Genomic DNA, 55942 nt, shown 5'->3' with positions numbered 1-55942 from the left:
TCGCACGAAATCCGGACGTTTGGGGTCTCGACCGTTAAAACAGGAACGGGGCGAAGAGCACGGCCGGCTTGTAACGCGGCCGAGCCGGGCAAGGATCGGTGACAGCGCGTCAATGGCATCGGCTTGACCGCCCGGCCCGGCAAATCCGACGTCCTGCCCTTCTTTCACAAATTAGCGATTACTCATGGAACCTTGTGGCCGGTGTTCCATTGCAACCGAATGCAAGAGCATGTCCAGCGCTTCCGGACGCGGGCACCGTCCCCACGCTACTCATTGGTGCTGCCGATATACAATGAGGAAGAGGTATTGCCCCTGCTGGTCGAGCGGATCAGCGCACTGATCGCGAAACTGGACGGAGAGGCCGAGGTCATCTTCGTCGACGACGGCAGCAGCGATCGAAGCGTGAGCTATTTGCGCCGCATGGTCGCCGCCGAACCAAGCTTCCGCCTGATCGAGCTTTCCCGCAACTTCGGCCACCAGATCGCCATCACCGCCGGCATGGAAGCAGCCGCCGGCGAGGCCGTCATCGTCATGGACGCCGACCTGCAGGATCCGCCCGAGGTCGTTCTCGACCTGGTGGCGAAGTGGAAGGAGGGCTTCGAGATCGTCTATGCAAGGCGCGTCAGGCGCGAGGGCGAAACCTGGTTCAAGCGCTTCACCGCCAGCCTTTTCTATCGGCTGCTGGAGAGGATGACGCCTGTCGACATCCCGCGCGACGTCGGCGATTTCCGCCTCGTCGGCCGCAAGGCGCTGGACACGTTCAGGCGCATGCCCGAGCACGACCGTTTCGTCAGGGGCATGTTCGGCTGGATGGGTTTCAAGCAGGCGGCGGTGCCGTTCGAGCGCCCGGCGCGGACGCTTGGCGAAACCAAATACCCGTTCTGGAAGATGATGCGGCTTGCGATCCACGGCATCGTCAGCTTTTCGGAGCGGCCTCTGCAACTGGCGCTGCTTACCGGATTGGCGATTTCCGCTCTCGCCCTTGTGTTCGGCGCCTATGCCATCCTGGCCTGGATCCTCGAGACCGGCGTGATTGCCGGCTGGACATCCACGGTGGTGATCGTGTCGCTGCTCATCGGCATCAATCTCTTCATGACCGGCGTGATCGGCCTTTATGTCGGCAGCATCCACGCGGAAGTGAAACGGCGCCCGCTCTATGTCGTCGAAAGGCTGAGCGGCTTCGATCGGCCGATGCGCGTCGCCTCCCGCGATAAGCGCGCATCGTTTCGCAAGTCTGGGAGCGGGGTTACGGCGAATGTCCGATCTTTTCGACAGCTATAGGTCCAGCTACGGCGAGGCGGTCGAGGGCTCGATCCGGTTCTCCGGGCTGAAGCATGATTTCTTCCTGCGTGCCAAGGCCGAGCTTTTGCGACGCCTGATTGTCGAGCAAGACCTTCGGCGGGGCAGAGCAGGCGTGCGCGCGCTCGATGTCGGCTGCGGCGTGGGCTCACTTCATCCCCATCTCGCGGATGTCTTCGATCGCCTCGACGGCTGCGACGTGTCGGAGGAGTCGCTCTCGCGCGCCAGTAGGGAGAACCCGCGCGTCGCCTACAGCACCTGCACCACCTCGCGCCTGCCGTACCCCGACGGCATGTTCGACCTGGCGTTCGCCAGCTGCGTCGTCCACCACGTGCCGCCTGCGGCGTGGCTGGATTTCTTCCGCGAGATGCGGCGCGTCGTGCGACGAGGCGGGCTTGCCTGCATCATCGAGCACAATCCCTACAACCCGCTGACCCGCATGGCAGTGTCGAGGTGCCCGTTCGACAAGGACGCTGTCCTGCTCAGCGCTGGCAAGGCAGCATCGCTGCTTGGGCAGGCGGGCTTCCGCGACGTCCGCTGCGAGCATTTTCTGCTCCTGCCGTCGGCCAGACCACTTTCCCGGAAACTGGAGCGCTCGCTGGCCGCCCTGCCGCTCGGAGCGCAATATGCCTGTGTCGCACGCGTCTGAACATCGTTCCGGCGCCGGCCTGAAGCTCCTGGCGCGCTTCGGCTCGGTCGGCGTCGTCGCCACCATCCTCTATGCCGCCCTGGCAGCGGTCTTTGCCGGATCGGAGCGGATCGGCCTCGGGCCTGTCGAAGCCTCGTTGGCGGCCTATGCAGGCGCGGCCCTGTTTTCCTATCTCGCGCACAAGTTCTTCACCTTCATGTCGGACGGATCGCATCGCTCGCAGGCGCCCCGTTTCGCGCTGCTGACGGCGATCGGCCTCGCCGTGGCCTACGCGGCGCCGTGGCTGCTGACGGTGAAGCTCGGCCTGCCGCTCTTCGTTCCCGTTCTCCTCACCTGCCTGGTCATCCCGGCGCTCAACTTCCTCGTGCTCGACCGGTGGGTCTTTGCCGAGCGTCGCCCACAGGACGGCGGGTCGACCTGAGCGCGATCCGCAGAGATGCTTCAAAGCGCATCCAGCCGAAACGACGTCAGCTTGATGGCGCGGTTGTAGATATTGCTGGCGTCGGGGCTTTGTGGGATCCCATCGGGATAGTCGAAGACCAGTTCCAGCCTCGCCCTGCCGGCCAGCGCGGCTTGCGGAATCACGAAGGACACCGTTGCTGGCCCGGCGCCCGCCAGCGTCGCCCGATGTACCTCGGTGCCGTTCGCCGAGATGACGATCCTTTGCGAGGTCTGCGGCGGGCGGATGACGGGGATGATTTCGAGCGTCGCCTGAAGCCCGTCGCGGAGTGGCGGCAGGGCAAGGCGCAGGCGCGAGGTCTCGCCCAGCGAATGGGTGCCGTCGGCCACCGGCCCCGACCAGCCGCAGACCATCATGCCCATCGCCTCACTGGCGCCGTCGGAGCGGAACGAGACAGTCCGGCCCGGCGTGTAGCGCCCGACGGCGTCGCGATTGAGGCAGGTCGTCGTCTTGTCGATGTAATAGGCGCGATAGTCGTCGTCGACTTGAGGATTGAGGGCAAGCGCAAGGATGGCGATTTCGGCCGCGGCAAGAGCGCCTGCCAGGGCGTAGCCGGCGAGTGTGAGCGGGGGAATGGCCGATCTCGTCGGCTCAGACCAGGGCAAGATAGCCTCCAAGCCATGCGAGGGTCATGAAGTAGCAGGTGGTGAGGAAGACGATCAGGGCCACCGCAAATGTCGGCTTCGACGCCGACAGCAGCACGGCCGCCAGCATCGTCAGCGGCGCAAGGCCGACCACATAGCGGACCATGGAGGCCAGGTTCGAGGTCAGCGGCAGGATGAGGGCGATCGCGCAGAACAGCGCCGCGCCATATTGCCTGCGAGCCGCCAGCACGCCCGTCAGCGCCAGTCCGCCGATCGCCGTCAGCGCGCTCCATTGCGGCGCCGAGGGCAGCCAACCGGACGCGGGGTGATAGGAAAGCCCGTCCCACAGGAACAGGAGCGGGCTGCCCCCCACACGCCCGAACGCGCGCTGGACATGGGCGAATGCGAACCCGTCCCCGAGCGTGACATGCAGGAAGAACATAAAGGCGAACACGCCGGCTGGCGAGATGAGTATGGCAATGATGAGATCCGGCCGGCCAAGCAGCCGGCGCGGGAAAGCGCTCGCCGATCCGCCCTTGGCGCGATGCTCCTCGAACATGCGCATGACGATCGCCAGAACGGCAAAGACGCCGACCGGCCGCGTCGCCGAAAGAAGCGCGCAGGACAGGCCGGCCGCGAGATAGTTCGAGCGTTTGAGCGCCAGGAAAAGGCATGACGTCAAAAGCACGAACAGCGGCTCGGTGAGGAAGGTGGCGAAATAGAAGGAGAACGGGCCGCTCAGCAGGAAGGCGCAATAGAGCACATAGGCACGCATGTTCTTGTCCATAAGCGGCCACGCCGTCAGGCACGAGACGTAGCCGCATGCCAGCGATATCGCCGTGGCTATCAGGATTGTGGGGACAGGAAGAATGGCGCGGACCGCCGCCACCAGCATCGGATAGAGCGGAAAGAATCCCCATCGTCCGATATTGGTATGGCCCGGGATCGGAAAGCGCTCATAGCCCTGCTCGGAAATGTCCACATACCAGGTGCAATCCCACTTGCAGAAAGCGCGAACGTACGCCGTGAGGCTCGTAGCCGGCGACACCGACGCAAATGCGCCATAGCGGATGGCAAGACCGATCAACAGGAATAGCAGCGGCACCGCCGCAATCACCGTGAGGCGAATGCCCCTCTTCGCACGCGCCACATCTTCAATTGCCAAATCCACCCGTCCGGATGGCATCGCCAACGGCTCCGCATCGGGCCGGCGTCCTGGCGACCTGGCCTGGCCGTCCGATACTGCATACGTAAAGCGGCGGCGGGATTTTTGTTCCGCTGCACACTGCTTCAGCACTGCACCGACCCTCTCCCACAACAGGAAAGAGGCTGTTGCTGATGGCGCACCTAACGTTCCCCGCGACCACGACCTCCAGCATGATCATACGTGACGTCTGCTTGCGGACCGAGGCAAAGCTGGTCTTTACGTCCGACATGGGCGCGAAGATGCAGTTCCGCGCGCGACGGTTACGAAAGCCACCTTAGCCGGGGGAGGATTTATGCTGATGGTGGTCCGCCTGGTCGCAGGCGAGCCCGCGGTAATTGGGCTGCGGTGAGACGTCAGTCCTTGGCGCGCTCGACGTAGGAACCGTCGGCGGTCATCACCACCACGCGCGTCCCGGCGGAGATGTGCGGCGGCACGGCCGTGCGCACGCCGTTGGAGAGCACGGCCGGCTTGTAGGACGAAGACGCCGTCTGGCCCTTGGTGACCGGCTCGGTGTCGACCACCTCGAAGACGGCGCGCTGCGGCAGCACCAGCGAGATCGGCACGCCGTTGAACTGCGCCAGTTGCACGGCCATGCCTTCCTGCAGGTAGGGCGCCATGTCGCCGACCACGCTTTCCGGGGCCACGACCTGGTCGTAGCTTTCCGGGTTCATGAAATGGAAGCCTTCGCCGTCGGAATAGAGGAAGGTGTGCTCGCGCTCCTCGACATAGGCGCGCTCGACCATCTCGGTCGTGCGGTAACGCTCCGAAACCTTCACGCCGTCGCCGATGCGGCGCATGTCGAGTTGGGTTACCGGCGTACCCTTGCCAGGGTGGATGTTTTCGGCAAAGAGGATCACATAGAGCTTGCCGTCCTTATCGACGACATTGCCTTTGCGTAGCGAACTGGCGATGACCTTGACCACGATATTCAATCCCAATCGAGTTTTTCGGCCTGCAAGCGTTGAGCGCCACAAATCGGCGACGGCGGCCTTCGCGTGCGCCCTAGCGCATCTTGCGCCGAACCGCCAGCCTTCCGCGCGATTTTCCTGCCCATGACCGCCGCTTCGCCCTGGTGGACGCCGCATATCCATGCCGACCGCCGGCCCCGGCTGATGGCGCGCAACGCCATTGCGAATGCCTTGCGCGGCTGGTTCTCGACGCGCGATTTCGTCGAGGTGACGACCTCGGCGCTGCAGGTCTCGCCCGGCAACGAGGCGCATCTTGCGGCCTTCGCCACCGAGGCGATCGGCCCAGACGCATCGCGCCAACCGCTCTATCTCCACACCTCGCCGGAATTCGCCTGCAAGAAGCTGCTCGCCGCCGGCGAGAAGCGCATCTTCAGCCTCGGCGCGGTCTGGCGCAACCGCGAGCGCGGGCCGCTGCATCATCCAGAATTCACCATGCTCGAATGGTACCGCGTCGGCGAGACTTATGAGAGTCTGATGGCCGACTGCGCCGAATTCCTGGCCTTGGCGGCGGAAAAGGCCGGCGCCAAGAGCTTCCGTTTCCGTGGCCGCGAGGCCGATCCCTTCGGCGAACCGGAGCGGCTGAGCGTCGCCGAAGCCTTCTTGGCGTATGCCGGCATCGACCTGCTGGCGACCGTCGCGGCTGACGGCAGCACCGATCGCGACGCGCTCCACGCGGCGCTGATCCGCGCCGGCCTGCGCACGGCGCCCGACGATAACTGGGCCGACCTGTTCAGCAGGGTAATGGTCGAAAAGGTCGAGCCGGCGCTGGGGCAGGGCCGCGCCACCATCCTCTACGGCTACCCGGTATCGGAGGCAGCACTTGCCCGGCCGAGCGCTGAGGACCCGCGCATTGCCGAGCGCTTCGAGCTCTATTGCTGCGGTGTCGAGCTGGCCAACGCCTTCGGCGAACTGACCGATCCGGCCGAGCAGCGCCGCCGTTTTGTCGCCGAGATGGACGAGAAGGAACGCGTCTATGGCGAGCGCTATCCGCTGGACGAGGATTTCCTCGAAGCGCTTGCCGTCATGCCTGAGGCGAGCGGTGCGGCGCTCGGCTTCGACCGGCTGGTGATGTTGGCGACGGGTGCCGCCAGGATCGAGGATGTGATCTGGGCGCCGGTGGCCGGTTGATCTGTGCTCGTTTTCGTGTTGCTGCCGCGGCGGAGCATTTAGCTCTAACCGCGACGATTGCCTTGAGATTGCCGCATCCGCCATTGCACAAGCGGCAATGGAACAATAGATGGTGCGGCAGCATCCGTGATGGTGCGGCAGCATCCATGATGGTGCGGCAGCGGCCGTTTCCCGGGTCGTTTGAACACACAGGACCAAATGCATGACCCATACGCTCGACGCAGCGAAACTGACCGACCGCGTCGCAGCGCTCGTCGAGGCGGCCAAGCGCGCCGGGGCGGACGCCGCCGACGCGGTCGCGGTGCGCGGCCGTTCGGCCGGCGTGTCGGTGCGGCTCGGCAAGGTCGAGGGCACCGAATCGTCGGAGAGCGAGGATGTCTCGCTGCGCGTCTTCGTCGGACAGCGGGTGGCGAGCGTCTCGGCCACCGCCGCCTCCGACCCGAAGGCGCTCGCCGAGCGCGCGGTCGCCATGGCGAAGGTCTCGCCCGAGGATCCCTTCCAGGGCCTCGCCGATCCGGCGCTGCTTGCCCGCAATTTGCGCGACCTCGATCTTTTCGACCCGACCGAGGTTTCGGCCGATCAGTTGAAGGAGGCAGCACTTGCCGCGGAAGCGGCGGCCCTTGCCGTGAAAGGCATCACCAATTCTTCCGGCAGCAACGCCAGCGCCGGGCTGGGTGGGCTGGTGCTCGCCACCTCGCATGGCTTTGTCGGCCAATATGTCGCCTCGCGCTTCTCGCGCTCGACCAGCGTCATCGCCGGCCAGGGCACGGCGATGGAGCGCGACTATGAATTCTCCTCCCGCCAGCATTTCGCCGATCTCGACGCGCCCGAGGAGATTGGCCGCAAGGCCGGCGAGCGTACCGTGCGCCGCCTCGGCGCCCGCAAGGCCGCGACCGGCCCGGTCGACGTGGTGTTCGATCCGCGGGTCGCGCGCGGCATTGCCGGCCACCTTGCCGGTGCCATCAACGGCGCGGCGGTTGCACGCAAGACGAGCTTCCTGCGCGACATGATGGGTAAACAGGTGGCCTCAAGCGCCATCACTGCCACCGACGAGCCGCTGCGGCGCCGCGGGCAGGCCTCGCGCCCGTTCGACGGTGAAGGCGTCGAGGGCGAGAAGCTCTTGATGGTCGAGAAGGGCGTGCTCAATCATTGGTTCCTGTCGACGTCGGCCGCGCGCGAGCTCGGCCTGACCACCAACGGACGCGGCTCGCGCAGCGGCTCCTCCGTTTCGCCGTCCTCGACCAATTTCGCCATCGAGCCCGGCGAGCGCGCGCCGGAGGAACTGATCGCCTCGCTGAAGCGCGGCTTCTACGTCACCGAGGTGTTCGGCCAGGGCGTCGACATGGTGACCGGCGAATACAGCCGTGGCGCTTCCGGCTTCTGGATCGAGAACGGCGCGCTCGCCTATCCGGTGGCCGAGGTGACGATCGCCTCCAACTTGAAGACCATGTTCCTCAACATGGTGCCGGCAAGCGACCTCGACCGCAATTTCGGCACCGCGGCGCCGACGCTCCTGATCGAAGGGATGACCCTTGCCGGTGCTTGACCAGCTTGCCTCGAGCGAGGCGCGTGAAGATCTCGCTCTGCTGCGCCACGCCGCCCGTGAGGCGGGCGCGATCGCCATGCGCTATTTCGGCAACAACCCGCAGGTGTGGATGAAGGGCGGCACCTCGCCGGTGAGCGAGGCCGACCATGCCGCGGACGCCTATCTGCGCGAGACCTTGCTCAAGGCGCGGCCGCATTACGGCTGGCTGTCGGAGGAGACCGCCGACGATCATGCCCGGCTTTTGGCCCGCCGGACCTTTGTCGTCGACCCGATCGACGGAACGCGGGGCTTTCTCGACGGCCTGCATTCCTGGTGCGTCAGCGTCGCCGTGGTCGAGGATGGACGCTCGCTCGGTGGCGTGCTCGAATGCCCGGCCAAGCACGAGACTTATTGGGCGCTGCCGGGCGAGGGCGCTTTCCTCAATGACAAGCGCATCCACGTCCGTGCGCTGGGCGACACCGTCGATATCGGCGGGCCGAAGCCGCTGGTCGACCGCATGCCTGAGGCCTGGCAGGACCGGCTGCGGCGCGCGGCCTACATCCCCTCGCTCGCCTACCGGCTGGCGATGATCGCCAATGGCAAGCTGGATGCGACCTTCGTCAAGCCGAGCGCGCATGACTGGGACATCGCTGCCGCCGACCTGATCCTGGCCGAAGCGGGCGGCTCCCTGCTTGATCGGGGCGGAAAGCCGCCGCGTTATGCCGGCGAGGTGATCAACCACGGCGCGCTCGCCGCCGGCAGCGGCGAACTGCTCGAAGTCGTCGTCGGGGTCATCGCCGGAGCTGACGAAGGGTGAGCCGGTCGCCAGTTCCAAAACCGGCTGCTTTGGTCTAGACCTGTCACAAAACTCATAAGTATGCGAAGGATCGGCATGGCCGTGGAAGACGGAAAGAAACAGCTTTTGCACCTGGTGTTCGGCGGCGAGCTGAAAAAGCTGGGCGGAACCGAGTTTCGTGATCTCGATGCGCTCGACATCGTCGGCATCTACCCCGACTATCGATCGGCGCACGCTGCTTGGAAGGCGAAGGCGCAGGCCAGTGTCGACAATGCCCATATGCGTTATTTCGTCGTTCACCTGCATCGGTTGCTCGACCCGGAAGCAAAGGCAGCCGGTTGACAACGATGGAGCATGAGGCGGTGAAAGGGGCGACGGGGCGCTCCGCCGGGCGAGGCGGGACGCGCACGCTTTGGCGCCGCATCCGCGAGCCGCTCGCCCAGTCGCGATTCGTCAAGAATTTCATCGCCGGCCTGTTCGCCTGGTTCGTCCGCCTGATTCGCATCACCAGCCCGCTGGTCAAAGGATCGACGCAGGTCGCCGGCGGCGCCTATGCGCATCTCGAACCCGGCATCATCGCGCTTTGGCACGGCCAGCATCTCCTGACCCCTGCCTACTATCCCAAGGGCAGGCCGCTGGTCGCCATGGTCTCACGCAGCGCCGATGCCGAGCTCAACGCGCTGATGATCGAGAAATTCGGCATCGAGGCGGTGCGCGGCTCTGGCGGCCGCGACAGTTCGAGGCATCTCGACAAAGGCGGCGCCAAGGCCTTGATCGCGCTCAAGAAATCGCTTGTCGCCGGCAAGAATGTCGCCATGATCGCCGACATTCCGCATGGCACGCCGCGCGACGCCGGGCTGGGCATCGTGCTTCTGGCGCGGCTTTCCGGCCGGCCGATCCTGCCCTCGGCGATCGCCACCAGCCGCCGCAAGGTGCTGGAAAAGAGCTGGGACAAGACCACCATCAACCTGCCGTTCGGCCGCTCCGCGGTCATCGTCGGAACGCCGGTCTTCGTGCCGGCCGACGCCGACGATGCCGAAATGGAGCGCAAGCGCCAGGAGGTCACCGCTTCCCTCAACGCCGCGACGGCCGAGGCCTACCGCCTCGTGGATGGCGCCAAATGAGCGAGCGCTGGGCGCGCACCGCCCTGACGGCCTACCGTTATGCGGGGGCCGTCGCCTACCCGCTGATCGGACCCTATGTCGCCTGGCGCGCCTCGCGCGGCAAGGAGGACCGCGTTCGCCGCCGCGAGCGCTACGGCGTCGCCGGCCGTCCGCGCCCGGAAGGCCCGGTGATCTGGATCCACGCCGCGAGCGTTGGCGAGACGATCGCCGTCGTGCCGCTGGTGGAATCGATCCTCGACTATGGCGTCAACGTCGTGCTGACGACCGGCACCGTGACCTCGGCGAAGGTTGCCGACGAGCGGCTTGGCAGCCGCATCATCCACCAATATGTCCCGCTCGACCTCAAGCCGGCGGTCAGCCGCTTCCTCGATCACTGGCGGCCTGAACTGGCGATCATCGCCGAATCGGAGATATGGCCGATGACCATCCTGGAACTCGGCGCGCGCAACGTGCCGCAGGTCCTCGTCAACGGCCGGCTGTCGGACCGCTCCTTCCGGTCGTGGAAGAAGCGTTCCAGCGTCGCCGAGGCGCTGTTCGAGAACCTTGCCCATGTCGTTGCCCAGTCGGATGTCGACGGCGAGCGTTTCCGAGCGCTCGGCGCCCGGCCGGTCACCGTCTCCGGCAATCTCAAGGTGGACACCAATCCGCCGCCGGCCGACGAGCGGGCGCTGGCGACGCTGCAGCGCCAGATCGGCGGGCGTCCGACCTGGGCGGCGATCTCGACCCATGACGGCGAGGAGGTCGTCGCCGCGGAAGTCCACGCGACCTTGTACAAGCGCCATCACGGCCTGTTGACCATCGTCGTGCCGCGCCATCCCGACCGCGCAGACGCTTTAGCCGCGCAGATCTCCGGCATGGGGCTGACGGTCGCGCGCCGCAGCAAGGGCGATCGCATTACGCCCGACACCGATATCCTGCTCGGCGACACGATCGGCGAGATGGGACTTTACCTGCGACTGACCGAGATCGCCTTCGTCGGCCGCTCGCTGACCTCCGAAGGCGGACAGAATCCGCTGGAGCCGGCGATGCTCGACACGGCCGTGCTCGCCGGCCGCAACGTGCAGAATTTCCGCGAGGCCTATCAGCGCCTGCTCGACCGCGGCGGCGCCAAGCTGGTGCGTGATCGCGATATGCTGGCCGGCGCCGTCAATTTCCTTTTGACTAACGAAGCGGCGCGTCACGAGATGATGGCGGCGGGCGCGGCGACCGTTGACGAGATGCGCGGCGCGCTTCAGCGCACGCTGAAGTCGCTCGAACCCTACATCCAGCCGCTGGTCGTCAAAGCGCGCCTGAAAGGCGCCAACGGGCGCTGACGCATGGCCCCAAAAATCGGCATCGATTTTGGGAAAGGATCAGGCGCAAGCCCGAAGCGCGCGGAACCGGCGCCATGACCAGCGAAGCGCCCCCCTTCTGGTGGGAAAAGCCGGACTGGCGGGTGCTGGCATTGTCGCCGGCGTCGGCTGTCTACGGAATGGTGGCTGGCCGCCGCATGCGCCATGCGCCGCGCGAGAAGGTCGCTGCACCCGTGCTCTGCGTCGGCAATCTCACCGTCGGCGGCAGCGGCAAGACGCCGGTCGCGATCGCGCTGGCGAAACAGGCGAGGCGCATGCAGCTTTCGCCCGGCTTCCTGTCACGCGGCCATGGCGGCTCCTTTGCCAAGCCGCATGTCGTCGACGCGCGGCACGACGCCGCCAAGCATGTCGGCGACGAGCCGCTGCTTTTGGCCGAGCACGCGCCGGTGGCGGTAACGGCGGACCGCGCCGCCGGCGCCAGGTTGCTGATGGAAAAGCATGGCTGCGATTTCCTGATCATGGACGACGGCTTCCAGTCGGCGCGCATCCATATCGACTACGCGCTGGTCGTGGTCGATGCGCGCTTCGGCATCGGCAATGGCCGCGTCATTCCAGGCGGGCCGCTCAGGGCCAAGGTCGTCGACCAGTTGGTCTTCACCAGCGGCCTGCTGAAGATGGGCGAGGGGAGCGCCGCCGATACGGTGGTGCGCCAGGCGGCGCGCGCCGGCCGGCCGGTCTTCCTCGCGCATGTCGAGCCGGCGGACCCGGCGCGCTTTGCCGACGGCCGCTTCCTCGCTTTTGCCGGCATCGGCCATCCCGAAAAATTCTTCGACACGGTACGCGGCGCCGGCGGCGAGGTCGTGCTGTCGCGCGCCTTCCCGGACCATCACTTCTACGCCGCGGACGAACTCGCCGATCTCCTGGCGCTCGCGCGGCGCGAGGGACTGCGCCTCGTCAGCACCGCCAAGGACGCCGCGCGGCTCCGCCACGGCAACGCGCCCGCCGGATTCCTCGCCCAGCTCGACGTCCTCGACATCGAGGCCGTGTTCGAGCTCGATCACGTGCCGGAGCGTATCATCAACGAGACGCTCGACGCCTGGCGGCTGCGCAAGATGCGGGGGTGACGAAGGAGAGGACTCTACCCCCGCTTGCGCAGCTCCGGATGCGCCTCGATCTCGCGGCGCAGCGACGCGGCCGCGCTCACATAGGGCTCCTGCCTGGCGACGCTCCAATATTTGAGCTCGTCCAGCGGAATGCTCTCGCCGGTCACCGCGCAGCGCACGAATGTGCCGGGGCTCGTCACCTGGAAGTCGCCGTCGAGATAGCGGATGCGCGCTTCCTTGCCGCCGGGGCCTTCAAAACGGTTCATCATGAAATGGCGCTTGAGTTCATGCGTTTTCAATCGCCACAAATCGCGGGCAAGGTCAAGCTTGACGCAATGCTCATGTAATATCGCTTGGCCGGCACAATGGTTTCCGGAGCCGGCATGGACATCAACCCAACCCGCCTGACGTCGCTGCTGAAGGAGGCGCTGACCCCGCAGCCGGTGCCGTCGGCCAGACCCGATCCGGCGACCGCCGCGCTGGTCAAGGCGCTCGTCCAGCCGCCGGCGCCTTCGACGGTGCAATCGGCGCAGTTTGCCGCGCAGACGCTGAACGGCTCCTTGGCCAAGCTGCCCGCTCAATCGCCGCAGCGCCTGTCCTCGGTCGAGATCGAGAACGCCTACAGAGCCGTCATGGAGCCCGATGTCGGCACCGATGACGCCTCGGCAAGGGCTTCGGCACACAGGCCGGCGGCCGATGCCGACCAGCCTCCGCGAGCCATCGCCCAGGCGCAGGCGGCAGCCGCCGGCAGCTCGCAAATCGCAGCGGTTCCGTTACCGTCCTCATTCTCGCCCACCATAGCTTCTGGGGTGCTGTTTGCGGCCAACACCAACGCGCCGCCGCGCGGAGGCGGTCGCCCCGGCCACGCTCCGCGATCCGAACCCGGCCAGACGCCGCTGTGGATGATATCGATCGTGACGGCCATCGTCTCGGCCGCGACCACCACGATCGTGCTGTTGCTGCTTCGCTGATCGAAGCTGACCGTCCTAGATATCGTCTTGCAGGAAGGCTTCGAGCTTTTCCGGTGCCAGCCCCGCCTGTTCGGCGATCCGCCGCGCGAGATCGGCGGCGGCAGCGCGGGGGCGCCCGACCGGGCGATCGAGCCAGTAGGACACCGGATTGAGCGCAACGCGATCGTCGACGGCGACGATTCGCCCGGATCTGAGTTGATCCTTGGTCAGCGGCGGCCGCGCCAGCGCGACACCGAGCCCGTGCGCTGCCGCGTCGAGCACCAGATTGTAGTCCTCGAAGCGCCGGTCCTGCGGGCGAGGCCGGTAGTCGACATCCTGCGCCGCGAACCAGGCGCGCCAGCCGGAGGCGTCGGAATCGTTGATCAGCGGGAATTTGAGCAGCCGCGCCGGGTCGCCTTTGCCGATCTCCTTCGCCAGTTCCCGCGAGGCGATCGGAAAGATCTGCTCCTCGAAAAGCTGCACCGAGACGCGGCCGGGAATGCGGCCGCGCCCGCAGCGCACGGAAAGGTCGATGCCTTCGTCGGCAAGGTCGGCCTGCCGGTTGTCGACATCGAGCACGATGCGAAGCCGGGTCGGGTGGTTTTCCAGCGCCGCCATGCGCGGCATCAGCCACAGCCCGCTCACCGAAGGGATCGAGGCCAGCCGCACCACGGCGGTGCCGCGCGGCTCGACCCAGCGGTCGGAATTGACCGAGATCAGCGCGAAGGCTTCGGTGGTGCGAAGATGCAGCCGGTTGCCCTCATTGGTCAGCGTCACGCCGCGCGCGTTGCGCTCGAAAACCTTGAGCCCCAGCCAGTCCTCCAGCTTGGCGATCTGACGGCTCACCGCACCGTGCGTGAGGTTGAGCTTTTCGGCCGCCGCCGAGAAGCTTCCGGTACGCGCCGCGGCGTCGAAAGCGCGCAAAGTCTCCAGCGGAAGCATTGGGTTCGAGCTGTGATCCATGCTCACAGCTGACCCTCGAATTGCTCGTTTGTCAATCGGTCTGCAATGGCGTTTTCTGTGCTCATGGCACTGAAAAACGAGGAAACGGCGATGAGCGCTTACACCGGCACGTTGAATGAGACACAGCGCATAGACACCACTGCAGCCGTCGCAGTGGCGCTGACGGTGGCCGGTTGGGCCTCGGCCTTCCCGGCGATCCGCGCCGGCCTTGCTGCTTTCCAGCCGCTGGAACTCGGCGCGCTGCGCTTTGCCATCGCGGCCGTGCCGGCGGCTATCTTCCTGGCGGTCAAGCGCCCGGCGCTGCCGAGACTCGACGAATTGTGGCGTTTTGGCTTCGGCGGCGCGATCTTCGTCGCGCTCTATACCGCCATGCTCAATTTCGGCGAGCTGACCGTCTCGGCTGGCGCCGCAGGCTTCATCATCAATGTCAGCCCGATCTTCACCGCGATCATGGCGATGGCGCTGCTCGGCGAGCGCTTTTCCGGCATGGCCTGGATCGGTACGATTATCTCCTTCACCGGCATCGGCATCATCGCGGTGGCCGACGGGAACGGCCTGCATTTCAATGCCGGCGCGCTGCTGGTGCTGGGTTCCGCACTGTGCTCGGCCGTCAACACCATCGTCCAGAAGCCGCTCTTTGCCCGCCATCATCCGCTGACCATTGCGGCTTCCAACATGGTGCTCGGCGCGCTCTGCCTGTCGCCCTTCCTGCCGGAAGCGTTTTCGCAGGCCGCGGTCGCCGACACCGCCGGTCTCGGCGCCGTCATCTATCTCGGCGTCGTGCCCTCGATGATCGCCTACGCCGCCTGGGCGACCGCGCTGTCCCGCCTGCCTGCGGCACGGGCCTCGAACTTCCTCTATCTCGTCTCGCCAACCTCAGCCCTGATCGGCTTCTTCTGGCTGGGCGAAGTGCCGTCGCTGCTCGGCATCCTCGGCGGCGCGCTGGCTCTGGGCGGCGTCATCGTGGTGAATTTAAAGCGGTAAATCAGAGAGTTATCACCGTTTCACGACTTGATTGATGAGTTGCGATCCGCCACCGATGACCTCTGTGATGCAGGCGTAAGGCAAGCTATCCTGACCCGACTTGATGAGGGGATCGGGATGGGAAGAGGGTTCATAACCGCGGTTTTCTGTTTGCTCATGCCGACCGAAAACGCCGTCGCGGGCTTGTACCAGGTGGAGAACTACGAAGGTTCGATCGGACCGAACCCGGTCCATCTCTCGCTGCAGAGATATGCTCACTTCGGCAGCGGCATCACTGTCGAGGGAAGCTATTTCTACGACGCCAAGCAAAGCCCCATCGCGATCTACGGCACGGCCGACGGCTCAAGGCTCACGCTGTGCGAGATTGCGGACGACAAGCAATTTCAACGCGTTCTCGTGATGGGATCAAAAACGCCCGTCGATACGGCCGGATGCCCATTCTCCCTCGATGTCGGCGAAAGCGGCGCTACGGGGAACTGGAGCAAGGACACGGACAAATTTCCCGTTACGCTGAAGAAGGTCGCCAGCCTCGACGATACCGGCGAGGGCAAGATCGACGGAACCGTCGAGATTCCCTTCTGGGCCGAGACGGCCAGCGACCGGTTTGCCGGAATCTACACGACATCCGATGCCGGCATCTGCATGACCAAACTGCAAATCATCAACAAGAAGAAAAAGAAAGTCGTTCAGGAGATCGGGTTCGACGATGAGGACTGCAACGCCGGTATGTCGACGACGCCCATTTATATGAACGTGGAAAAATGGGTGGAGGGAGGCAAGGACATCATTTCAGTAAATTTTGGAGGTGGCAAATTCGCAGGCGCGGACGACTATGTCCTCGACCCGAAGACAAAAAAATACCATCTAAAGAAATGATATTCAGGCGCATGCTGCCAACCCTGCTGTTGCGCAACGAGCCAGGGGACGCTCACCTCCGCCCGAACAGCCGTTCGATATCGGCGAGCTTCAATTCGATATAAGTCGGGCGGCCGTGGTTGCAGGTGCCGGATCCCGGCGTCGCCTCCATCTGGCGCAGCAGCGCGTTCATCTCCTCGGCCTTGAGCAGCCGGCCGGAACGCACCGAACCATGGCAGGCCATGGTCGCGGCGATTCTGTCCAGCCGCTCCTTCAGCGTCTCGACCGTGTCGTTGTCGGCGATCTCGTCGGCGAGGTCGCGCACCAATTGCTGCACGTTGGTTTCGCCGAGCATCGAGGGTGTCTCGCGCACGGCCACCGCACCCGGTCCGAAGCGCTCGAGGCCAAGGCCGAATTTGGCCAGCGTCTCGGAATGCAATGCCAGCCGCTCGGCGTCCTCTTCGGGCAGGTCGACGATCTCTGGCAGGAGCAGCATCTGCGAAGGCACGGCGCGCGAATGCAGCGCATTCTTCAGCGCCTCGTAGACCAGCCGCTCATGCGCGGCATGCTGGTCGACAATGATGAGCGAATCCCTCGTCTGGGCGACGATGTAGTTCTCATGCACCTGCGCGCGCGCCGCGCCCAGCGCCATGCCGAGCAGCGCTTCGGCCGGCTCGGTTATGCCGGCCCGCGCATCGGCGCTGGCAACCGGCCCCGTCTCGAAGGCGGCTTGCTCGTTTTCGGCGAAGCCGTTTCGCGGCTGCCGCGCATCGCCCATGTCGTGCGGCCGCTGTGGCGAGCGAGCCAAATTCGAACCATGATCGAAACCGCTGAAGCCAGAGGCGTGGTAGGCTGCCTCGTAGCTGCGATGGCCGGCGGTCGGCCCGGGATGCGCGTAAGGTGCCGTGCCCGGCCGGAACGCGGCCATCATGCCGGCTGCGCCAGAGGTCGCGGCGCGGATGCCGGCGCCGGCCAGCGCCTCGCGGATGGCACCGACGATCAGCCCGCGCACCAGGCCCGGATCGCGGAAGCGCACATCGGCCTTGGCCGGATGGACATTGACGTCGACGGTCGCCGGATCGAGCGACAGGAAAAGCACGGTCACCGCATGGCGGTCGCGCGGCAGCACGTCGGCGAAGGCGCCGCGGATCGCACCGGCGATCAGCTTGTCGCGCACCGGCCTGCCGTTGACATAGGCATATTGCTGCAGCGCGTTGGCGCGCGTGTAGGAGGGGATCGAGACGTGCCCGGCAAGATGCACGCCATCGCGCATGGCATCGATGGGAATCGCGTTGTCGGGAAAGTCCTTGCCCATCACCTGCGCGACGCGGGCGAGCCGGCCGTCCGGCGTGTCGCCGGTCGCCGGCAGTTCCAGCGTCGAGCGATCGGCGCCGGCGAGCGTGAAGCGCACGGCAGGGAAGGCGATAGCGATGCGCTTGACCACGTCGCCGGTCGCCGAGCTTTCGGCGCGTTCGCCCTTCATGAATTTGAGCCGCGCCGGCGTGGCGAAGAAAAGGTCGCGCACCTCGACCGTCGTGCCGCGGTTTGCGGCCGCCGGCTTAACGGGCAGGACGCGGCCGCCCTCGATGCCGATCTCGGCCGCGCTGTCGCCGCTTGCCGTGCGCGAGCGGATCGAAAGCCTGGCCACCGAGCCGATCGAGGGCAGCGCCTCGCCGCGGAAACCCAGCGAGCGGATGTCGTGGATGTCGTCTGAAAGCTTGGAGGTGCAGTGGCGGGCAACCGCCAGCGCCAATTCCCGTTCTGGAATGCCCGAGCCATCGTCGGTGACGCGGATGAGGGAGAGCCCGCCGCCGGCGGTGACGATCTCGACTCGGCCCGCACCGGCGTCGAGCGCGTTCTCGACCAGCTCCTTCACCACGCTTGCCGGACGCTCGATCACCTCGCCGGCGGCGATCTGGTTGATCATCGTTTCGGAAAGCTGGCGGATGGGCATGCGGTGATTATAGGCGGATTCGATTGGCGTGGGGGAGGGGCAACTTCACGCCTGCGCCACCAGCCAGTCCCTGACCTTGAGTGCATTGTCGCTGAGCTCCCGGTTCTTCGACCAAATGACGTAGAACGCGGTGCCGGTCCTCAGCACGTGATTCGTCACCGGGACCAGCAGGCCGGACGCCACCAGCCGCTCGACGAGATGGCGCCAGCCGAGCGCGATGCCTTGTCCCTCCATGACCGCTTGGATGACAAGGGCGTAATCGTTGATGCGCAGGCCGCGTTCGGCATTGCGCAGACTGGTTCCGGCGGACGCGAACCATTCGTCCCAGTTCGCCGCCTCGCGGTACGGCTCCTCGAGATGGATGAGCCGGTGCGTTGCCAGTTCCACGACGGTCCTCGGCATGCCGAACTTCGCCAGATAGTTGGGACCCGCGACCGGGAAGATCTCCTCGTCGGCCAAAGGCAGCGAATGATAGTCCGCCCATTGCCGGGGAACGCCGCCGCGCACGGCGAGCGGGATGCCTTCGGCGATGATGTCGAGATCGCGGTCCGCGGTCTGGATGCGTAGATCGATGCCAGGCAGTTCGTCGCGGAACTGCTGCAGGCGCGGCATCATCCAGAAGGAGCCGAAGGCGGTCGAGGCGGCAACCGTCACGTGGCCGCCCGTGACCTGCAAGCGAAGATCCTCCGCCGACTTGCGGATATGGGATAAGCCAAGCGACACATCGGCATGGAAGCGTTCGCCGGCTTCCGTCAGGCTGACCTGCCGGTGGCGGCGCTGGAAGAGCTTGGCGCCGAGCTGTTCCTCCAGTCCGCGCACCGCATAGGAAACGGCCGCCTGCGTCATGCCGAGCTCGCGGCCGGCGGCGGTGAAGCTCGACAGCCGGCCCGCCGCCTCGAAGACGATCAGGCTGCCGGCCGAGGGCAGGAGGTGGCGTAGGCTTCGCATAAGCGCAGCTTATACAAGAGATCAGGATTTTCCAGCGTCACAGTCATATTTCGTCTCGCTAACTTGGCTGGGCGGGAAGTAGGAGGCTCCATGAACGCACCGGCCGTTGAAATGACCGAACCGGCCCACCGTCGCGGTGGCGGTCGGCTGGGACGCAAGGCGCTGAGAAGCGCGCCGATAGCGTCGTTCCCGACCCTTGTCCGGCAGATTCCGGTTTACGAGATCGTGCCGGACGAGGCAGTCGAGTTGATCCACGAGGAATCGCTCAAGATCCTCGAGGAGGTGGGCTGCGAATTCCGCGACGACGAGGCGATCGCGCTTTGGAAGGCGGCTGGCGCCGATGTGACCGAGACGCGCGTCCGTATCGACCGCGCATTGCTGATGGAACTCGTCTCGAAGGTTCCGCCGGAGTTCACCCTCAACGCGCGCAACCCCGAGCGCACGGTCCGCGTCGGCGGCAAGAACTCGATCTTCGTGCCGATGTATGGCGCGCCCTACGTGCGCGACCTCGACAACAAGCGGCGCTACGGCACGCTTGCCGATCTCAACAATTTCCACAAGCTCGCCTACATGGCGCCGGCACTGCATTCGTCGAGCTCGATCATCTGCGAGCCCATGGAAATCCCGGTGCCGAAGCGCCACCTCCACATCATCCATTCGGCGCTGAAGCACTCCGACAAGCCGTTCATGGGCATCGTCACGTCGAAGGAGCGGGCCGAGGACACGATGGCGATGGCTGGCATCGTCTTCGGCGAGGAGTTCGTGCGGGACAACCCGGTGCTGGTGTCGATCACCAACTGCAATTCGCCGCTGGTGTGGGACGCCACCATGCTCGACGCGATGAGGGTCTATGCGCGCCACAACCAGCCGCTGATCCTGGCGCCCTTCGCGCTGTGCGGCGCCTCGACCTCGGCCTCCGCCGTCGGCGCGGTCGCGCAGGTCAATGCCGAGGCGCTTGCCGGGGTGGCCTTCACCCAGCTTATCCGCCCCGGCTCGCCGCAGATCTACGGCCAGTTCATGGTCACCGTCGACATGAAGACCGGCGCTCCGATGGGCGGCACGCCGGAAGCCGCGCAGATGATGTATCTGATGGGCGCGCTGGCCAGGAAATACAAACTGCCGTGGCGCACCTCCGGCTTCCATGTCGGCTCCAAGCTCAACGACGCCCAGGCCGGCTACGAGGCGAACATGCTGATGCATGCCGCGATCCTCGCCGGCGCCAACTACATCTGGCACTCGGCCGGTTGGCTGGAGGCCGGCCTCACCTGCGGCTATTCGAAATTCGCCACCGACTGCGAGCAGCTCGTCGGCTGGTACAAATATGCCGGCGGCATTCCGTTCGACGATTTCAAGGAAGCGATGGCGGCGATCCGCGAGGTCGGTCCGCAAGGCCATTTCCTCGGAACGCAGCACACGCTCGAGCATTTCGAGAAGGCCTTCTTCATGCCGACCATCATGGACTTCAACTCTTTCGAACAATGGACAGCCGAGGGCGCGAAGGATCATGATACGCGCGGCCGTGAAAAGGCGCGCAACATGCTCGCCGACTATCAGGAGCCGAGGCTCGACGAGGGCGTCGCCGAAGGTCTCAAGGATTTGATCGCGCGGCGCGAGGAAAAGCTGCCTGATAGCGTTAGTTGACAGAGAACGGGCGAAGACCCGCCGGAACCAATGGGAGAAAGACAATGACGATTTTCAGAAGCAACAGCGATCGAGTCCCCGCCGCCATCGAAGCGATGGCGGACGAGGTGCGCGCGGGCCGCGTGGACCGGCGCGAATTCCTGGCACTGGCGAGCGCCTTCGGTGCATCGACGGCTTTCGCCTATGGAATGATCGGCCTTGCCGCGCCGACCAAGGCGCTGGCCGACGAACCGAAGAAAGGCGGCACGCTGCATGTCTCGATGTCGGTCAAGGCGCAGAAGGATCCGCGCACCTATGACTGGACGGAAATGGCAAACGTCACCCGCAGTTGGCTGGAGCCGCTCGTGCGCTACACGCACCAGTTCACTTTCGAGCCGGTGCTGCTCGAGAGCTGGGACGTCAATGACGATGCCACCGAATACACGCTGCATCTGCGCAAGGGCGTCACCTGGAACAATGGCGATGCCTTCAACGCTGATGACGTGGTCTTCAATCTGAACCGCTGGTGCGAGAAGGGGGCTTCCGGCAATTCCATGGCGGCACGCGTCGGCGCGCTGGTCGATGCCAAGACCGGTAAGGCGAAGGATGGCGCCATCACCAAGGTCGACGACCACACGGTCAAGCTGAAGCTCAACGAGGCCGATATCGCGATCATACCGGGCTTCACCGACTATCCGGCGCTGGTCGTGCATCGCGACTTCGACAAAGATGGCGCCGACCCGATCAAGAAGCCGATCGGCACCGGAGCTTTCGAGCTGGTGTCTTACGACGTCGGCCAGAAGGCGGTCGTCAAGCGCCGCGAGAACGGCAAATGGTGGGGTGGCGAAGCGCTGCTCGACGGGGTCGAATTCATCGACTACGGCACCGACTTCAACGCCACGCTGAATGCCTTCGATTCCGGCGAGATCGACCTCGATTTCGAAACGCCGGCCGACTTCATCGACCCCCTCGACAACATGGATCTGGTGAAATCGGAGGTCGCGACGGCGACCACGCTGGTTGCCCGCACCAACATCACCCACAAGCCCTATGACGACCAGCGGGTGCGCAACGCGCTGCAGATGGCCGTCGACAACAACCAAGTCATGCAGCTCGGCTATGCCGGGCGCGGCACGGTCGGCGAGAACCACCATGTCAGCCCGATCCATCCGGAATACTATCCGCTGCCAAAGAAGGAGCGGGACGCGGCCGGCGCCAAGAAGTTGATGGCGGATGCCGGACAGGCCGACTTCGAGCACGAGCTGATCACTGTCGAGGACGAGTGGCAGAAGAACACCGGCGACGCCATCGCCGGCCAGTTGCGCGATGCCGGCATCAAGGTGAAGCGCACGGTGCTGCCCGGCTCGACCTTCTGGAACGATTGGACGAAATATCCTTATTCCCTAACCATCTGGTATATGCGCCCGCTCGGCGTCCAGGTGCTGGCGCTGGGCTACCGCAGCGGTGAGGCCTGGAATGAGACGGCCTATTCCAATCCGGATTTCGACGCCAAGCTCAAGCAGGCGCTATCGGAGATCGACGTCGCCAAGCGCAAGGAGGTGATGAAGGACGTCGAGCAGATCCTGCAGGACTCCGGCGTCATCATCCAACCGTTCTGGCAGAAGCTCTACTGCCACATGAACAAGAAGGTGAAGAACTACGCAATGCACCAGACCTATAAAATGGACTTCCAGAACGTCTGGCTTGAAGCCTGAGACGGGCAGCGCAAGGACTTCATGCCGCGCGAAAAAGCCGATATGCAGGATGCGTGGTGGCGATCTTGCCACCACGGCGCCGAACATCCGGAGATCCTGCATGAGACCAACAATGCTGGCCGCTGCCATGTCGATCGCCTTGCCTGCCGCGACACTCGCCGGGCCGGCTTCCAAGGCCGTGAAGTTCTTCTATGTGCCTGAGGTGAGGTTCGAGGCGGACGCGAAATACCGCGACCGCTTCACCGAGCCGGTCACCAAGCTGTTTGAGGCCAACGACAAGGCGCAGAAGGAGAAGCCCGACGAGGTATCCTGCATCGATTTCGACCCGGGCCTCGACGCCCAGGATTTCGATCAGAAGACCGTGTCGAAGACGCTGAAGCTCACCGAGGCCGTCAATGGCGACACCGCTGAGGTGACGGCAAACTTCAATCTTTTCTCGGAAGGCGATGACTCCAAACGTGAAATGGTGTGGTCGCTGAAGAAAGTGGACGGCAAGTGGAAGATCGCCGACATCACCTCCAAGACCAGCGACTGGACGCTCAGCGCGCTGGAATGCATGCCGGGCTCCTCGGCGGAGTAGTCCCGTGCTGCGCCGCCTCGTCCTCGCGCTGTCGAGCTTGTCGATGCTGGCCGTGGGGCTGAGCGGCAGCGCCTGCGCGCAAGGGCTGTTCGGCTCGCCGCCGCCGCAGGCCTCATCTACCGACAATGCGCCGGCGGATGGCACCCCGCCGCCTGCCGCGACGCCGGCGCCCGCCGCCCCCGTCCTTCCCGGGTCGCCGACGGCGGTAGTGAAGCCTTTCTACGAGCATCTCGGTCTGGAATTGGACCCGGCCCAGCGCAAGAACTTCATCGACCCGGCCAAGAGCGTGCTCGACAAGAGCGACGCGCTGCGTGCCTCCGGGCAGGGCGAATGCCTCGACCCCAACATGGCCCTCGACAATGCCGACTACGACAAGTTCGCCATCGACAAGAGCCTGCGCACCATCGAAGCCATCCATGGCGACGAGGCCAAGGTGGTCGTGGCCTTCGTCGCTGCTGGCAACAAGCATCGGCTTGAATGGAAGCTGAAGAAGGTCGGCGGCGACTGGAAGATCGCCGATCTCCTGTCGGTCACCGGCGAATGGGCGTTGAGCCAATACCAGTGCGAATGAGCGCGATTAACCCAGTCCCCTCAGCCCCTTCCGCGATAGGGCGCCACGCCGGTGTCGGGCAGCCAGGCGCCTTCGGGCGGAGCGCCGGTCTGCCAGAAGACATCGATCGGAATGCCGCCGCGCGGGAACCAGTAGCCGCCGACGCGCAACCAGAGCGGCTTGGTCGCCTCGACGATGCGGCGGCCGATCATGACGGTGCATTCCTCATGGAAGGCGCCGTGGTTGCGGAACGAGGTCATGAACAGTTTCAGCGACTTCGATTCCACCAGCGTCTTGTCGGGCGCGTAGTCGATGACAATGTGGGCGAAGTCGGGCTGGCCGGTGACCGGGCAGAGCGAGGTGAATTCCGGGCAGGTGAAGCGCACGATCGCCGGCGGCCCGTCGCCGCGATTGAAGGGCACGGTCTCCAGGACCGCCTGTTCGGGGCTTTGTGGCGTCTCGACGTGCTTGCCGAGCTGGGTGAGGTTTTTTGCATCAGTCATGGGCGGCTCCTTGCTCCCAGCCGTTGGAAGCGCAGTTCAACGGGCGGGTGCGAAACGAAGGTTGAAGAAGCGCTGCAGTCCTCTCGGGCGCAGCGCGTTTGACCGCTCATTAGCACAATTTGAAACGGCAGGAAGACGATGACCAGCAACGACCCGCTTCTCCAACCTTACCAGCTCAAGCACCTGACGCTGAAGAACCGGGTGATGTCGACCAGTCACGAGCCGGCCTATTCCGAGGACGGCATGCCGAAAGAGCGCTACCGGCTCTACCATGCCGAGAAGGCCAAGGGCGGCATGGCGCTGACCATGACGGCGGGCTCGGCGATCGTCTCGCGCGACAGCCCGGCCGCCTTCGGCAATCTGCATGTCTATGACGATCGCATCGTGCCGTGGCTGGCGGAACTCGCTGATGCCTGTCACGAGCATGACTGCAAGGTGATGATCCAGATCACCCATCTCGGGCGCCGCACCGGCTGGAACAAGGCGGACTGGCTGCCGGTGCTTTCGGCTTCGCCGGTGCGCGAGCCGGCGCATCGCGCCTTTCCCAAGACCATCGAGGATTGGGATATCGAGCGCATCGTCGCCGACTATGCTTCCGCCGCGCAGCGCTGCCAGGCCGCCGGCCTCGACGGCATCGAGTTCGAGGCCTACGGCCATCTGATGGACGGCTTCTGGTCGCCGGCCACCAACCATCGCGACGACGATTTCGGCGGCTCGCTCGACAACCGGCTGCGCTTCACCAACCTGGTGCTGGACGCGGTGCGCGCGGCCGTCGGCGAAAAATTCGTCGTCGGCATCCGCATGGTTGCGGACGAGGATTTCGAAAAAGGCCTGTCGAAGGAGGAGGGCGTCGAGATCGCCCGACGCCTGGCCTCATCCGGCAAGGTCGATTTCCTCAACATCATCCGTGGTTCGATCGAGACCGACGCGGCGCTGACCAAGGTCATCCCGGTGACCGGCATGCGTTCCTCGCCGCATCTCGACTTCGCCGGCGAGGTGAAGGCGGCGACGAAATTCCCGACCTTCCACGCGGCGCGCATCTCCGATGTCGCCACGGCGCGCCATGCGATCGCCACCGGCAAGCTCGACATGGTCGGCATGACGCGCGCCCATATTGCCGATCCCTATATCGTCAAGAAGGTGATGGAGGGCCGCGAGCACGAGATCCGTCCTTGCGTTGGCGCAACCTACTGCCTCGACCGCATCTATGAAGGCGGCGAGGCGCTTTGCGTCCACAATGCCGCGACCGGCCGCGAAGCGACGATCCCGCATGTCATCGCCAAAAGCAAAGGGCCGAAGAAGCGGGTGGTCGTCGTCGGGGCCGGGGCCGGCGGGCTCGAAGCCGCGCGGGTCGCCGCCGAACGCGGCCATCAGGTGACGGTGCTCGAAGCGTCGAGCCAGGCCGGCGGCCAGGTGCGGCTCGCGACGCAAAATCCGCGCCGCAAGGAACTGATCGGCATCATCGACTGGCGGCTCGCGGAACTGGACCGCCTCGGCGTCGAGATCCGCTACGACACATGGGCCGAGAAGAACGATGTGCTGGCGCTGTCTCCGGATGTGGTCATCGTCGCGACAGGCGGCCTGCCGCAGAACCCGCCGCTGGCGGCGGGCGACAACCTCGTCACCTCGAGCTGGGACATCATGGCGGGCAGCGTCAAGCCGGCCGAGAACGTGCTGCTCTATGACGACAATGGCGGCCATCAGGGGATGGGCGCGGCGGAGTTGATCGCCAACAGCGGCGCGAAGCTGGAGCTGGTCTCGCCGGAGCGCTTCTTCGCGCCGGAAATGGGCGGCCTGAACCACGTTCCCTATATGCGCGCCTTCCACGAGAAAGGCGTCACCGTCACCATCAACACCCGTCTGCGCTCGGTGCGGCGCGAGGGCAACCAGCTCATTGCCGAGTTGGCCTCGGACTTCGCCGATGGCTGGCGCGGCGAGCGGCGGGTCGATCAGGTGGTGGTCGAGCATGGCACGGCGCCGCTCGACGATCTCTATTTATCGCTGAAGCCGCTGTCGAGGAATGGCGGCGCGGTCGATTACGAGCGGCTGGTGAGCGGCGGCGACATCTTTCCGTCACGCAATCCGGAAGGCGGCTTCGTCGTATTTCGCATCGGCGACGCGGTCGCCTCGCGAAACATCCATGCAGCCATCTATGACGGGATCAGGTTCGGGATCCGAATCTGAGGCATGGAGCGTGATCCCAACCTCCGGTTCGGAGAAGATCATGCTCAATCGGTGGCGCGCAACCGACCTAGCAAGGAGAGCCACCTGCCGCTTTGGTCCGTTGCGCGCCGCGCATGACGCCGGCCTGATGCCGGCGTCGTGCGATACTCAAAACATCCTGGCGGTCGCCATGCAAAGCACGGTGATGACCAGCAGCCCGCCGGCGATGCGTTCGCCTCTGGTCGTTTTCGCGCGCAACTGGGTTTGCGTCGCCGCATCTGCAGTGGCCAACTGCCTGCTGGCGGAGCCGACCAGCGCGCCTTGCACGCCTGCGGCGATCAGCGCCGTCACGATACCGAGCGCCAGCACCTTTTCCATCGAGCCGAAGACACCTTCATGGAAAAAATACCAAAGCAATATGCCGGTCAGGAAAACCAAACCGGCCGCCCCCATTTGCGGTCGGAAGAACCGTTCCGCTCGAATATCGGGATCGCGGGCGACCGCTATGGTCGTGCCGGCCCAGAACACGCCGGCCATGACATGCAGGCCGATGACGACGATGTAGACATATTGCATGACCGCATTCCTCTCGTTCGCCCGCCCGCCTGCGTGTCGCAGTGCCGGTCGGTTGGTTCCGGCGGCACCATGAATAAGACAAAATTAGATATCTAATGGTTAGATGTCAATGCATCGCGCAGTATTTCGCCAATCCATTGCTTGTTTTAGTGTCCGGCCATGACGCCGTTTGATCGCCCGCCAGTCGGCATGAATCTCGCCCGCACGTCCAAGGTGGTGGCGCAGGCCTTCGACGCCGCCCTGGTCGAGGCCGGCGGCACGCTGCCGGTCTGGCTGACCTTGCTCTCGGTCAAGTCGAAGGAACTCGCCAACCAGCGCGAGCTTGCCGGCATGATCGGAATCCAGGGCGCGACGCTGACCCATCATCTCAACGCCATGGAGGCGCAAGGGTTGCTGACGCGCCGCCGCGATCCAGGAAACCGCAGGGTCCACCAGGTGGCCCTGACTGAAGCCGGCGAAGCGCTGTTCGAGAGATTGCGGATGGCTGCGATCGCCTTCGACAAGCGGTTACGGAGCGGAATTGCCGATGAGAGGCTGGCCGAATTCGCGGAAGTGCTTGCAGCACTCCGTGGGAATGTCGGGGATTAAACCGCCTCAGTCGTAGGTCGCGATGGCGCCGAAGGCGTAGTGGCGCAGCCTGAGCGCCGCGATCAGTGCGGTGAGCTTCGCCTTGCCGTCGAAGGCGTCCTGGAACATCTCGTCATGCATCAACAGGATCAGCCTGCCCGGCTTGACGAAATTGCCGTAGCCGAACAGATGATCGATCTCGCTCACCAGATGGTCGACGCTCTGCACCGGCTTGCCGCTGTCTTCATGCACCCATTCATGATCCCAGCCATAGAGCCAGAATCCTGACGCGGCGACGAACTCGTAGTCCGGGTCCTCGCGGCCGGCCTGCGCCAGCCCAAGCGAGTTGTCGTCTTTCGACATCGACGGCAGCCGGAACACGTCGCGCCCCGGCAGCCGCGCGCGCACGGCGGGCTTCAGGCCAAGCACGGCATTGGCCCTCAGCATGTCCGCGACCACGCCCTCGGTGTCGCCGTAGAAATGCCGGTAGTGGTTGTAGGCATGGCTGTAGCTGTGATTGCCGATCGTCACCAACGGCATCGATTTCGCCCGCTGCAGCAGCGCCCGGTTGGCTGCATTGGCTTCGGCATGCATGCCGACCATGAACAGTGTCGCCGGCACCTGCTCGGCCTGCAGCACGTCGAGGATATTGGCTGTGCCGTTCAGCGGACCGTCGTCGAAGGTGAGATAGATGGTCCGGTCGGCGGCAAGCGCAGGACACGCCACCAGCAACAGCGTCAGTACAAGAAGTCGAAGCGGCATCCGCAAGTTCCGGTTGCAATCGCGGCAGGCCGCCATGCTTGTCCAAGCTTGTCAAGCTTGCCGGTCGATCGCGCTATGCCAGGCTGCCTTGCAGCACCTTGAGCTTCGCCTTCTTCGGGCTGCGCGCCATCAGCCATTCGCGCGCCTTGTCCTGCGGCATCGGGAAGGCGATCGAATAGCCCTGCACCTGGTCGCAGCCGATCGCCATAAGCGAGTCGAGCTCGGCCTCGGTTTCCGCGCCCTCGGCGACGATCGAGATGCCCAGCCCGCGGGCAAGCTCGGTGATGGCGCGCACGATCTTGGTGTTGTCGCCGTTCTCGTTGATGTTCTGCACGAAGCGGCGGTCGATCTTCAACCGGTCGATCTCGTTCGGATTAACGTGGCTGAGCGACGCATAGCCGGTGCCGAAATCATCGAGCTCGAGATGCACGCCGGCGGCGCGGATGTGCCTGAGCTTGGCGGCGATACCGGTCTTTTCGTCGTCGAGGATGACGGATTCGACGATTTCCAGCGACAGCTTCTGCGGCGCGAGCCCGGCCCGCTCCAGTGTCTCGAACAGGAACTTGTCGAAATCCGGCTCGCGCAGCTCGGTGCCCGAGACGTTGACGGCGATGCGCCCGAAGTCGATGCCGGCGCGGTCCCATTCGGCCGCTTCGTCGATCGCCTTGGTGATGACGATACGGCCGATATCGGGCATGAAGCCGCATTTTTCGGCGACGGGGATGAACTCGCCGGGCGAGATCATGCCGCGTGCGGCATGCTTCCAGCGCACCAGCGCCTCGATGCCGCTGATCTTGCCGCTGGTGAGCGACACCTGTGGCTGGAAATAGACCTCGAAGGTCTTTTCGGAGATCGCGGTGCGGATGTCTTGCTCGAGCTGCTTGCGGTAGTCGAGCTCGCGCCGAAGCTCCTCGGAGAAGAAGGAGAAGCTTCCGCCGCCGAGCTTCTTGGCCGAATAGAGCGCGAGATCGGCATGGACAAGCAGGTCCTGCGCATTCTCGGCATCGACGGGGTAAACGGCGATGCCGGCGCTGGCGCCGGGCATGATGGTCGTGCCCTGGAAGGTGATCGGCTCGTTGATTTCGCCGAGGATACGCTTGGCCAGCGCATGGATGTCCTCGGTGGAGCCGACGCCGTTGAGGATCATCACGAACTCGTCGCCGCCGAGACGGGCGCAAAGATCCGATGCGCGGCAGGAATCGCGCATGCGCTGCGCGGTGACGACAAGCACATAGTCGCCGGCTGCGTGCCCCAGCGTGTCGTTGATCTGCTTGAAGCGGTCGAGGTCGAACTGGATCACCGCCAGGCGCTCGCGGCGGCGATGCGCGCCCTTGATCAGCGTGTCGAAATGATCGGTGAGGAAGGTGCGGTTGTGCAGGCCGGTCAAGCCGTCATGCACGGCGATGAAGGCCATGGAATTGCGGGCATCGACCAGCTCGTGCGTCTTGCGCAGGATGGCCTTCGACATCGGCCGGAAGATGAACAGCGCCACCAGCACGATGACGCCGATGGTGGCAAAGAACAGCGTGCGGTGAAGGTCGAGCATCTCGTCCGACCGCTCGTTGGCAAAGGCGCTGATGCGCTGGCCGAGCGCGGCATAGCCGGACAAGGTCGCATTGGCGACGGAGGCGTCGAGGCCGGCGCGTTCGCCGCCGCCCTTGTAGCCCTCGCGTTGCATGCCGAGCTGGGATCCGAAGGACGAGGCCAGCCGTTCGCCGTTGGCAATCAGGCCGACCGAGAAATAGTCGAGGTGGAACGGCTTGCTGAACAGCACGTATTCGATCGATTTCGGATCGTTGCGCGCCGGTGACAGCGGATCGGCACCGGTCTCCTTGAGCAGCAGGTCATAGTTGGTCTCGAACTCGGCCGTCGCCAGCTTGAGCGCGGTGACGAGCGCCGCCTGCTTGTCGCGTGAGGCGGCACCCGTGGCGCCCGCCAGGAAGACGATGCGCTGCGACAGCGCCTTCTGCGTCGAGACGATGTCGAGCAGCGCATCATTGTGCTGCTGTTGCGCCATTAGCTGCTGCAGAAGGATGAAGGACGCCATCACCATGGCGGCGATGATCATGAGCGCCAGCCAGTAGCCGCTCTTGATCAGCAGAATCAGCTTGCGCGAAACGCTCTGCACTGGCTGCTGCGACATAACTCGGTGACCCCTCCGGTCGACGGATTCCTGCCATGGATTCGTGGCGGGAAGAGCCTTGACGTGAAAGGGTTAACAGCTCGGCAAGCAGGCGCGGCGCTTATCCTGGCGGCGTGACAAAGCTGACAAGATGGTTATCGCGTCCTTTCAAGCGTTGTCGGCATTTGAGCGCATCGTTGCTCCGCCGTGGCCGGAAGGCTTTCGCATCGCCACCGAAGCGGTCGTTTTTGCGATGGATTTTTCGGCCGCGTAGCGCGACAGTCCGCGTCAAATGAACAGGGCCAGACCATGAGCGCAGCGTTTCTCTCCCACATCGACAACGAGCTTCAGGGCCTGAAATCGGCCGGGCTCTACAAGTCAGAGCGGGTCATATCCTCGATGCAGTCGGCCGAGATCGAGGTTGCAGGCCAGAAGGTGCTGAATTTCTGCGCCAACAATTATCTGGGCCTCGCCGACAGTCCCGAGTTGCGCGAGGCGGCGAAGCGGGCGCTCGACCGTTACGGCTACGGCATGGCCTCGGTGCGCTTCATCTGCGGCACGCAGGAGGAGCACAAGCAGCTCGAAGCGACGATCTCGTCCTTCCTAGGCATGGAGGACACCATCCTCTACGGCTCCTGCTTCGACGCCAATGGCGGCCTGTTCGAGACGCTGCTGGGCGAGGAGGACGCCGTCATTTCGGACGCGCTGAACCACGCCTCGATCATCGATGGGGTGCGGTTGTCCAAGGCCAAGCGCTTCCGCTACGCCAACAACGACATGGCCGATCTCGAAGCGCGGCTGAAGGAGGCGAAGGAATGCCGCTTCCGGCTGATTGCCACCGACGGCGTGTTCTCGATGGACGGCATCATCGCCAATCTCGGGGGTGTGTGCGACCTCGCCGAGAAATACGACGCCATGGTCATGGTCGACGACAGCCACGCGGTCGGCTTCGTCGGCAAAAACGGCCGCGGCTCGGCCGAGCATTGCGGCGTCGAGGGCAGGGTGGACATCATCACCGGCACGCTCGGCAAGGCGCTGGGCGGTGCTTCCGGCGGCTACACCTCGGGCAAAAGCCAAGTGGTCGATTGGCTGCGCCAGCGCTCGCGGCCCTATCTCTTCTCCAACACGCTGATGCCGGCCATCGCCGGCGCCTCGATCAAGGTGTTCGAGCTGGTCCGCAATGGCGACGCGCTGCGCGAGCGCCTATATGCCAACGCGCAGCGCTTCCGCTCTCAGATGGGTAAGCTGGGCTTTACGCTTGCCGGCGCCGATCACCCGATCATCCCGGTGATGCTTGGCGACGCTGCTTTGGCGCAGGAGATGGCGCAGCGCATGCTGAAGCGCGGCATCTACGTCATCGGCTTTTCCTTCCCGGTTGTGCCGAAAGGCCAGGCGCGCATCCGCACGCAGATGTCTGCCGCGCATTCCAGCGCCGATATCGACCGCGCGGCCGAGGCATTCGGCGAGGTCGGCAAGGAATTGGGCGTGATCGGCTGAGGCGCTTTACCCTCCCCCTTGTGGGGAGGGTCGGCGCACGGCCGCTTGCGAAGCAAGTGGCCGGGAGACGGGGCGGGGGTATGCAGGGTCAGTACCGTCGCCAGTTGCTTTGACCCTCACCCGGCCCTTCGGGCCACCCTCCCCACAAGGGGAGGGTAAGGAGCTAGAAATGTCCAACATGATGAAGGCGCTGGTGAAGGCCAAGGCCGAGCCGGGAATCTGGATGGAAGAGGTGCCGGTGCCGGAGATCGGCCCGAACGACGTGCTGATCAAGGTCAGGAAGACCGCGATCTGCGGCACCGACGTCCACATCTACAATTGGGACCAGTGGGCGCAGAAGACTGTGCCCGTGCCGATGGTGACGGGCCATGAATTTGTCGGCGCGGTCGCCGACTACGGCGCCGCGGTCACCGAATACAAGGTCGGCCAGCGCGTCTCGGGCGAGGGCCATATCGTCTGCGGCCACTGCCGCAACTGCCGCGCCGGGCGAGGGCATCTGTGCCGCAATACGCTGGGCGTCGGCGTCAACCGTCCAGGCGCCTTCGGCGAATACATGGCGATCCCGCAGCACAATGTCGTGCCGATCCCCGACGACGTGCCGGACGAAATCGCCGCCATCTTCGATCCATTGGGCAATGCCGTGCACACGGCGTTGTCCTTTGATCTGGTCGGCGAGGACGTGCTGGTCACCGGCGCCGGCCCGATCGGCATCATGGGCGCGCTCGTCGCGCAATGCGTCGGCGCGCGAAAAGTCGTCATCACCGACATCAACCCGGTCCGGCTGGACCTGGCGCGCAAGCTCGGCGTCCAGCATGTCGTCGATGCCTCGAAGGAGAAGCTGCGCGACGTCATGCCTTCGATCGGCATGACCGAAGGTTTTGACGTCGGTCTTGAGATGTCGGGCGCCGCACCCGCCTTCCGCGACATGATCGACACCATGAACAATGGCGGCAAGATCGCCATCCTCGGCATCGCGCCCACCGGCTTCGAGATCGACTGGAACAAGGTCATCTTCAAGATGCTGCATCTCAAGGGCATCTACGGCCGCGAGATGTTCGAGACCTGGTACAAGATGATCGCCCTGGTCCAGGGCCCTCTCGACGTCTCGGGCCTGATCACCCATCGCATCGGCATCGATGATTTCCAGGTCGGATTCGACGCGATGCGGAGCGGCAGCTCGGGCAAGGTGGTGATGGATTGGTAGGGAGCGTCGATAGAGACGTCGAGTTCCTTCGCGCCCCCCTCTGTCCTGCCGGACATCTCCCCCACGAGGGGGGAGATTGGCAGCTTCGACGCCGGCGCTCACTCTTCAACGCTGGAGATTGGCGAAAGCCGGCGTGACATCTGATCTCCCCCCAAGTGGGGGAGATGTCCGGCAGGACAGAGGGGGGCGCTGTCCCGCCAGCGTATCGGTGTTCCCACTCTACTTGTTCCCTAAGGCCACCTCCAGCGCCGCCGTCCCTTTCGCAACCGCCACCTGCTCCTCCACACTCAGCCTTGCCAGCAACTCCCTTTCGAACGCCTTCGCCAGCGGCACCATCTCGCGATAGGCGGCGAGCCCAGGCTTGGTCAGCATCAGGTGCTCGACGCGGCGATCGTTCTCGTCCGGCGTGCGCGTCAGCCAGCGCCGGCGCTCCAGCTCGGCGACTGCGCGCGACACCTTGGTCTTGTGCATGGCCGACTGCTCGCCGAGTTCGGTCGCGGTCATCGTGCCGCGCTGGCCAAGACCTGACAGCGTGCGCCATTCCGGCCGCGTCAGTCCGTGGCGTTCCTTGTAGATGCGCGAGAATTCGCGGCTGACGGTGTCGGCCAGCCGATAGAGACGGTAGGGCAGGAAGCTTTCCAGTTCGAGGATTTGCGGTTCCATGAGTGCACCCCGAATGCGTCCGCCGTTGATAGTTACATTTTCGATGGTTACAAATGAAACCAGTTTGGTCAACATCCCCGGAAAGCCGCGCTCCGGCAGGCTTTGGAACCGGGATCAGGGAGGATCGGATGGCCTTTTCCTACATGCCGGGCTTCGGCAACGATTTTGAGACCGAGACGCTGCCCGGCTCGCTGCCGCAGGGGCGCAACTCACCGCAGCGCCCCGCCTACGGCCTTTATGCGGAACAGCTTTCCGGCTCGCCCTTCACGGCGCCGCGCGGCACCAACGAGCGCTCCTGGCTCTACCGTATCCGCCCGAGTGTCCGGCACACCAGCCGCTTCAAGGGGACGAGCTACCCTTTATGGAAGACCGCGCCCAATATCGGCGATCATGAGCTGGCGCTCGGCCAGTACCGCTGGAACCCGGTGCCGATGCCCGCCGAGCCGACCGACTTCATCTCCGGCATGCGCACCATGACCACGGCGGGCGACGCGGTGGGACAATCCGGCATGGCGGCGCATGTCTATGTCGCCAACCGCTCGATGGTCGACGACCATTTCTTCAATGCCGACGGCGAGCTCATGATCGTGCCGCAGGTCGGCGCGCTGCGTTTCGTCACCGAGATGGGCGTCATCGAGCTTCGGCCCGGCGAGATCGCGGTGCTGCCGCGTGGCCTCGTATTCAAGGTGGAGCTCGCCGACAAGGAGGCGCGCGGCTATGTCTGCGAAAACTATGGCGCCAAGTTCACGATGCCCGATCGCGGGCCGATCGGCGCCAATTGCCTGGCCAATCCGCGCGACTTCAAGACGCCCTGCGCCTGGTTCGAGGAGAAGGAGACGCCGTGCCGGCTGATCGTCAAATGGTGCGGCACTTTCCATGTCACCGAGCTAGGCCATTCGCCGCTCGACGTCGTCGCCTGGCATGGTAACTACGCGCCCTATAAATATGATCTGGCGACCTTTTCGCCGGTCGGCGCCATCCTGTTCGACCATCCCGACCCGTCGATCTTCACCGTGCTTACGGCGCCGAGCGGCGAGGCGGGCACTGCCAATGTCGACTTCGTCATCTTCCCGCCGCGCTGGCTGGTGGCGGAAAACACCTTCCGTCCGCCCTGGTACCACCGCAACATCATGAGCGAGTTCATGGGCCTGATCCACGGCCAGTACGACGCGAAGGAAGAAGGTTTCGTGCCCGGCGGCATCAGCCTGCACAACCAGATGCTGGCGCATGGGCCGGATGCGACAGGTTTTGAGAAAGCCACCCGCGCGGACTTGAAACCGGTCAAGCTCGACAACACCATGGCCTTCATGTTCGAGACGCGCTTTCCGCAGATGCTGACGCGTTACGCCGCCGAACTCGACACGCTGCAGGAGAACTACATCGACTGCTGGGCCGACCTGAAGAAGCGTTTCAACGGCACGCCCGAGGGCGACTGGTCCTGACCCGCGGTATCAGTGTCGGGAAAACTTGAACGGGCGGCTTGACGATCGCCCGTAACGGCCTTGTTGTGGGGTCAGCGGCACAGACCGCGTGAAGAGAGGAAACCGCATGAAGCTTGCCACTTTGAAGAACGAGACGCGCGACGGGAAGCTGGTCGTGGTCTCGCGCGATCTGACGCGGTTCACCGACGCTTCCTTCCTGGTGCCGACACTGCAGGCGGCGCTTGATGACTGGCGGCGGATTGCGCCGCATCTGGCGGCGATGGCGGAATCGCTCGAGACCAATGCCGTGCCTTCATCTCGATTCCACGAGCACGACGCGCATTCGCCGCTGCCGCGCGCCTATCAATGGGCCGACGGCTCGGCCTATGTGAACCATGTCGAACTGGTGCGGAAGGCGCGCGGCGCCGAAATGCCGGCAAGTTTTTGGACCGATCCGCTGATCTACCAGGGCGGGTCCGACTCCTTCATTGCGCCGCGCGATCCGATCCGCATGGCGGACGAAGCCTTCGGTATCGATATGGAGGCCGAAGTCGCCGTTATCGTCGACGATGTGCCGATGGGCGCGAGCCTCGAACAGGCGAGGGATGCGATCCGCCTCGTCATGCTGGTCAACGACGTGACGCTGCGCGCCATCACGGGGCCGGAACTGGCAAAAGGCTTCGGCTTCTTCCAATCGAAGCCGTCTTCCGCTTTCTCGCCGGTCGCGGTGACACCGGAGGAATTGGGCGACGCCTGGGACGGCGGCAAGGTCGATCTCGCGCTGCTGGTCGACCTCAACGGCAAGCCATTCGGCCGCGCCAATGCCGGCGTCGACATGACCTTCGATTTTCCGGCGCTCATCGTGCATGCCGCGAAGACACGGCCGCTTGCCGCCGGCACCATCGTCGGCTCAGGCACCGTTTCCAACAAACTCGACGGTGGACCCGGCAAGCCGGTCTCGGCTGGCGGCGCCGGCTATTCCTGCATCGCCGAACTGCGCATGATCGAGACCATCGAGAGCGGCGAGCCGAAGACGCCCTTCCTGCGCTTCGGTGACACTGTGCGCATCGAGATGAAGGACAAGGCCGGCCACTCGATCTTCGGTGCCATCGAGCAGAAGGTCGAGAGATACGAGGGGTAAGGGGAGAAAGGAACCTGAAAAGGTGACCCTGCTCGCGCACCTGCGCCGTATGGCGCGCAACAATCTATGGTCGAACGACCGGCTCTATCGCGCCGTGCTTGCGCTTGAGCCCGGCGAGTTCGAAGCCGAGCGCGCCAGCTTCTTTCCCTCGATCAGGCAGACGCTCAACCACATCCTCGCGGTCGATCGTCTCTATCTCGATTTCCTGACGGATGGCGGCCTCGGCGCCGCCGCCTATGACACCTTCGTGCCATTCGACGATGCGGCAAGCCTGGCGGCGGCACAGGCCGATTTCGACCGCAGGCTCGTCGCCTTTGCGATGGCCTGTCGGAGGCCGATCTCGATCGTCGCGTCGTCACCGATCGCCGCGAGGACGGCATGATCCCCGAACGCATCGGCGATATCCTCGCCCATGTCTTCCTGCACGACATCCATCACCGCGGCGAGGTGCACGCCATGCTTTCCGGCACTTCCGTTCCGCCACCGCAATTGGATGAGTTTCTGCTCGACTACGATGTCAAGCTCAGGAAGGATGAGGTCGAGCGGCTGGGGTTTTGAACGAGCGAGAATGCTCAGGAATTATCGTAGTTACGAAAATTATTGACTTAATTATTGTAGGTACATAAATTCCGATGAAGATCGTTTGGGATGAACCGAAACGCTTGGCAAACATTGACAAACACGGCTTGGATTTCGCTGCGTTGGACGAGGAGTTTTTCCTTGCCTCGACGTCCGGGCGGCCAAAGCCGGCCGTTTCAAGGCGATTGGTCGGATAGTCGGCGGCGTTGTTGCCGTGGTCTTTGCCCGGCTTGGCACCGAAGGCATTTCGATCGTCTCGATGCGGCCGGCCAACCGGACGGAAAGGAGATTGTTCGATGGCAAAACCTAAGCTGAACGTTACGAAACCTGACAAGGAGTTCCAGCCAGGCAAGGGCTTCACCAAGGAAGATTGGGACGCCGTCTCGGACAACCCGGGGTGGACAGAGGAGGATTTCAGAAATGCCCGTCCCTTCACCGAGGTGTTTCCGGATCTTGCCGAAAGCATTCGCCGTTCGCGCGGCCGGCCGGCGCTCGACAATCCGAAGAAGCAGGTGACGCTGCGGCTCGATAGCGACGTGGTCGCCCGCTTCCGAGCCGGCGGACCCGGCTGGCAGAGCCGGATCAACGACATTCTGCGGAAGGCCGCCGGCCTCCAAAAGTAGCTCGATCGCATGGCAGTCAGGCCAGCGCGACCTCGTAACGGGCGAAATGCGGGTCTGATGTCAGGATGGTTAGGTTCTCTACCCGCGCCTGCGCGATCAGCAATCTGTCAAAGGGATCTCCATGGTGATGGGGCAGGTTGCCGACCGCACGCGCGTGCTGAAAGGTGATCGCAAGCGGCTGAAATTGCATCCTTGGAAGCAACCCCGGCAGGTCGTCCGGCGCCTCGAGCTTTCCAATCGAACGTTTGATCGCGATTTCCCAAACGCTTGCCGCGCTTGCGAACACTACAGCATCCGACGCCAGGATGGCGCGATGGTGCTCGCTGAGACGTCGATCGTCCGCGATCGACCAGAGGATGATGTGCGTGTCGGCGAGAAATGGGCCGACTGTCATTTCACGTACTCGTCCCATTCGGGACCGAGTTCGTCAAAGTCGTCTGCAATCCGAATCTTGCCCTTCAAGGCACCGATGCGCGGCAGGGGGGCTGCCACCGCCGGCGGTACGATACGCGCGGCCACCTTGCCATGGCGCGTGAGCACGATCTCCTCGCCGGCTTCCGCACGGCTGACGAGTTCCGACAGTTTGGCCTTAGCCTCGGCGATCGAGATATTCATAGCACGACCTTTCTGACCAGAATTTAGGTCATAATTGGCCGAGCCGCAAGCTCAGGCGTTACGCCGCCTTGCCGTCCAGCTTGATCACGCCGCGCTTGATCTGGTCCTGCTCGATCGATTCGAACAGGGCGCGGAAATTGCCTTCGCCAAAACCTTCGTCGCCCTTCCTCTGGATGAACTCGAAGAAGATCGGCCCGATCACCGTCTTCGAAAAGATCTGCAGCAGGATCTTGGTCATGCCGCCATCGACGACGCCTTCGCCGTCGATGAGGATGCCGTGCTTCTTCATCCGCTCGATCGGCTCGTCATGGCCGTGCACGCGCTCGTGTGACATCTCGTAATAGGTGTCGGGCGGGCCGGGCATGAATTTCAGCCCGTTGGCGGCGAGCTTGTCGGTGGCGTCGTAGATCGCGTCGGTGCCGACCGCGATGTGTTGGATGCCCTCGCCATTGTACTTCTTCAGATATTCGGCGATCTGGCTGGTCTCATCCTTGGACTCGTTCAGCGGAATGCGTATCTTGCCGCAGGGCGAGGTGATCGCCCGGCTGACGAGCCCGGTGATCTTGCCGTCGATATCGAAGAAGTGGATCTGCTTGAAGCCGAACAGGTCGCGATAGAAATCCCACCACTTGTCCATGTTGCCGCGATAGACATTGTGGGTGAGGTGGTCGAGATAATAGAAGCCGACCCCTTCCGGTTTGGGATTGCGTTCTCCCAGCCACTCGAATTCGGCGTCGTAGGCCGAGCCCTTCTCGCCATAGGCCTCGATGAAATAGAGGAGCGAGCCGCCGATGCCGACGATCGCCGGCACGTCGAGCGCCTTGTCGATGCCTTCATAGGGCGTGGCGCCTTTCGACACCGCATGGTCGAAGGCGTGCTTGGCATCGACCACGCGCCAGGCCATCGAGGCGGCGCAGGGGCCGTGCTTGTCGACAAACTTCATCGCATGCGAGCCGGCCTCCGCATTGACCACATAGTTGATGTCGCCCTGCCGCCAGACGGTGATGTCCTTGCTGCGGTGCTTCGCCACCGCAACATAACCCATGCGGGTGAAAAGCTCAGCGAGCTTGGCAGGCTCGGGATGCGCGAACTCGACGAATTCGAAACCGTCGGTGCCGGCGGGGTTCTGCTTGCTGATCTTGGCGGGTGGGGCGTCGTGCGGGAAGGGGCCCATGGCAGTCCTCCGAAAAGCTGTTTGGCCGTTTCTGGCCATCCTTATCCATTATAGCGCCGGACGACCGCACGATGCTTGCATTCAAGCGCTTGAAATGCTCATGTTGTGCGTAAAACGTGCATGGATGGAGAAAAATCCATGAATGATGAGCGTATTGATCAATTTGACCGCAAGATACTGGCGTTGCTGCAGGGCGACGCGCGGCTCACCAACAATGATTTGTCGGAGCGCGTGAACCTCTCGCCCTCGCAATGCTCGCGCCGGCGCCAACGGCTGGAAGAGGACGGCTATATCAGGGGCTACCGCGCTGTGCTTGACCGCGACCGCCTCGGCTTTTCGCTGGTCAACGTCATCTCGGTGACCTTGGCCACCCACAACCGCGACAACGCGCGGCGCTTCGGCGAGCTGGTGGCGCGGCTGCCCGAGGTGCAGGAGGCGCATGCGCTGACCGGCGAGATGGACTACATCCTGAAAGTGGTGACGCCCGACCTCAAATCGCTGGCGGAGTTCGTCAACGGTGTGTTGCTGCCGCACGAATCCGTGCAGCATGTGAAGACGGCGATCGTGCTGGAAACGCTGAAGGAAACCGGCGCGCTGCCGATTTAAGGTGTGCTGATATTCAGGTGAGGCCGGTCTACAAACGGCAGCTTCCTGCGCTTCCGGCCTTCGCCGGCCGAAGCACTCATGAGTGGCATTGCAGTTAAGGCCACGGCCGGCGTAGGCCGGTTCTCGGAAGCCGCCATCTTCGACTCGGCCCGACCTGAATCTCAGCACACCTTCGCTGGAAATCCTCAGCCCCGCTGCTGCTGGATCAGCCCATAGAGGTTGGTGCAGCGTGCGCCGGAGCGGCAATAGGCGAACACCGGGCCTTCGAGCTCATCGAGCGCCTCTGCCTGGTCCTCGACATTGTTCATGGTGATCTGGCCGCTGATCACCGGAATGTAGCGGAAGGCAAGCCCGGCGGCTTGTGCCGCAGCCTTGACGCTGTCGGCCGAGGGCTGGCCCGGCTGCTCGTTGTCCGGCCGGTTGCAGATCACGCTTCTGAAGCCGGCGTCCTTGATGGCGGCGATGTCCTCGGGCTGGATCTGGCCGGAGACCGAATAGTCGTCGCTGATCTGGCGGTATTCCATGATGTGGTCCTCGCAATCTTAAGCGCCTGTTGGCTTGGGCGCAGTTTCTGCCACTCCCCGGGCTAGCCGGCAACCGCTGCCTTGGCGAAAATCCTATGTTATCGCCGGGCGCGCAAGCCGGGTCCTGGCCAAGCGCGCCACCGCGATGCCCGCGATCATCGCGACGACGAAGATCAGCGTCGCCGCGCGGCCAAGGCCGAGCGCCGGGATGGCGCCGCCTGGGCAAAAGCCCGCAATGCCCCAGCCGATGCCGAACAGCGCAGCGCCGGAGACGAGTTGGCCGTCGATGTCCTTCTTGCTCGGCAAGGCGAAAGCCGTTTCGAACACCGGCCTTTTGCGTCGGGCGAATATCAGGCGGTAACCACCGAAGGCAACGGCCAAGCCGCCGCCCATCACGAAGATCAGGCTGGGGTCCCAGGTTCCGGCGATGTCGAAGAAATTCAGCACTTTCGCCGGATTGATCATGCCGGAAACAGCGATGCCCAAACCAAAAAGTTCGCCGATCACGAAGGCCGAGACAAGCTTGCCCATGGTTCAGCCTCCAATCACATGACGGATGACAAAAACGGTGACGAAGGCGGTGGCCATGAAGGTCGCCACGGCGACGAACGAGCGCGGTGACAATCGCGCGATGCCGCAAATGCCGTGTCCGCTCGGGCAACCGCCGCCGAAATGCACGCCGACACCGACGAGAAAGCCGCCGACGACAAGGGCCAGCGTCGGCACCGGCACATTGAATTCGATATCCTTGCCGGCGAGCCGGATCAGCAACGGGGCGCCGATTGCGCCGGCGAGAAAGGCAGCGCGCCACTTCCAGTCGGCGGACACTGGCGGGATAACGCCGGTCAGTATCCTTGTCATTCCCGCAATACGGCCATGCAACGCCATCAGCAGCACGGCCGACAGGCCGATGAGGGTTCCGCCAAGCAGGGACTGGAAAGGCGTGAAGACGGTCATGGAAAGGTCAATCCGCGTCGATCAGGAGATCATCATTCAGCAGATAGACTTTTTCGCATGGGAATCCAGCCGGAAATGGTCCGGCTGGAAAAGGCGGCGTTGGCCGTTTCGCCGCGCAAGCCCGACGAGCTCGGCTCAGCTTCCCAGGATCGCGCCTTTGATCTGCGTGATGTTGTTGTGCATCATGTCGATATAGGTCGAAGCCGGGCCGTCGGAACCGGACAGCGCGTCCGAATAGAGCGTGCCGCCGACCTTGACGCCGGTTTCGCCGGCGATCTGCTCGATCAGCCGCGGATTGGTGATGTTCTCGATGAAGATCGCGGCCGCCTTATCCTGCTTGATCTGCTCAACCAGCTTGGCGACGTCGGCGGCCGAAGGCTCGGAATCAGTCGAGATGCCCTGCGGCGCCAGAAACGTCAGTCCGTATTCGTGCTCGAAATAGCCGAAGGCGTCATGCGAGGTTATGACCACGCGTTTCGCCTCGGGGATCGACTGGATCGCCGCCTTCACCTCGCCTTCCAGCGCATCGAGCTTGGCGGTGTAGGCGGCGGCGTTGGCCTTGTAGCTGTCGCAGCTCTCGCTGTCCGCCGCGCAGAAGGCATCGGCGATGTTCTTCACATAGATCCTGGCGTTTGCGATCGACTGGAAGGCATGCGGGTCGGTGACCGTCTTGCCTGCGCCTTCAGCGGCGTCCGCATCGGCGAATTCCGGCTTGAAGTCGATCGGCATCACGCCCTTGGTCAAGGTGACGATCGCGGCCTTGGTGGCGCTGGCGTCGACAAGGCGCTGCAAAAAGCCTTCGAAATGCAAGCCATTGACCAGCACGACATCGGCTTTTGCCATCGCCACCGCATCCGCCGGGCTCGGCTCATAGACATGCGCGTCGCCATCCGGCCCGACGATGGTGGTGATGTTGACGCGGTCGCCGCCGCCGACATTCTTGGCGAAATCGGCAATGACCGTGAAGCTCGCCACCACCTTGAGCGGGGCCGCGAAGGCCGACGAGGTTGCGAAGGCGCTTAATGTTATAACGCTCATCGCCAGGGCGGCACGGAAGGATTTCAGCATTGGGTAGGTCTCCTTGCTTGGGGATCAGGCGGTGCGGTGGCGGTGATGCACGATGCGGGCGCGCAGCGCGCCGCGCGAGCCGAACACGATCGAGAAGAAATAGACGACGCCGGCTGAAAGGATGATCGCCGGGCCGGACGGCAGCGACGCGTGGTAGGACAGAAGCAGCCCGGCGACGCAGGAGGCAAAGCCGATCAGCACGGCCAGCACGCACATCGGCTCGACGCGCACCGTCCAGAAGCGGGCGGAGGCCGCCGGCAGCATCATCAGCCCTACCGACAGCAGCGTGCCGAGCGCCTGGAAGCCGCCGACGAGGTTCAGCACGACGAGGCCGAGGAAGATGAAATGCACCGGGCTGCCCATGCGGCTCACCGAGCGCAGGAACAGCGGATCGAGGCATTCGGCAACCAGCGCGCGCCAGAAGATGACGAGGCTGGCGAGCGTCACCACCACGATGCCGCCGATCAAGGTGAGCGCCTCATTGTTGAGCGCCAGCACCGTGCCGAACAGCACATGCATCAGGTCGACGCTGGAGCCGCGGATAGACACCATCAGCACGCCGACGGCGAGCGAGATGAGATAGAAGGCCGCCATCGAGGCGTCCTCGCGCTGGATGGTGAAGCGCGAGACGGCGCCCGCGCCGAGCGCCACGATGATGCCGGCGATCAGCCCGCCGACAGTCATCGGCAGGATCTCGAGGCCGTAGAGCAGGAAGCCGGCCGCGGCGCCGGGCAGGATGGCATGCGCCATCGCGTCGCCCGACAGGCTCATGCGCCGCAGCATCAGGAAGACGCCGACCGGGCAGGCGCCGAGCGACAGCATCAGCGAGCCGAACAGCGCCCGCTGCATGAAGGCGAAATCGGCGAAAGGCGCGATGAACAGGCCGTAGAGGAATTCCATCACGCGGCCCTCGGTCCGGAGCCGTGATCGTGATGGTGATCATGCACATGCGCATGATCGTGTCCGTGGTCATGACTATGGTCGTGTTCGCTTGGCTCGCACCAGGGCGCATTCTCTTCCCAGGCTTCGTGGAAGCGCCGCGCCTTGAGAAGGTTTTCCGGCCGCAGTGTTTCCCGCGTCTCGCCCCAGGCGACGGGCTGGCGGGCAAGCAGCAGCGTTTCGGGAAAATTCTGCCGCACCAGATCGAGGTCGTGGACGACGACCATGATCGTGCGCTCCTCGCCATGCCAGCGTTTTATGAGCTGGATGAGGTCGCCGACGGTCTTGGCGTCGACGGCGTTGAACGGTTCGTCGAGCAGGATGAGGTCGGCGTCCTGCAGAAGCACGCGGGCAAACAGCGTGCGCTGCAGCTGCCCGCCGGACAGCGTGTCGATCGGGCGCGTCTCGAAGCCGCCGAGTCCTACAGCCATCAGTGCCTTGCTGACGGACTCGCGATCCTCCTTGGTGTAGCGACCGAGCATGCCGCGCTTGGGCCAAAGCCCGAGCGAGACCAGGTCGACGACGCGCGCCGGGAAGGTGCGGTCGAGTTCCGACTGCTGCGGCAGATAGGCGGTGCGCACGCCGGGGGCACGGACAACCGCGCCTTCCATCGGCTTCAGCACGCCGACGATGCCCTTCATCAGCGTCGACTTGCCCGAGCCGTTGGCGCCGACCACAGCGGTCAGCGAGCCTTTTCTGACGATGCCGTTGAGGTGATGAATGGCCGGATGGCTGTTGTAGCCGAGCGTCAGGTCGCGGAAGGTCAGGCAGGCATTGGTCATCATAGGACGTTCCGGCGGTCCGCTAAAACGAGTGCATCGTCGATATGTGATGTTATTACATTAGTCAACACGCCGCCGGGGCGGAATTGTGTCCCGGCCGGTCAACTCGGCGTGTATGCGAACGGCCGAAGCCGGACAATTGGCTCAATTGGTTTCGCGTCCGGTGGCCTTGCCCGGAGCCGGCACGGACTCTAAACAAGCGCGACCCTGGAAAAGAAGGAACCTCCCATGAGCATTCGTCGCATCGATGTCGGCCCGCGTATGAGCCAGATCGTCATCCACGGCAACACCGTCTATCTGGCCGGTCAGGTCGGCGCGCCCGGCGGCAACGTCGCCTCGCAGACCCGCGACATCCTGAAGACCATCGACGAATTGCTGGCCAAGGCCGGTACCGACAAGACCAAGATCGTGCAGACGATCATCTGGCTGGCCGACATGAGCACCTTCGCCGAGATGAACTCGGAATGGGACAAGTGGGTGCCGCAGGGCCACACACCGGCCCGCGCCACCGGCGAAGCCAAGCTCGCCGGCCCGGAATATCTGGTCGAGATTATTGTTACGGCGGCGATTTAGCGCCAGCCTTGCCTTCTTCCCTTGTGGGAGAAGGTGGCCGCGAAGCGGCCGGATGAGGGGTGTTGGAAGAATCGCGGCATGGAAGAATTAGGCACTTCCAATCCTTCAATTTTCCGGCGCCCCATTTCTTCCAGCACCCCTCATCCGTCTCGGCGCTGCGCGCCGATCCACCTTCTCCCACAAGGGGAGAAGGGGGGCGTTGGCGCTACCCCTGCGAAGGCGTAAACCTCGCTACCAGCGTGTGGCTTTCCGCCGGATAGATGAAGCGCACATGGGTGACTGGGTGCTCCGCGCTCCACGTTCGCCGCTCGACCACCAGACAGGGCGCGCCGGGATCGATGTCGAGCGCATCGGCGATAGTCTCATCAGCCGCCATGGCGCGGATGCGGTGCTCGGCCTCGCTCCACGGCACGCGGCCGATCAGCCACGGGCCGGGAGCGATCTCGAAGAACTCTTCCTCTCCGGCCCCGGCCACCGCTGAAAGATTGATCAGCCGCTGCTCGAGCGCGAACGGCCGTTCGCCGGCAAAATGCAGGCTTTCCAGCCAAAGTACCGGACCCGGAGCGGAGAGCCCGAGCAGCGCGCGGTCCTCGGCGCTGCTGCGCCGCTTCAGCCGCTCAAGCCGTTCGTAGCGATAGGGCAGGCCGAGCGCCTCGACCTCGATCCGGATGTCGTGGAGCTCCAGCACCGCCGCCTGCGATTGCGGCTGGCGCACGAAACTTCCTGAGCGGCGGCGGCGCTCGATCAGCCCCGCCTTGGCGAGCTGCGACAGCGCCTTGTTCACCGTCATGCGTGAGCATTTGTATTCGGCCGTCAGCTCGTGCTCGAAAGGAATGCGATGGCCAGGCGCCCAGGCGCCGGACAGGATCTTTTCGCGGATATCCGACAGGATGCGCTGGTGTAGCGAGACGCTCTCGCCACTTTCAACATCATCTGTCTCGACCAGGCTCATGGGCTTTCCTGCTTCAGTTCTGGGACAGCGCCGTCATCACCTGGCGGAATCGCTCGGCAACAACCTCACGCTTCGCATGCCTGCCGCCGCTGACCTGCTTTTTCCCGTGCACCCAGACGCAATCCACCTTGCTGCCATTGGCGAAGATCCAGGCGTCGAGGATCGCGTCTCCCGCCTTGCCCGCAAGCGAGGCATGGTTGGTGTCGAGCGAGACGAAATCGGCGGGACCGCCGACTGCAATCCGTGACGATCCGGCACCGAGCGCCTGGCGGCCGCCATCCAATGCCGCATCGAACAGCGCGCGCCCCGTGGAGCCGCCGGCGCGCGCCAGAACATTGCGGGCGCGGTGGGCGAGGCGCTGCGAATATTCGAGTTGCCTGAGCTCGTCAGGCAGGCCGATCAGCACGTTGGAATCGGAACCGACGCCGAAGCGGCCGCCCTGTTCGATAAACAGCGGCGCGGCAAATGTGCCGTCGCCGAGATTGGCCTCGGTGATCGGGCAGAGCCCAGCGATCGCGCCGCTCTTCGCCATGGCGATGGTCTCCGCCTCGCTCATATGCGTGGCGTGGATCAGGCACCAACGCTTGTCCACTGATGCCTGGCCAAGCAGGAATTCAACCGGCCGCGCGCCCGACCAGGCGACGCAATCCTCGACTTCCTTGACTTGCTCGGCGACATGGATGTGGACCGGGCCGTCCGGCGCCAGTGCCACGACTGCATTGAGCTCGTCCGGCGTTGCCGCGCGCAAGCTGTGCGGCGCAACACCGACCACCGCTTGCTCCAGCATCGACACGCCTTCGCGGCTTTTCTCAAGCAGCCGCCCGAAGCGCTCGACATCATTGATGAATCGCCGCTGGCCTTCATTGGGAGCTGCGCCGCCGAAGGCGGAATGGGCGTAGAAGACCGGCAGCAGCGTCAGAGCGATACCGGTCTCGGAAGCCGCCGCCGCGATCCGCTCCGCCATCTCGGCGATGTTGGCATATGGCTTCCCGTCACGGTCGTGATGGAGATAGTGGAACTCGCCGACGCGCGAGAAGCCGGCCTCCAGCATCTCGATATAAAGCTGCGCCGCCACTGCCTCGACCTGGTCCGGCGTCATCGACAGCGCGAAGCGGTACATCACCTCTCGCCAGCTCCAGAAACTGTCCGCCGAAGGGCCGCGCAATTCGGCGAGCCCCGCCATGCCGCGCTGGAAGGCGTGGCTGTGCAGATTGGGCATGCCGGGCAACAGAATGGCATGGCGCTCGTCGCCGGCCTGCGGGGAAGTGGCGGTCTCGACCGTGGTGATGCGGCCGCCGTCGAAAGCGATCCGCACATTGCCTTGCCAGCCTTCGGGCAGCAGCGCCTGTTCCACAAAGATCGCCGTCACGAACATCTCCGAATCTGAATGCCTCGGCGACATTACCGCTTGCGTCGCGCTCCAATATGTATATACATAATTGCCATCCTTTCAAATGGAAAAGATGATGGGTGGAGAGAACGGAAAGAGTGGCCTTCGTCTCTGGCGCAATGCGCGCCTGGCGACTCTGGCTGAGGACGCGGCCGGCCTCGGCATCGTCGAGAAAGGCGCGGTCGCCGCACGTGACGGCTTGATTGTCTATGCTGGCGCCGAAGCCGACATGCCGGCCGGGCTCGGGCGGGGCGCCGACACCGTCGATTGCGCAGGACGCTGGATCACGCCCGGCCTGATCGACTGCCACACGCACCTTGTCTATGCCGGCAACCGTGCCAACGAGTTCGAGATGCGGCTGGCCGGCGCCACTTATGAACAAGTGGCCCGCGCTGGAGGCGGCATCGTTTCCTCCGTGAAGTCGCTGCGCGCTGCCAGCGAGGACGAACTCGTCGCTGAGACGCTGCCGCGCCTCGATGCGCTGTTGGCCGAAGGTGTCACGACCGTCGAAGTCAAATCCGGCTACGGCCTCGACCTCGACAACGAGAAGAAGTCGCTGCGCGCCGCCCGCCGGCTTGATGGTGAACGGAAGGTCACGATCCGCACGACCTGTCTCGCCGCGCACGCGCTGCCGCCGGAAGCCAAGGGCGACAAGGACGCCTTCATCGACCTCGTCGCCGGCACGATCCTGCCGGCAGTTGCCGCCGAAAAGCTCGCCGATGCCGTCGACGGTTTTTGCGAGGGCATCGCCTTCTCGCCGGAGCAGATCGCGCGCGTTTTCGATAAGGCCAAAGCGCTCGGCCTGCCCGTAAAACTCCACGCCGACCAGCTCTCCAACCTGCATGGCGCAGCGCTCGCCGCCCGCTATGGCGCGCTGTCCGCCGACCATCTCGAATATACGGATGAGGCGGGTGCCGCGGCGATGGCTGACGCTGGCACCGTCGCGACGATCCTTCCCGGCGCATACTACTTCATCCGCGAGACGAAGAAGCCGCCGGTCGATCTGTTCCGCCGGCGCGGCGTCAGGATGGCGGTCGCCACCGACAGCAATCCCGGCACCTCGCCGCTCACCTCGTTGCTGCTCACCATGAACATGGCCGCGACGCTGTTCGGCATGACCGTCGACGAATGTCTCGCCGGCGTCACCCGCGAGGCCGCGCGTGCGCTGGGCCTGCTCGACAAGACCGGCACGCTTGAAGCCGGCAAGTCGGCCGACCTTGCCATCTGGGACATCGAGCGCCCAGCCGAGCTCGTCTACCGCATGGGCTTCAACCCGCTCCATGCCCGTATCTGGAGAGGACAATGACCGAACTGATCCTGAAGCCCGGCAACACGACACTTGCCGACTGGCGCGCCATCTATCGCGGCGCCGTTCCGAAGCTTGACGCCGCCTGCCGGCCGAAGATCAAGGCCAGCGCCGAGGCGGTCGCCCGCATCGTCGCCAAGGGCGAGCCGGTCTATGGCATCAACACCGGCTTCGGCAAGCTGGCCAGCGCCCGCATTCCCGCAGCCGACCTCGAGACGCTCCAGCGCAACATCGTGCTTTCGCATGCCGCCGGTGTCGGCGAGCCGATGCCGGTCGCGGTGGTGCGGCTGATGATGGCGCTGAAGCTTGCCAGCCTCGCCCAGGGCGCCTCCGGCGTTCGCGCCGAGACCATCGACCTGCTTCAAGGGATGCTCGCCAACGACGTCACCCCGGTGGTGCCGGCGCAGGGTTCGGTCGGCGCTTCCGGCGACCTCGCGCCGCTCTCGCATATGACCGCCGTCATGATCGGCGTCGGCGAATGCTTTACACCGCATGGCCGCTTCCCGGCCAAAGTCGCCTTCGTCTCGCACGGGCTGGAACCGGTGACGCTTGGCGCCAAGGAAGGTCTGGCGCTGCTCAACGGCACCCAGTTCTCGACCGCCTTCGCGCTCGCAGGCCTGTTCGAGGCCGAGACGCTCTACCAGTCCGCACTGGTTGCCGGCGCGCTGTCGACGGATGCCGCCAAGGGCTCGGACGCGCCCTTCGATCCGCGCATCCATCTCTTGCGGAAACATCGCGGCCAGATCGAGACGGCGGAGGCGCTGCGCAACCTGATGGCCGGCAGCGCCATCCGTGAATCGCATCGCGTCGGCGACGAGCGCGTGCAGGATCCGTACTGCCTGCGCTGCCAGCCGCAGGTGATGGGTGCGGCGCTCGACGTGCTGCGCAAGGCGGCCGACACTCTGGAGACCGAGGCCAACGGCGTCACCGACAACCCGCTGATCTTCGCCGAGGACGACACCGCGCTTTCGGGCGGCAATTTCCACGCCGAGCCGGTCGCCTTTGCCGCCGACATGATCGCGCTTGCGGTCTGCGAGATCGGCTCGCTGTCGGAACGGCGCATCGCCATGCTGGTCGATCCGGCGCTGTCCGGCATGCCGGCCTTCCTGACGCCCAAGCCTGGCCTGAATTCCGGCTTCATGATCCCGCAGGTGACGGCGGCCGCACTTGTTTCGGAAAACAAGCAGAAGGCCTATCCGGCGAGCGTCGATTCGATCCCGACCTCCGCCAATCAGGAAGACCATGTCTCGATGGCCGCGCATGGCGCGCGACGGCTGCTCGGCATGATCGAGAATGCCACCGCCGTTGTCGGCATCGAATTGCTGGCGGCCGCCCAAGGCTGCGATTTCCACGCCCCGCTGGCTTCGAGTGAAGCGCTCGAAGCGGTGCGCAAGCTGGTCCGTGCCGAGGTTCCGCACCTCGACAATGACCGGCATTTCCATCCCGACATGGAAAAGGCCATCGCCCTGGTGCGCAGCGAGGCGGCGGTGAAAGCGGCGGGCGCGATCGCGCTGCCATCGATTGCGGGAGCCGCATGATGACCACGCCTTCCTGGCTCACCGTCACGCAAGGAACGGCGCCGCTGCTGGTCTCGATCCCGCATACCGGCATCGATCTTGCCGGTCTCGACAGCCGGCTGGTCTCGACCTGGCTCGGCCGCCGCGACTGCGACTGGTGGATCGACAAGCTCTACGATTTCGCAGCCGACCTCGGTGCGACCGTCGTCCACACCGCCATTTCGCGCACCGTCATCGACGTCAACCGCGACCCTTCCGGCGTCTCGCTTTATCCTGGACAGGCGACGACCAGCCTGTGCCCGACGGACACGTTCGACGGCGATCCGCTCTATAACATGGGCGACGAACCGACGCCGTCCGAGATCGATGAGCGCCGCGAGACTTATTTCGTTCCGTATCATGCCGCCTTGCAGGGCGAAATCGACCGGTTGCGCGGCATCCACGAGAACATCGTTCTCTATGACTGCCATTCGATCCGCTCGGTGCTGCCGCGCCTGTTCGAAGGCACGCTGCCGGTCTTCAACCTCGGCACCAATGACGGCAAGAGCGCCGATCCGTCGCTGCAGCAAAAGGTGGCCGAAATCCTCGCCGCGACCGGCGAGACCTGGGTGGTCAACGGCCGCTTCAAGGGGGGCTGGATCACGCGAAGCTTCGGCCAGCCGCAGAACGGTGTCCATGCGCTGCAGATGGAGCTCTCCAACCGCGGCTATATGCGCGAGCCGAACAAGAAGGGAGCGCCGGAAAACTGGCCGGTGCCATACGACCCCAGCTACGCCGCGCCGATCCGCGCCACGCTGAAGACCATCCTCGAAACCGCCATTGACTGGGCAAGGCGCTGACCCGCGCCGCCCGCCTTGCTTGAAAGGGACAATGATGAACAATCCCCGTCACAACATCCGCGAAGTGCGCGCGCCCCGCGGTGACAAGCTCAACGCCCGCTACTGGACCACCGAGGCGCCGCTGCGCATGCTCATGAACAACCTCGATCCGGAGGTCGCCGAGAACCCGAACGAGCTGGTCGTCTATGGCGGCATCGGCCGGGCGGCGCGCACCTGGAACGATTTCGACCGTATCGCCGCCACGCTGAAGACGCTCGGCGAGGACGAGACGCTGCTGGTTCAGTCCGGCAAGCCGGTCGGCGTCTTCCGCACCCACAAGGACGCGCCGCGCGTGCTGATCGCCAACTCCAACCTCGTGCCGCATTGGGCGAATTGGGAGAAGTTCAACGAGCTCGATAGGAAGGGCCTGATGATGTACGGCCAGATGACGGCCGGCTCCTGGATCTATATCGGCACGCAGGGCATCGTGCAGGGCACGTATGAGACTTTTGTGGAAGCGGGCCGCCAGCACTATGGCGGCAATCTCAAGGGCAAGTGGATCCTGACCGGCGGTCTCGGCGGCATGGGCGGCGCCCAGCCTCTCGCCGCCGTCATGGCCGGCGCCTGCTGCCTGGCGATCGAATGCAATCCGGACTCGATCGATTTCCGCCTGCGCACCCGCTATCTCGACGAGAAGGCCGAGACGCTCGACGAGGCCATGGAAATGATCGAGCGTTGGACCAAGGCCGGCGAGGCGAAGTCGGTCGGCCTGCTCGGCAACACGGCGGAGATCGTGCCGGAGATGTTCAGGCGCGGCGTCCGCCCCGATATCCTCACCGACCAGACCTCGGCCCACGACCCCATCAACGGCTATCTGCCCAAGGGCTGGACCATGGCTGAATGGCGCGAGAAGCGCACCTCCGACCCCAAGGCCGTGGAGAAGGCGGCCCGCGCCTCGATGCGCGAGCATGTCGAGGCGATGGTGGCGTTCTGGAACGCCGGCGTGCCGACGCTGGACTACGGCAACAACATCCGCCAGGTCGCCAAGGACGAGGGGTTTGAGAACGCCTTCGCCTTCCCGGGCTTCGTGCCGGCCTATATCCGTCCGTTGTTCTGCCGCGGCATCGGCCCGTTCCGCTGGGCCGCACTCTCCGGCGATCCGGAGGATATCTACAAGACCGACGCCAAGGTGCGGGAGCTCACCCCCGGCAACACGCATCTCCACAACTGGCTGGACATGGCGCGCGAGCGCATCTCCTTCCAGGGTCTGCCGGCGCGCATCTGCTGGGTCGGCCTCGGCGACCGCCATCGCCTCGGTCTCGCCATCAACGAGATGGTGGCCAAGGGCGAGCTCAAGGCGCCGGTCGTCATCGGCCGCGACCATCTCGATTCCGGCTCGGTCGCGTCGCCGAACCGCGAGACCGAGGCGATGAGGGACGGCTCCGACGCCGTTTCCGACTGGCCGCTTCTCAACGCGCTGCTCAACACCGCGTCCGGCGCCACCTGGGTTTCGCTGCATCATGGCGGCGGCGTCGGCATGGGCTTTTCGCAGCATGCCGGCATGGTGATCGTCGCCGACGGCACGCCGGACGCGGCGAAGCGCCTGGAGCGCGTGCTTTGGAACGATCCGGCGACCGGCGTCATGCGCCACGCCGATGCCGGTTACGACATAGCGATTGCCTGCGCCAAGGAGCATCAGCTCAACCTGCCGGGCATTCTGGGCTGAAGCGATGCGTATCCTTCGTGCCGCCGGCTACCGGGTCATGCCGTGGAAGAATGGCGGCGGCACGACGACCGAGATCGCCGTCTCGCCTGACTCTGCCGGGCTCGACGATTTCGACTGGCGCATCTCGATGGCCCGCGTCGAGACGGGCGGGCCGTTCTCCAGCTTTGCCGGTATCGACCGCACGCTCGCGGTGCTCGAAGGCGAAGGCATCGTGCTCGATATCGCCGGCCAGCCCGCGTCGCGGCTGACGACAGCCTCGGCGCCGCTTTCCTTCCCCGGAGACGTGCCGACCAGTGCCACCCTGATCAGTGGCCCGATCATCGATCTCAACGTCATGACGCGCCGGGGCCGCATGGGCCATACCGTCGAGCGGCTGTCGCTCTCGAGTGAAAGAGAGATTGACGCCGGCAGCGATACGACGCTTGTCCTGCCGGTCGGTGTCGGCGTCAAAGTCTTCTCCCAGGACCTCGCAAGCCTCGGCCCGCTGGACATTTTGATTCTCGACCGAGACAGCCCGAAATTGCGCCTGGAGCCTGAAGGGCAGGGGCCTCTGTTCGTTATCAGGCTCTTCAACCTCGCCGCCAACGATTAACGGCTGTTTCCAAACATGATCGCGGCGCGGGCGAAATATCACCCGGCCCCTTGCATGTACCACGAAAAAGCCTGAATCCTTTCCCTGATCGGACCCCGGGGCGGGGAAGCGAGGGGCGTTCGCCCTTGAGTTGTCGAAAGGGGACGCCCCTGTCATGGAGCGCAAAAAAACTTTCGACCGGACCTGCCATGCAACCAATTGCATTTGAACCGGTTTTAGGGCCATTGCCGTGGCGGTGACGCCGCATTGCGCCCCGCCTTACGGAATAATCAATGAACATTCAGACGAATCCCACCAAGATCGAACAGACAAGCGCCGGCTTCCCGGTTGTCACGGAAGCGCCGATACGCTCCAATTTCCTGCCTGAGGACCGGCTGCGCGCGCTGGGCGCAGCACTTGCCGACGGCGAAGTCCGGGAGCTGTTCGGTCTGGCGCCGTTCGAATTCCAGGCCCGCATCCGCGACAGCGCCAAGAAGATTCTCGAAGTCTACCGTTCGACCAATGCCGCCCAGGCCAAGGGCGAGACGATCACACCCGCGGCGCAATGGCTGCTCGACAACAATTATCTGGTCGAGGAGACCATCTTCCAGGTCAAGCGCGACCTGCCGCGCCGTTTCTACCGCCAGTTGCCGACGCTCAAGCTTGCCGACGGCTCCGCCCTGCCGCGCGCCTTTGCCGTTGCCTGGAGCTATGTCGAGCATTCTGACAGCTCGGTCTCGGCGACCATGTTCAAGGCGATTGTCGAAGGCTTCCAGGCAGTCGAGCCGCTGAAGATCGGCGAGCTCTGGGCGCTGCCCTCGCTGCTGCGTTTCGTGCTGATCGAAAACCTCCGCCGTATCGCGGTGCGCGTCAACCGCACCCGGCAGATGCGCCAGATCGCCAACGAGGTCGCCGACCGCGTGCTCGCGACCGACGACAATGCCGACCGGACCAGGATCCTGTCGACCTACGCCGCGCACGCGCAGGACACGACTTTCGCCACCCAGCTCCTCTACCGCCTGCGCGACGGCTCGCAGAATGCCGGCCGGGCGCTGGAATGGCTGGAGGGCGAGCTCGAGAAGACCGGCTCGGACGCCGAAGAGATCATCATCTCGGAGCATCAGACGCTCTCCAGCGGCAACGTCACCACCGGCAACATTATCCGCGGCCTGCGCCTCATCAACGACGTCGACTGGACGGTCTGGTTCGAGGGCGTCAGCCGCATCGACACGCTGCTGCGCGAGCGCACCGATTTCGCCGCGCTCGATTTCTTCTCGCGCGACCAGTACCGCACCGCGATCGAGCAGATGGCGCGCCGCTCAGACCTTTCCGAGTACCGCGTCGCCGAAAAGGCGATCGAGCTTGCGGGCCACACGCCTGGGGTCACCGACGCGTCCGGCGTCCCCGAGACCGCCGATCCCGCGGTGCATACAGATGTCGGTTTCTTCCTGGTAGGGCCGCGCAGGCCGGAGCTGGAAAAGGCGATCGGCTACCGGCCGCCCTTCTATGTGACCTTCAAGCGCGCTTTTGCCAGCGCCGGCTGGCTCGGTATCGTCGTGCCGGTCTTCCTGCTGACCGCGCTGCTGCTTGTGCTGTCGGGAAGGGCGCTCGCCACTCTCGGGCTGTCGGTGGAGTCGGTCACGCTGATGCTGGCGCTGTTCGCGGTGCCCGCCAGCGAAGGCGCGTTGGCCTTCTTCAACACCGTCGTGGCGCTGTTCCTGAAGCCGACACGGCTTGTCGGCTATGATTACAAGCACGGCATCCCGGCCGCGGCGCGCACGCTCTGCGTGGTGCCGTCGCTCATCGGCTCGCGCGACGACGTCGAGGAAAACATCCGCAACATCGAGGTGCATCACCTCGCCAACACGGCGGAAGAGATCCATTTCGCGCTCTTGTCCGACTGGCCGGATTCCAAGACCGAGATCGACGCCGCCGACATCGAGATCCTGCAATATGCCCGTGACGAGATCGCCAGGCTGAACGCCCGCTATCCATCGGAGGGCGCGCCGCGCTTCTATCTTCTGCATCGCCGGCGGCTCTACAACCAGGCGCAGGGCTGCTGGATGGGGTGGGAGCGCAAGCGCGGCAAGCTGCATGAGCTCAACCTCCTGCTGCGCGGCGACAGCGACACCACCTTCCTGCCGCTCGACGTGCCGCTGCCGGAAAAAGTCACTTATGTGATGACGCTCGACGCCGACACGCGCACCACGCGTGACGCCGTCTCGACGCTGGTCGGCAAGCTCGCGCACCCGCTGAACCGCCCGCATTTCGACCCGGCAAAGCGCCTCGTCACCGCCGGCTACACCATCCTGCAGCCACGCATCACGGCATCGCTGACCAGCGGCGACGATGCCTCGTTCTTCCAGCGCGTCTTCTCGGCCAATCGCGGTCTCGACCCTTACGTCTTCGCCGTCTCTGACGTCTATCAGGACGTCTTCGGCGACGGCTCCTTCACCGGCAAGGGCCTCTATCACGTCGATGCCTTCGAGGCGGCGCTGAAGGGCCGCATCGAGGAAAACACCATCCTCAGCCACGACCTGCTCGAAGGCGCCCTGGCGCGTGCGGCCCTTGTCACCGATGTCGAGCTGGTCGAGGACTATCCGACCCGCTACTCGGTCGACGCCTCGCGCCATCACCGCTGGGCACGCGGCGACTGGCAATTGCTCGGCTTCATGTTCGATCCTCGTTCCGGCGTTCCGGCGCTGTCGCGCTGGAAGATGGTCGACAATCTGCGTCGCACGCTGACCCCGATCTTCTGGGTGATGGCCTGTATCGCCGGCTGGACGCTGCTGCCCTTCACGCAGGCCGCGCAGTGGCAGGCGCTTTTGATCCTCAGCCTGTTCATGGCGCCCACCTTCGACATCGTCAACGGCATCCTGCCGAAGAGCGGCGACCAGACGCCGCGCGGCCACTTCTCGGCGCTGGCGCGCGACACGGTCTTCGGCACGGCGCTGGTGGCCTTGAAAGTGCTGTTGATGGCGCATCTCGCCTGGATGATGGGCGATGCCATCATCCGCACGCTTTACCGGCTCTTCGTCAGCCGCCAGAACCTTCTCGAGTGGCGCACCGCCTCGCAGGCGCACAAGAGCGGCGGCAGCGATCTCGGCTCCTATTACAGCATGATGTACGGCGCCGTGATCATCGGCATCGTCGGCCTTGCCATTCCGGTGCTGGCCGATTCCACTGGTGCGTTCGTCGCCTTCTTCTTCGCGCTTTTCTGGATCGGCTCGCCCGCCGTCGCCTGCTGGATCAGCCGCTCGGCAGAGACCGAGGACAGGCTGCGCATTTCGGCGTCCGACATCCATGCGCTGCGCACCGTGGCGCGTCGCACCTGGCACTATTTCGAGAC

At 64.6% G+C, this 55942-nt stretch carries 56 protein-coding genes and 2 pseudogenes (2 of these 58 running past the window's edge); 35 read left to right on the top strand and 23 right to left on the bottom strand.

Translation table 11 applies throughout. The annotated features are described in order from the left end of the window. The 4 genes from EJ070_RS28660 to EJ070_RS28645 form a co-directional block, all read left to right on the top strand. Positions 1-38, top strand: the 3' end of a protein-coding gene (locus EJ070_RS28660; protein WP_126094366.1) for a LysR family transcriptional regulator. 856 nt of this gene lie to the left of the window's left edge; the window shows 38 of its 894 coding nt (coding positions 857-894); its start codon lies off the left edge, out of view; it ends in the stop codon at positions 36-38. Between the two features lie 181 nt (positions 39-219). Continuing rightward, positions 220-1281: a glycosyltransferase family 2 protein gene (locus tag EJ070_RS28655; protein ID WP_126094365.1), complete on the top strand. Its 1062-nt coding sequence runs from the start codon at positions 220-222 to the stop codon at positions 1279-1281. After that, the gene (locus EJ070_RS28650; protein WP_126094364.1) at positions 1256-1948 is read left to right on the top strand and encodes a class I SAM-dependent methyltransferase; all 693 of its coding nucleotides are present in this window, start codon (positions 1256-1258) and stop codon (positions 1946-1948) included. Before EJ070_RS28655 ends, EJ070_RS28650 begins: the two co-directional genes overlap by 26 nt. Then, on the top strand, positions 1926-2369 hold the full coding sequence (locus EJ070_RS28645; protein WP_126094363.1) for a GtrA family protein: 444 nt from the start codon (positions 1926-1928) through the stop codon (positions 2367-2369). Before EJ070_RS28650 ends, EJ070_RS28645 begins: the two co-directional genes overlap by 23 nt. Positions 2370-2389: 20 nt before the next feature. Here the strand turns inward: EJ070_RS28645 and EJ070_RS28640 are convergent, their stop codons facing one another. From EJ070_RS28640 to efp, 3 genes are all read right to left on the bottom strand, one after another. After that, positions 2390-3013: a hypothetical protein gene (locus EJ070_RS28640; protein ID WP_126094362.1), complete on the bottom strand. Its 624-nt coding sequence runs from the start codon at positions 3011-3013 to the stop codon at positions 2390-2392. Next, the gene (locus EJ070_RS28635) at positions 3000-4163 is read right to left on the bottom strand and encodes a hypothetical protein (RefSeq protein WP_245464970.1); all 1164 of its coding nucleotides are present in this window, start codon (positions 4161-4163) and stop codon (positions 3000-3002) included. The genes EJ070_RS28640 and EJ070_RS28635 overlap by 14 nt, the downstream gene beginning before the upstream one ends. A gap of 389 nt (positions 4164-4552) precedes the next feature. Then, the gene (gene efp / locus EJ070_RS28630; RefSeq protein ID WP_126094360.1) at positions 4553-5122 is read right to left on the bottom strand and encodes an elongation factor P; all 570 of its coding nucleotides are present in this window, start codon (positions 5120-5122) and stop codon (positions 4553-4555) included. Positions 5123-5251: 129 nt separating this feature from the next. Between efp and epmA the strand changes: the two genes are divergently transcribed. The 7 genes from epmA (at position 5252) to lpxK (ending at position 12156) form a co-directional block, all read left to right on the top strand. Continuing rightward, on the top strand, positions 5252-6295 hold the full coding sequence (gene epmA / locus EJ070_RS28625) for an EF-P lysine aminoacylase EpmA (RefSeq protein WP_126094359.1): 1044 nt from the start codon (positions 5252-5254) through the stop codon (positions 6293-6295). A 202-nt stretch (positions 6296-6497) separates the two neighbouring features. Continuing rightward, entirely contained in the window at positions 6498-7841 is a 1344-nt protein-coding gene (locus EJ070_RS28620) for a TldD/PmbA family protein (RefSeq protein WP_126094358.1), read from the top strand. Then, positions 7828-8637, top strand: a complete 810-nt coding sequence (locus tag EJ070_RS28615; protein WP_126094357.1) for a 3'(2'),5'-bisphosphate nucleotidase CysQ — start codon at positions 7828-7830, stop codon at positions 8635-8637. The genes EJ070_RS28620 and EJ070_RS28615 overlap by 14 nt, the downstream gene beginning before the upstream one ends. Positions 8638-8712: 75 nt before the next feature. Beyond that, positions 8713-8958, top strand: a complete 246-nt coding sequence (locus EJ070_RS28610; protein ID WP_126094356.1) for a DUF4170 domain-containing protein — start codon at positions 8713-8715, stop codon at positions 8956-8958. Positions 8959-8963: 5 nt separating this feature from the next. After that, positions 8964-9740, top strand: a complete 777-nt coding sequence (locus EJ070_RS28605; RefSeq protein WP_126095938.1) for a lysophospholipid acyltransferase family protein — start codon at positions 8964-8966, stop codon at positions 9738-9740. Next, positions 9737-11053 (top strand): lipid IV(A) 3-deoxy-D-manno-octulosonic acid transferase, encoded by a 1317-nt coding sequence (gene waaA, locus EJ070_RS28600; RefSeq protein ID WP_126094355.1) that lies wholly within the window; start codon positions 9737-9739, stop codon positions 11051-11053. The genes EJ070_RS28605 and waaA overlap by 4 nt, the downstream gene beginning before the upstream one ends. A 74-nt stretch (positions 11054-11127) precedes the next feature. Beyond that, a complete protein-coding gene (gene lpxK, locus EJ070_RS28595) occupies positions 11128-12156 on the top strand; it encodes a tetraacyldisaccharide 4'-kinase (protein WP_126094354.1) in 1029 nt (342 codons plus the stop codon). Between the two features lie 14 nt (positions 12157-12170). Here the strand turns inward: lpxK and EJ070_RS28590 are convergent, their stop codons facing one another. Continuing rightward, on the bottom strand, positions 12171-12404 hold the full coding sequence (locus tag EJ070_RS28590; protein WP_126095937.1) for a DUF2093 domain-containing protein: 234 nt from the start codon (positions 12402-12404) through the stop codon (positions 12171-12173). A 114-nt stretch (positions 12405-12518) separates the two neighbouring features. On the opposite strand from EJ070_RS28590, the gene EJ070_RS28585 reads away from it, so the two are divergent. Continuing rightward, positions 12519-13106 carry a hypothetical protein gene (locus EJ070_RS28585; RefSeq protein ID WP_126094353.1) on the top strand — a complete coding sequence of 196 codons (588 nt, stop codon included), beginning with the start codon at positions 12519-12521 and terminating at the stop codon, positions 13104-13106. A gap of 15 nt (positions 13107-13121) precedes the next feature. Here EJ070_RS28585 and EJ070_RS28580 read toward each other — a convergent pair whose 3' ends face one another. Next, the gene (locus tag EJ070_RS28580; protein ID WP_126094352.1) at positions 13122-14048 is read right to left on the bottom strand and encodes a LysR substrate-binding domain-containing protein; all 927 of its coding nucleotides are present in this window, start codon (positions 14046-14048) and stop codon (positions 13122-13124) included. Between the two features lie 90 nt (positions 14049-14138). On the opposite strand from EJ070_RS28580, the gene EJ070_RS28575 reads away from it, so the two are divergent. Next, complete coding sequence (locus EJ070_RS28575) at positions 14139-15032, top strand: EamA family transporter (protein ID WP_126094351.1); 894 nt, start codon at positions 14139-14141, stop codon at positions 15030-15032. 27 nt (positions 15033-15059) lie between these two features. Beyond that, positions 15060-15908 carry a hypothetical protein gene (locus EJ070_RS28570; RefSeq protein WP_126094350.1) on the top strand — a complete coding sequence of 283 codons (849 nt, stop codon included), beginning with the start codon at positions 15060-15062 and terminating at the stop codon, positions 15906-15908. Between the two features lie 52 nt (positions 15909-15960). On the opposite strand, the gene mutL is transcribed toward EJ070_RS28570, so the two are convergent. Both mutL and EJ070_RS28560 read right to left on the bottom strand, forming a co-directional pair. Further along, a complete protein-coding gene (gene mutL, locus EJ070_RS28565) occupies positions 15961-17841 on the bottom strand; it encodes a DNA mismatch repair endonuclease MutL (protein ID WP_126094349.1) in 1881 nt (626 codons plus the stop codon). A gap of 45 nt (positions 17842-17886) precedes the next feature. Further along, positions 17887-18789: a LysR substrate-binding domain-containing protein gene (locus EJ070_RS28560; RefSeq protein ID WP_126094348.1), complete on the bottom strand. Its 903-nt coding sequence runs from the start codon at positions 18787-18789 to the stop codon at positions 17887-17889. A gap of 90 nt (positions 18790-18879) precedes the next feature. Here EJ070_RS28560 and EJ070_RS28555 point away from each other — a divergent pair, with 90 nt between their 5' ends. The 4 genes from EJ070_RS28555 (at position 18880) to EJ070_RS28540 (ending at position 23275) form a co-directional block, all read left to right on the top strand. Beyond that, positions 18880-20430, top strand: a complete 1551-nt coding sequence (locus EJ070_RS28555) for a trimethylamine methyltransferase family protein (protein WP_126094347.1) — start codon at positions 18880-18882, stop codon at positions 20428-20430. Between the two features lie 44 nt (positions 20431-20474). Further along, complete coding sequence (locus EJ070_RS28550) at positions 20475-22124, top strand: ABC transporter substrate-binding protein (protein ID WP_126094346.1); 1650 nt, start codon at positions 20475-20477, stop codon at positions 22122-22124. A 100-nt stretch (positions 22125-22224) separates the two neighbouring features. Next, complete coding sequence (locus EJ070_RS28545; RefSeq protein WP_126094345.1) at positions 22225-22704, top strand: DUF3828 domain-containing protein; 480 nt, start codon at positions 22225-22227, stop codon at positions 22702-22704. A gap of 4 nt (positions 22705-22708) precedes the next feature. Further along, entirely contained in the window at positions 22709-23275 is a 567-nt protein-coding gene (locus EJ070_RS28540; protein ID WP_126094344.1) for a hypothetical protein, read from the top strand. A 20-nt stretch (positions 23276-23295) separates the two neighbouring features. On the opposite strand, the gene queF is transcribed toward EJ070_RS28540, so the two are convergent. Further along, positions 23296-23757: a preQ(1) synthase gene (gene queF, locus EJ070_RS28535; RefSeq protein ID WP_126094343.1), complete on the bottom strand. Its 462-nt coding sequence runs from the start codon at positions 23755-23757 to the stop codon at positions 23296-23298. 138 nt (positions 23758-23895) lie between these two features. On the opposite strand from queF, the gene EJ070_RS37500 reads away from it, so the two are divergent. Then, positions 23896-25941 carry an NADH:flavin oxidoreductase gene (locus tag EJ070_RS37500; protein WP_126094342.1) on the top strand — a complete coding sequence of 682 codons (2046 nt, stop codon included), beginning with the start codon at positions 23896-23898 and terminating at the stop codon, positions 25939-25941. Between the two features lie 147 nt (positions 25942-26088). On the opposite strand, the gene EJ070_RS28525 is transcribed toward EJ070_RS37500, so the two are convergent. Next, positions 26089-26496, bottom strand: a complete 408-nt coding sequence (locus EJ070_RS28525; protein WP_126094341.1) for a hypothetical protein — start codon at positions 26494-26496, stop codon at positions 26089-26091. Between the two features lie 159 nt (positions 26497-26655). Between EJ070_RS28525 and EJ070_RS28520 the strand changes: the two genes are divergently transcribed. Then, positions 26656-27084, top strand: coding sequence for a MarR family transcriptional regulator (locus EJ070_RS28520; RefSeq protein WP_126094340.1), 429 nt, complete (start codon positions 26656-26658; stop codon positions 27082-27084). Positions 27085-27090: 6 nt separating this feature from the next. On the opposite strand, the gene EJ070_RS28515 is transcribed toward EJ070_RS28520, so the two are convergent. Next, positions 27091-27825 (bottom strand): polysaccharide deacetylase family protein, encoded by a 735-nt coding sequence (locus EJ070_RS28515; RefSeq protein ID WP_126094339.1) that lies wholly within the window; start codon positions 27823-27825, stop codon positions 27091-27093. 73 nt (positions 27826-27898) lie between these two features. Next, the gene (locus tag EJ070_RS28510) at positions 27899-29968 is read right to left on the bottom strand and encodes an EAL domain-containing protein (RefSeq protein ID WP_126094338.1); all 2070 of its coding nucleotides are present in this window, start codon (positions 29966-29968) and stop codon (positions 27899-27901) included. Between the two features lie 288 nt (positions 29969-30256). On the opposite strand from EJ070_RS28510, the gene EJ070_RS28505 reads away from it, so the two are divergent. Together EJ070_RS28505 and tdh are read left to right on the top strand one after the other, a co-directional pair. After that, the gene (locus EJ070_RS28505) at positions 30257-31444 is read left to right on the top strand and encodes a glycine C-acetyltransferase (protein WP_126094337.1); all 1188 of its coding nucleotides are present in this window, start codon (positions 30257-30259) and stop codon (positions 31442-31444) included. 169 nt (positions 31445-31613) lie between these two features. Then, positions 31614-32648 carry an L-threonine 3-dehydrogenase gene (gene tdh, locus EJ070_RS28500; RefSeq protein ID WP_126094336.1) on the top strand — a complete coding sequence of 345 codons (1035 nt, stop codon included), beginning with the start codon at positions 31614-31616 and terminating at the stop codon, positions 32646-32648. Between the two features lie 219 nt (positions 32649-32867). On the opposite strand, the gene EJ070_RS28490 is transcribed toward tdh, so the two are convergent. Next, positions 32868-33311, bottom strand: coding sequence for a MarR family transcriptional regulator (locus EJ070_RS28490; RefSeq protein ID WP_126094335.1), 444 nt, complete (start codon positions 33309-33311; stop codon positions 32868-32870). 128 nt (positions 33312-33439) lie between these two features. Between EJ070_RS28490 and hmgA the strand changes: the two genes are divergently transcribed. The 5 genes and pseudogenes from hmgA (at position 33440) to EJ070_RS28465 (ending at position 37075) form a co-directional block, all read left to right on the top strand. Next, positions 33440-34753: a homogentisate 1,2-dioxygenase gene (gene hmgA, locus EJ070_RS28485; RefSeq protein WP_126094334.1), complete on the top strand. Its 1314-nt coding sequence runs from the start codon at positions 33440-33442 to the stop codon at positions 34751-34753. Between the two features lie 106 nt (positions 34754-34859). Then, positions 34860-35873 carry a fumarylacetoacetate hydrolase family protein gene (locus tag EJ070_RS28480; protein WP_126094333.1) on the top strand — a complete coding sequence of 338 codons (1014 nt, stop codon included), beginning with the start codon at positions 34860-34862 and terminating at the stop codon, positions 35871-35873. Positions 35874-35895: 22 nt separating this feature from the next. Continuing rightward, positions 35896-36431 (top strand): annotated as a pseudogene (locus tag EJ070_RS28475) (DinB family protein). 74 nt (positions 36432-36505) lie between these two features. Further along, positions 36506-36762: pseudogene (locus EJ070_RS37235) on the top strand (BrnT family toxin). After that, entirely contained in the window at positions 36749-37075 is a 327-nt protein-coding gene (locus EJ070_RS28465) for a BrnA antitoxin family protein (protein WP_126094332.1), read from the top strand. The pseudogene EJ070_RS37235 and the gene EJ070_RS28465 overlap by 14 nt, the downstream one beginning before the upstream one ends. Before the next feature lie 16 nt (positions 37076-37091). Here EJ070_RS28465 and EJ070_RS28460 read toward each other — a convergent pair whose 3' ends face one another. Genes EJ070_RS28460 through hppD form a run of 3 tightly spaced genes read right to left on the bottom strand, consistent with a single transcriptional unit; the run spans position 37092 to position 38864 of the window. Then, positions 37092-37469: a type II toxin-antitoxin system VapC family toxin gene (locus EJ070_RS28460; protein ID WP_126094331.1), complete on the bottom strand. Its 378-nt coding sequence runs from the start codon at positions 37467-37469 to the stop codon at positions 37092-37094. Beyond that, positions 37466-37690 (bottom strand): type II toxin-antitoxin system prevent-host-death family antitoxin, encoded by a 225-nt coding sequence (locus EJ070_RS28455; protein WP_126094330.1) that lies wholly within the window; start codon positions 37688-37690, stop codon positions 37466-37468. The genes EJ070_RS28460 and EJ070_RS28455 overlap by 4 nt, the downstream gene beginning before the upstream one ends. A 58-nt stretch (positions 37691-37748) precedes the next feature. After that, on the bottom strand, positions 37749-38864 hold the full coding sequence (gene hppD, locus EJ070_RS28450) for a 4-hydroxyphenylpyruvate dioxygenase (RefSeq protein WP_126094329.1): 1116 nt from the start codon (positions 38862-38864) through the stop codon (positions 37749-37751). A gap of 138 nt (positions 38865-39002) precedes the next feature. On the opposite strand from hppD, the gene EJ070_RS28445 reads away from it, so the two are divergent. Beyond that, positions 39003-39470, top strand: a complete 468-nt coding sequence (locus EJ070_RS28445; protein ID WP_126094328.1) for an Lrp/AsnC family transcriptional regulator — start codon at positions 39003-39005, stop codon at positions 39468-39470. 185 nt (positions 39471-39655) lie between these two features. Here the strand turns inward: EJ070_RS28445 and EJ070_RS28440 are convergent, their stop codons facing one another. The 6 genes from EJ070_RS28440 to aztA form a co-directional block, all read right to left on the bottom strand. Continuing rightward, on the bottom strand, positions 39656-39994 hold the full coding sequence (locus EJ070_RS28440) for a TIGR01244 family sulfur transferase (RefSeq protein ID WP_126094327.1): 339 nt from the start codon (positions 39992-39994) through the stop codon (positions 39656-39658). Between the two features lie 93 nt (positions 39995-40087). Beyond that, positions 40088-40525 (bottom strand): DUF6691 family protein, encoded by a 438-nt coding sequence (locus EJ070_RS28435; protein ID WP_126094326.1) that lies wholly within the window; start codon positions 40523-40525, stop codon positions 40088-40090. A 3-nt stretch (positions 40526-40528) separates the two neighbouring features. After that, positions 40529-40951, bottom strand: a complete 423-nt coding sequence (locus tag EJ070_RS28430) for a YeeE/YedE thiosulfate transporter family protein (RefSeq protein WP_126094325.1) — start codon at positions 40949-40951, stop codon at positions 40529-40531. A gap of 135 nt (positions 40952-41086) precedes the next feature. Beyond that, a complete protein-coding gene (gene aztC / locus EJ070_RS28425; protein WP_126094324.1) occupies positions 41087-42019 on the bottom strand; it encodes a zinc ABC transporter substrate-binding protein AztC in 933 nt (310 codons plus the stop codon). Between the two features lie 24 nt (positions 42020-42043). Then, the gene (gene aztB / locus EJ070_RS28420; RefSeq protein ID WP_126094323.1) at positions 42044-42919 is read right to left on the bottom strand and encodes a zinc ABC transporter permease AztB; all 876 of its coding nucleotides are present in this window, start codon (positions 42917-42919) and stop codon (positions 42044-42046) included. After that, a complete protein-coding gene (aztA, locus tag EJ070_RS28415; RefSeq protein ID WP_126095936.1) occupies positions 42919-43740 on the bottom strand; it encodes a zinc ABC transporter ATP-binding protein AztA in 822 nt (273 codons plus the stop codon). The genes aztB and aztA overlap by 1 nt, the downstream gene beginning before the upstream one ends. A gap of 228 nt (positions 43741-43968) precedes the next feature. Here aztA and EJ070_RS28410 point away from each other — a divergent pair, with 228 nt between their 5' ends. After that, on the top strand, positions 43969-44313 hold the full coding sequence (locus tag EJ070_RS28410) for a RidA family protein (RefSeq protein ID WP_126094322.1): 345 nt from the start codon (positions 43969-43971) through the stop codon (positions 44311-44313). 205 nt (positions 44314-44518) lie between these two features. Here EJ070_RS28410 and hutC read toward each other — a convergent pair whose 3' ends face one another. Both hutC and EJ070_RS28400 read right to left on the bottom strand, forming a co-directional pair. Further along, entirely contained in the window at positions 44519-45265 is a 747-nt protein-coding gene (hutC, locus tag EJ070_RS28405) for a histidine utilization repressor (RefSeq protein WP_126094321.1), read from the bottom strand. 13 nt (positions 45266-45278) lie between these two features. Beyond that, positions 45279-46634 carry a formimidoylglutamate deiminase gene (locus tag EJ070_RS28400; protein ID WP_126094320.1) on the bottom strand — a complete coding sequence of 452 codons (1356 nt, stop codon included), beginning with the start codon at positions 46632-46634 and terminating at the stop codon, positions 45279-45281. Positions 46635-46731: 97 nt separating this feature from the next. Between EJ070_RS28400 and hutI the strand changes: the two genes are divergently transcribed. The 6 genes from hutI to EJ070_RS28370 all read left to right on the top strand — a co-directional run. Next, positions 46732-47961 carry an imidazolonepropionase gene (gene hutI / locus EJ070_RS28395; RefSeq protein ID WP_189350109.1) on the top strand — a complete coding sequence of 410 codons (1230 nt, stop codon included), beginning with the start codon at positions 46732-46734 and terminating at the stop codon, positions 47959-47961. Beyond that, complete coding sequence (gene hutH / locus EJ070_RS28390) at positions 47958-49499, top strand: histidine ammonia-lyase (protein WP_126094318.1); 1542 nt, start codon at positions 47958-47960, stop codon at positions 49497-49499. Before hutI ends, hutH begins: the two co-directional genes overlap by 4 nt. Further along, the gene (gene hutG, locus EJ070_RS28385) at positions 49499-50317 is read left to right on the top strand and encodes an N-formylglutamate deformylase (RefSeq protein ID WP_126094317.1); all 819 of its coding nucleotides are present in this window, start codon (positions 49499-49501) and stop codon (positions 50315-50317) included. Before hutH ends, hutG begins: the two co-directional genes overlap by 1 nt. A gap of 34 nt (positions 50318-50351) precedes the next feature. Further along, positions 50352-52022 carry a urocanate hydratase gene (hutU, locus tag EJ070_RS28380; protein ID WP_126095935.1) on the top strand — a complete coding sequence of 557 codons (1671 nt, stop codon included), beginning with the start codon at positions 50352-50354 and terminating at the stop codon, positions 52020-52022. Between the two features lie 4 nt (positions 52023-52026). Then, the gene (locus tag EJ070_RS28375; RefSeq protein ID WP_126094316.1) at positions 52027-52614 is read left to right on the top strand and encodes a HutD family protein; all 588 of its coding nucleotides are present in this window, start codon (positions 52027-52029) and stop codon (positions 52612-52614) included. 272 nt (positions 52615-52886) lie between these two features. Beyond that, on the top strand, positions 52887-55942 hold the beginning of the coding sequence (locus tag EJ070_RS28370) for a glucoamylase family protein (protein WP_126094315.1). The gene runs 5518 nt beyond the window's last position; 3056 of the gene's 8574 nt are visible here — the first part of the coding sequence; its start codon is at positions 52887-52889; the stop codon falls past the right edge of the window.

The organism is Mesorhizobium sp. M1E.F.Ca.ET.045.02.1.1, from assembly GCF_003952485.1.
In the GTDB taxonomy this organism is placed as follows: Bacteria; Pseudomonadota; Alphaproteobacteria; order Rhizobiales; family Rhizobiaceae; genus Mesorhizobium.
This window is presented reverse-complemented; position numbering and strand designations above follow the sequence as displayed.

Coding starts and splice junctions, on each gene's coding strand:
- EJ070_RS28445 (WP_126094328.1), top strand. CDS start 39,003: ATGAATGATGAGCGTATTGATCAATTTGACCGCAAGATACTGGCGTTG.
- aztA (WP_126095936.1), bottom strand. CDS start 43,740: ATGACCAATGCCTGCCTGACCTTCCGCGACCTGACGCTCGGCTACAAC.
- lpxK (WP_126094354.1), top strand. CDS start 11,128: ATGACCAGCGAAGCGCCCCCCTTCTGGTGGGAAAAGCCGGACTGGCGG.
- EJ070_RS37500 (WP_126094342.1), top strand. CDS start 23,896: ATGACCAGCAACGACCCGCTTCTCCAACCTTACCAGCTCAAGCACCTG.
- tdh (WP_126094336.1), top strand. CDS start 31,614: ATGTCCAACATGATGAAGGCGCTGGTGAAGGCCAAGGCCGAGCCGGGA.
- EJ070_RS28620 (WP_126094358.1), top strand. CDS start 6,498: ATGACCCATACGCTCGACGCAGCGAAACTGACCGACCGCGTCGCAGCG.
- EJ070_RS28605 (WP_126095938.1), top strand. CDS start 8,964: ATGGAGCATGAGGCGGTGAAAGGGGCGACGGGGCGCTCCGCCGGGCGA.
- EJ070_RS28460 (WP_126094331.1), bottom strand. CDS start 37,469: ATGACAGTCGGCCCATTTCTCGCCGACACGCACATCATCCTCTGGTCG.
- EJ070_RS28455 (WP_126094330.1), bottom strand. CDS start 37,690: ATGAATATCTCGATCGCCGAGGCTAAGGCCAAACTGTCGGAACTCGTC.
- EJ070_RS28490 (WP_126094335.1), bottom strand. CDS start 33,311: ATGGAACCGCAAATCCTCGAACTGGAAAGCTTCCTGCCCTACCGTCTC.
- epmA (WP_126094359.1), top strand. CDS start 5,252: ATGACCGCCGCTTCGCCCTGGTGGACGCCGCATATCCATGCCGACCGC.
- hutH (WP_126094318.1), top strand. CDS start 47,958: ATGACCGAACTGATCCTGAAGCCCGGCAACACGACACTTGCCGACTGG.
- EJ070_RS28585 (WP_126094353.1), top strand. CDS start 12,519: ATGGACATCAACCCAACCCGCCTGACGTCGCTGCTGAAGGAGGCGCTG.
- EJ070_RS28515 (WP_126094339.1), bottom strand. CDS start 27,825: ATGCCGCTTCGACTTCTTGTACTGACGCTGTTGCTGGTGGCGTGTCCT.
- EJ070_RS28465 (WP_126094332.1), top strand. CDS start 36,749: ATGGCAAAACCTAAGCTGAACGTTACGAAACCTGACAAGGAGTTCCAG.
- EJ070_RS28375 (WP_126094316.1), top strand. CDS start 52,027: ATGCGTATCCTTCGTGCCGCCGGCTACCGGGTCATGCCGTGGAAGAAT.
- EJ070_RS28560 (WP_126094348.1), bottom strand. CDS start 18,789: ATGCGAAGCCTACGCCACCTCCTGCCCTCGGCCGGCAGCCTGATCGTC.
- EJ070_RS28430 (WP_126094325.1), bottom strand. CDS start 40,951: ATGACCGTCTTCACGCCTTTCCAGTCCCTGCTTGGCGGAACCCTCATC.
- EJ070_RS28580 (WP_126094352.1), bottom strand. CDS start 14,048: ATGGATCACAGCTCGAACCCAATGCTTCCGCTGGAGACTTTGCGCGCT.
- EJ070_RS28545 (WP_126094345.1), top strand. CDS start 22,225: ATGAGACCAACAATGCTGGCCGCTGCCATGTCGATCGCCTTGCCTGCC.
- hutG (WP_126094317.1), top strand. CDS start 49,499: ATGACCACGCCTTCCTGGCTCACCGTCACGCAAGGAACGGCGCCGCTG.
- EJ070_RS28480 (WP_126094333.1), top strand. CDS start 34,860: ATGAAGCTTGCCACTTTGAAGAACGAGACGCGCGACGGGAAGCTGGTC.
- hppD (WP_126094329.1), bottom strand. CDS start 38,864: ATGGGCCCCTTCCCGCACGACGCCCCACCCGCCAAGATCAGCAAGCAG.
- EJ070_RS28505 (WP_126094337.1), top strand. CDS start 30,257: ATGAGCGCAGCGTTTCTCTCCCACATCGACAACGAGCTTCAGGGCCTG.
- EJ070_RS28610 (WP_126094356.1), top strand. CDS start 8,713: ATGGCCGTGGAAGACGGAAAGAAACAGCTTTTGCACCTGGTGTTCGGC.
- waaA (WP_126094355.1), top strand. CDS start 9,737: ATGAGCGAGCGCTGGGCGCGCACCGCCCTGACGGCCTACCGTTATGCG.
- EJ070_RS28525 (WP_126094341.1), bottom strand. CDS start 26,496: ATGCAATATGTCTACATCGTCGTCATCGGCCTGCATGTCATGGCCGGC.
- EJ070_RS28435 (WP_126094326.1), bottom strand. CDS start 40,525: ATGGGCAAGCTTGTCTCGGCCTTCGTGATCGGCGAACTTTTTGGTTTG.
- EJ070_RS28520 (WP_126094340.1), top strand. CDS start 26,656: ATGACGCCGTTTGATCGCCCGCCAGTCGGCATGAATCTCGCCCGCACG.
- EJ070_RS28440 (WP_126094327.1), bottom strand. CDS start 39,994: ATGGAATACCGCCAGATCAGCGACGACTATTCGGTCTCCGGCCAGATC.
- EJ070_RS28575 (WP_126094351.1), top strand. CDS start 14,139: ATGAGCGCTTACACCGGCACGTTGAATGAGACACAGCGCATAGACACC.
- EJ070_RS28645 (WP_126094363.1), top strand. CDS start 1,926: ATGCCTGTGTCGCACGCGTCTGAACATCGTTCCGGCGCCGGCCTGAAG.
- EJ070_RS28410 (WP_126094322.1), top strand. CDS start 43,969: ATGAGCATTCGTCGCATCGATGTCGGCCCGCGTATGAGCCAGATCGTC.
- hutI (WP_189350109.1), top strand. CDS start 46,732: ATGGGTGGAGAGAACGGAAAGAGTGGCCTTCGTCTCTGGCGCAATGCG.
- hutC (WP_126094321.1), bottom strand. CDS start 45,265: ATGAGCCTGGTCGAGACAGATGATGTTGAAAGTGGCGAGAGCGTCTCG.
- mutL (WP_126094349.1), bottom strand. CDS start 17,841: ATGCCCATCCGCCAGCTTTCCGAAACGATGATCAACCAGATCGCCGCC.
- EJ070_RS28590 (WP_126095937.1), bottom strand. CDS start 12,404: ATGATGAACCGTTTTGAAGGCCCCGGCGGCAAGGAAGCGCGCATCCGC.
- EJ070_RS28555 (WP_126094347.1), top strand. CDS start 18,880: ATGAACGCACCGGCCGTTGAAATGACCGAACCGGCCCACCGTCGCGGT.
- aztC (WP_126094324.1), bottom strand. CDS start 42,019: ATGCTGAAATCCTTCCGTGCCGCCCTGGCGATGAGCGTTATAACATTA.
- EJ070_RS28650 (WP_126094364.1), top strand. CDS start 1,256: ATGTCCGATCTTTTCGACAGCTATAGGTCCAGCTACGGCGAGGCGGTC.
- EJ070_RS28510 (WP_126094338.1), bottom strand. CDS start 29,968: ATGTCGCAGCAGCCAGTGCAGAGCGTTTCGCGCAAGCTGATTCTGCTG.
- queF (WP_126094343.1), bottom strand. CDS start 23,757: ATGACTGATGCAAAAAACCTCACCCAGCTCGGCAAGCACGTCGAGACG.
- hmgA (WP_126094334.1), top strand. CDS start 33,440: ATGGCCTTTTCCTACATGCCGGGCTTCGGCAACGATTTTGAGACCGAG.
- hutU (WP_126095935.1), top strand. CDS start 50,352: ATGAACAATCCCCGTCACAACATCCGCGAAGTGCGCGCGCCCCGCGGT.
- EJ070_RS28550 (WP_126094346.1), top strand. CDS start 20,475: ATGACGATTTTCAGAAGCAACAGCGATCGAGTCCCCGCCGCCATCGAA.
- EJ070_RS28655 (WP_126094365.1), top strand. CDS start 220: ATGCAAGAGCATGTCCAGCGCTTCCGGACGCGGGCACCGTCCCCACGC.
- aztB (WP_126094323.1), bottom strand. CDS start 42,919: ATGGAATTCCTCTACGGCCTGTTCATCGCGCCTTTCGCCGATTTCGCC.